Below are 57,671 nucleotides of genomic sequence, written 5' to 3' on the forward strand. Positions count from 1 at the left end.
GTCGCATTCGGGGCTATTTATCCACCTTGCGCAAGCAGAATATCAATCTTTTAGACGCTCTCGTTGGATTGTTCTCGGGCAATCCTGTGTCGCTTAAACCACAGCCTGAGTAGTTACGACAACCTGTAAATTGACTTTGCCCAACTTGCTCAACTTTGAGCCAGAATCTGAGCCGATTTCTGACCTCATGGAAGTGGCTTAGCTTTCCCAAGCCGGATGGCTGAGCAGCCCCTCGATCACACGCACACCCCGTAGTTGGTTGGACAGCGGCAAGTGACCTTTAGGAGCATCGATCGTCCAAATAAATTGGCCCGGATAGCGTGTCCAGTTAATTCCATCCTTCCAGCCAATTTTCGCCCAGAGTTTTTCCCAGTTTTTACCGACACTGAGCCACAGTTCTCGCTGGACGGAGTAGCCAAATTTTCCTTCAGAATGGGCTAACCAGAGGGCGTTAATCGTCCGCAGATCGGTTGTGGGAAAGGTGTTGACTTCAGTGAAGTAGACCCACTTACGCTGAATTGCATCGCCGCCCGCAAGTTCACAAAGTTTTTGGCTGGTAAGCTTGTCCGCTTCTAGGAAGTCCTGTTGGGCCAGTCGTTGCTGTAGGGGCAGATAATCGATCGAACGATCGGACTTGAGGGGGACAATGCCCGTGGGAAATTGCTCGGATAGGAATGCTTGGGTTGCCTCAGTTTGGGCACTAAACAGCGTTTGGTAGACTTTGGCGGCGACGGCGTTCACGGCTCCGTATTTCGTGAAAACTTGCTCGCTGGCTGGGTACTCCCGCAAAAAGTCCATGAGTACTTCGTAGCCCGGTTGCCCCAGGGTGGCCAATTGATCCACGATCGGGAGGCGATTACGTTCTGTAGCAGACAGAAATTGGGCGCGGAGATCGTTGGGAAGGGGACTGCTGACTGAGGAAGTATCCAGATTTGTCATGAATGCATTCATCCAAGTGAGCGGCGGTGGCAGGTCAAAGGTACAAAAAAAAAGAGATCTCAAAAAGGCACATTCACTCATTATCTGGGCAAAAGGGTTGCGATCGCTAGTCCCTAGCCGACTTAGAGCAATGAAGTTACAAAATCCGGTTCCCTATCAACCTTGGGTTGAGCAAAACCAAACTCAGATTGGGCGATCTCAGAGTTTCTAATTAATAAGCATAAATCCCTAGGTGAAAGGGATTCAAGCCTAGGCCAGAGATTTGCCTAGGGACGGTTCTAGAGGGGTTAGGCGGATCGGGCCACTCTTAGGGTGATGACGGTCAGTTCTGGGGGGCAGAGGATGCGCCCTGGCAGGTAGGTGCCAAGGCCACGGTTGACGTAGAGCAGATTGGTTTGCCCCATCTGATTGGGCACTGGATGCAAGCCACTGGCCCAGTCCCAGTTTTTGAGAACGCGGTGGGCCGATCGGAGGACGGGAAAGGCTTTTTTGATCCGCCAATGGATTTTTCGATAGTGACGGGAAACGAAGGCAGAGACGTTGCCAATGCCGGGGAGAATGATTTGGCCGCCGTGGGTATGGCCGGAAAGTTGCAGGTCAACGCGCCAGGGGGTGAGGTTTTTGGCGGCGTCGGGATTGTGGACGAGCAGGAGACGAGGGGTTGCTTGGGGAATGGCCTCCAGAATGGGAGCGGGCTGGAATTCCTTGGCCCAATATTCTGCCAGTCCGACGATCGCGAATTCCTGGCCTAGGGGATAGACGACTTGGTTCCAGAGGACGTGGATGCCCACTTTTTCGAGGCTTTGGGTAATTTCGGTTTGGCTGGTGCGGTGGTAGCGATCGTGGTTGCCGATAACGGCGTAGATACCATGGCGACTGTGCAGGCGTTGCAGGTAGGTGGCGAGTTCGTGGATGGGTTGGGCGGAATGGGTGACGAAATCTCCGGTGAGGGCGATCAGGTCGGGGACTTCGCGGTTACTGGCAGCGATCGCGGCTTCTAGGAGGTCGGCGGAGAGGCGCAGGCCATCCCAATGGAAGTCGGAGAGTTGAACAATTTTGAGGCCATCAAGATGGGGAGGCAGATTTTGGATCGGGAGTTCTAGGCGATCGATTTTCAGGGAGCCAGTGAGAAGCCAATGCATGACGATGGAGCCGGGAGGAGGGGGCGCTTCTACGGTAACAAATGCAAATTACAGTGGGGGGAGGGGGCGCTCGGATTTGCTGCTAGCTTCATGCAATTTTCTTTTTTCTCACCGGAACGATCGACATGACAACCATCGATATGACAACCATCGATATGACAACCATCGATATGACAACCATCGACGTTACAAACTATCTTTGTACGGTTGACAGAGTTGGACTTTCTTCGTAGTGTTGTTTCTCATAGCTGAGTGCAGCCGTGTTGAATAGCCCGATTGATCAGCTAAGACCCCGAAAATTAAAGCGCTGCCCTAGTTGCGACCAACAACGTAAGGCAGCTAAACCCCGAAGCTGAGCGTGGCAGCTAGGCGGTCTGACACGGATTTTAACATTCGATCGGGCCACCCTACTTGTCCTGCGCAAAAGGGTGGCTTTAATTTTTGGGATTTCCTCCCACCTCAACATCCAGGAGAAATCCCATGTTCATGAACTTTGGTGATTCCGATCGTGTCAACGATGCGGAACGTCAGCCATTTCGTTTTTATCTATTTGGCACTCGCAAAGAAGTCCAAGCAGCGATCAACCAATTACATGCCTTGCGTTTCTCCGATCGTATTCGCTGGAGTCCCCCCATGCCCGTCCCCGGTTCCACCTGGCAATACGTCAGCATGATGGAGCGTGATCGGGCCTTGGAGTAAGGGAGATCGATCGGTTTTCCCAAGTAGAGCGGATTCCCCCTAGCCTCTCTTAAAAAAAGGGGAACAAGAGAAAATTCGAAAGAATGGGAGAAAGACTTCTAAAATTTCCATTTCTAATCTAGTTTTACTCAAAATCCCCCTTAAAAAGGGGGATTTAGGGGGATCGAACACGCGATCGACGTTACGATGAATACTTCATCAACGCTATATTCAACACTTTAGTGATTTCAAACCTTCTCCTTCGCCGCAGGGGTAATATTCCGTTGGCGCAGACCTGCTTCAATCTCGTATAACAACTGAAAATCCTGACTCGGCAACGGCGACAAATACGGACGAACAGGCTGCTTCTCCAAAAACGAAAACGCCTGACGAAACTCCACCGGAGTCGCCACGATCGGCGCATCCAAATGGCAAGGAATAATGCGATGGAAGTTCCACTGCGCCACCCGATCGGCCCAAGCGATCGTCTGCTGTGGCTCCCGGTTTAAAATCAACTGCTGCAAAATCGGAGCCACAAATAACCGCCCATTGCCCCGCAAAACCTCAAACGATCGCTCCCAATCCGGCTTCCAACAGAACGGATATAACCCAAAATACGCCTTGCGTGAGCGATCGGGCGCATTTTTCGCTGCCTTCCATGCCTCCCCCAAAGTGGGAATGTCCAATGCACTCGGTCGAAAATAAAAGGAAAACAAAGCAATCCGCTTCCAACCCTTCAGCCGTAGCTCCGGCGTATCCCGCAGCGCCTCCGACGGCAAGTCCCGCGCATGGAACAACAACGGATAGGGATCCACTTGCAGAATCGCTGGCGGAGTCGCTGGCACCGACTGAATCGAATCCGTTAGCAACAACGTTTGAGAGGATTTATGGAAAAACGCCACCTCCGCAAACGGCCCCAGCCCTAAATTAATCGGCCCCAGCATTGCATAATCAAATTCCTGACCAAAGGGCGCTTGGCGACTGTCTTCTGGGAGCACCTGCGTTCGCCCGATCGGCAACCCCAACCAAGACAGCGGCAAATTCACCGGAAAACTCCACTGGTTCGGTGCGACAAACACCTGCGCTTTGGGAAACCGCCGCGCAAACGGCCCCACAAACACCTTATGCTCCAACCCCGACACCGTCGGCAAAATGATGTACTTCACCTCGCCATGGGCCTGCACCAGCTCCGCCATCAGCCGCAGACATTCCCGCGTCGGAGCCACGGGCGCATAGACCAGCAACCCGCCCACCTCCAGCTTGACCACCGTCATCCGAATCGGCGTCACGACGTAAAAAATGCCCTGCAACTGGTCAAACGTCCACATCCGCCCCGGAATCACCTCCGTCCGTAGCGTCGGGCGTTTCCCATAGGGATACAGCGGCACCGTAAACCAGAAATTCCACGTTCGATCGGCGTTCCCCGATTGGGGAGAAAGCGTTGAGGATTGCCGTCCCTGGGTCATGGTTGTTGTCCACCGTCCAAACTGGTATCAGATCTGGGTTATCAGATCTAGGTTGCTAGTCTAAATATTGCCATAGACCGGGATCACTGCGCCGCGCAAGTCCTGGGCCGCCTCCGACACCAGGAAACAAATCACCTGGGCGAGCGATTCCGGCTTCACCCATTGATCAGCATTGGCCTCCCCCATGGCCGCTCGATTTGCTGGCGTATCAATCACACTGGGCAACACCACATTGGCCGTAATGTTTTGCCCCTTCGTCTCATCGGCGATCGCCTGGGTCAGCGCCACCACCCCCGCCTTCGACGCGCAGTAGCCCGCCAACTGTCCCCCCGGTTGCACGGCCCCCCGCGATCCGATCGTCACAATCCGGCCATAGCCCGTCTCCAGCATTTTTCGCAGGCTGTGTTTACAGAGCAAAAACGTCGTGTTCAGATTCAGGTCAAAATCCTGCTTCCACTGCTCAAAGCTATATTCGTGGGTCTTGCCCATGGAAAAGCCCCCCACCAGTTGAATCAGTCCGTCCACCCGCCCCATTTCATTGACCAACGTCTCCACCGATCGCTCATCCCGCAAATCTGCTTGAGCAAAGCGGATCCTCGCAAAATCCGCCGGAGCAATGGTCTGCCGCAAGCGATCGAGATCCCGCTCATTCACGTAGGGAATCGTCACCTCCGCACCCTGGGCCAGAATTGCAGGTGTGACACCTACCCCCAACCCTCCCGTTCCGCCCGCCAACAGCACTCGTTTCCCATCCATAGGTATCACCGTTCTTAGCACGATAGTTTAATCTTCGACCTGGTTCGACTTTCAATCCTCAGGCAGTGATTCTTCCAACTGTTGAATGGCTGCGGCTGGACTCAGATTGTCCGTGATGATCCAAGCAAATCCTGGTAAGTATTGATCCATGACCGATAAATTTGCATAGACGATCGGGCGAATCAGATCGGCGGTCAGAACATCCGGAGCCGCTTCAATACTGGTTTTGTAATGCACCTCGCCTTCGTCAAAATCCAGTTCAAAATTACCTAGAATTAAGCCATTATTTGCACGGGTAATATACTCCGCCACCGCCGATCGTTTTTCTGGCGGCACCCCACTGGGCAAATTAGAGTAAAAGATAAACTGATGATCGTCTTCCTTGGCCTTTGCGTAGCAAACCCATTCCCCCTGGGTGCCTTCTACTTCAAACCTCAAAAGATGATGGGCAACGATATGTTCAAATTCCCATTTCTCACTCTGAAAGAAGCTAATCAACTGTTCTAAAATGCTGCTCATAGGATTTGTATGAATTCGCTAAAAGACTGGTCGTAGTGAAATCTTACTGTTGTGAATTGATTTAATCTGTTGTGTAGCCTGAAGTATACAATTCATCAATCACCCGATTCATTTCTGTCCAAAAACTATTGAGTGCTGGTTTGGCTAAAGTGGTTTCGATCGCTCGCATCACCATCTCTAACTTTTTAACTTGAGCATCGGTTTCTCCCACTTTCTCCTTTTCAATCTTATCAGCGCTGAATTTGTCCTTGGCGATATATTTCTGAGACAGGACATTGCCAATACGATTCGTAAATTTTGTGAACTGTTCGTCTGGTATCTTGTTAGCAACAAATTTTTTCATCTCTAGCTTGAGGGCACGGCCCACAAAGGTTTGTGCTTGATTAGCCACATCCTCAATTATTTGCGTCTTGAAGGTTTCCTTGCGCACGGTGCCCGTTTTTCCAGTAATTGCGGTTTTCCTGCGTTCCTGATAGGTGGGATTTTCAGGCCTCGTTGGTTTATGATCCGCTTTAGCAGTTCCTTCTAGCCGGAAGCGCTCACTCCCAGTCGCAATGCTCAACCGAGGATCGTAGAGAACTTCGTTGCTGACAATGCCTTTGCGTTTTCGGGCCTTCAGCAAGTTGTTCTGAAGTTTGCGGCCTTCCCGTGCCCCTTCTCCAAACAACGAACCCTCAGTTTTTAAATTCCCTTTAGAATCGAACAAGTCTAAGGAATACATATCATAGTCAGGGCTAGAGGCCAGAAAGACGAGATTCGGTTCCGTAGGGTACACTGCCAGCGGTTCAACGGTCGCAATGGCAATCCGGATCGCCTCATCCAGTTGGTTCGCCAGATAGGTCAAAAGGTGTTCGAGATTATCCCGTTTCAGATCACCCTTACCCTTTTTATCCTCTGCGCTGCCACTGGTGCCTTCGGTGCGGAACTCATAGCCCCCGATCGCCATGAACGGATGGCTCGGCCCCAGCGCCACGTCATAGCGCGAAAAAATGCCTTTCGGTTTGCTGCCGTCCTTGGGATCGGTTAACGGGCCTTTGAGGGCTTCGGCGGTGCTGGTGGTGGGTTGTTCTTCCGGGGCTTGCAAGCTGACTGCATCTGCATCGCCCAAGTGGATATAGACGTACTTGTTATAGGTTTTCAGCAAATTAACCATCGCACGGGTTTGGGGATGGGCCGTCACCCTTTCCTTAAATTGGGCATAGGGCAGACGGTCTTGGATACGGATGTTGGCCCTTTCATAATTCAGCGCAGTCTGTCTCGTTTCGTAGTCCTGCTCTTTGTAGGCGGCTAAGGCTCCGTCAAATCCATCTTTGTCAGGGGCTGTTTTCGCCTTCCAGTTAAAATCCCAAGTGAAGCCAAAGGACACCAAGCTAAACTGATCGAAACCATTTTTATTGGCATGGGCTTTCACCAGTTCATCGGATGTTCCATTGAGGCTGCGGAAGCGATTCACCCCAACCACAAGGCCAATCCGTTCTTTGGCTTGGGTTTGATCATCAAAGCCTTGATTGTAGTATTTCTGTGCAATTTGTTGAGGACTGGGATCGCTAGGAATAGTGGTGATGTTGATGACGTAACCCATACGATCGGTTGCAGCGCCTTTGTTTGCAACCAGAACGTTGTTGCTTTGCGGCGATCGAACTTCTCGATAGCCCATGCTGCTGCCAATTTTATCAATCTCATAGCGGCTGAGAAAGTCCTTCTTAGCGCCACCACTATTAAAATCAACAAGAATTTTCTTCAAAGCTTCCGCAGAGCCGGGGGGTGGAACGACTTTCAGTAAGTTAGCTTCCCAGTCGAAGGGGGCTTTGGTTTTCAGCTTTGTCAGCGATCCTGCCACATCCCTATCAGTCATTGCATGTAAGGCATCTAGACAGGAGTCCTTATATTGTTTCCAGAGACCGACGACAACGGCTTTGTAGTCAGCCGACCAAATCGTTTTAGCAATGGCCTGATTAATATATTTAGGATGTTTGAGATAATACTGATGAATTTCGGGCTGATCCGCAGGTATTGCCGCAGGATTCGCACTGAGGCTGGCAGTTTCACTATCCGCATTCTCAAAAAATGCTAGGAATAATTCAGCTTTCTCCTTGATTTGGGTCTGGTTCGTCCGGAACTGTTTGACCTCCGCTTCTTCGCCAATTAGTTCCTGGACAGCAGCCTTAGCATCCTCTTGGGTTTTAATGACTTTCGTAGTTGGTTTATCTTTAACGGATGTTATCAGCGTTTCTACGTTCAGCGTTGCAGCTTTCAGGAGGTTGATTTCCCCCATCACTTCACCCAGCTTCGTCTTCAACGCCGTGGGCATTCCTTCAGCAGTCTCTGGCTTTTTCAAAATTTCTAGCTTTTTCGCAAGTTTTGCAGACAGGGCTTCGCCAAGACTTTCCTTGCGCAACTCGTCCTCAACGGCTTGGTAAATTGTTGGAAGTTTAGGAATCAGTTCCGTCAATCTGGCTAGATCATCCGTGAATACTTTGTTAGCGGCTGTAACCCTTTCAGAGTAAGTGCGAGTATCTACAAACGATCCAATTAAAGTATTAATTTGGTCAGGAGTTGTGTAATCCCCGATTTGCCCCCAATCGCTAAGCCTAACTCCCTCAAAATAGTCGCTTTTGACTTGAATGGTACTAGCAGCACTTTTATATTCATTTTCCAAAGCAGACCTACTATTTTTGTAGGAATTCCCCAGCAACTTGTGCTTTAAAATTGTCCGGATTGTACTTTCCTTTTCTGTCACAAATTTTTTATATGCCTCAGTAGCGTAGGTGAGGCGGTACCCTTGGCCAGGTGCTGCTCCTTCGATCAATGTCTTTACAGTACTAAAGTTAACTGGTTGCCGCTGAATGACTGTTGGGTAAGAGGATGACGTAATCTGGAATTTGTTATTTACATGGCTATTTCGCTGCACTAGGTAGTTATTTTGCTGTACCACATGGGTTAACTCATGGGCAATCAATTCCTTGCCGCTCTGACTACTGGGATGATACGCTCCCCGTTGAAAGAAAATATCCTGACCCGTTGTAAACGCTTTCGCAAATAACGATTGATTTAAGCGATCGGACTGGCTATCGGCATGTACCCGCACTCCACTAAAATCAGCTCCAAACGCCTGTTCCATGGGAACTCGAACCCCCTCCGCTAGCGGCTGACCACTGCCACGGGACTGCGCGATCGTGGATTCCAAATTTGCCCCCTGGTTTTTCGTCCCAGACGGTGCGGTTCCCTCGCCTTCCAAGGCACTCCCAATGGCAGCACTTGGGTTCGTTGATTTTCGCTGGAGGACGGTTTTCTCTTCATCCTCTTCCTCTAGAAAGGGTGAATTTCTAGGTTGCGATTGTCCCAAGGGCTGCTGCGGTGAACGTAAATTTCTGGGTTGGGATTGTGCAAAAGGTTTCTGAGGCAAGCGTTGTATGGGAATTGCAGCAGATGGAGAAGGATGAATACTGGTTGCTTTAAGATGAACAGGATTGATTGCAGAGGCTGACAGTCTGGGTAATTGTTGTACCACCTGCTGCGCCACCCGATCGGCTTCCTGCTCATAGAGATCGCCAACGGGCCCAACTCGCAATTTAGGCTGAATCCAAGGAGGCACAGCTTCCCGTCCTGGGGCATCCACCGCAAAATTGCCAAACTCATGCAGAATGGGCGGCTGTAGTGGTGATTGCGCCTGTTGAGGCAGAGTCTCAGTTTGAGTCGGGTCACGGTGTAGTTCACGGTGTAGTTCACGCGATCGTGATGGCAACAACCCCTTGTCTCCCTGGAGGGCTGAGGGACTGGCCGCAGATGCCTGCGATGCCTGCGATGTCGATTGCTGAATCCTGCTAGAACCCATGACCCAGCCTCCTAAAGGCACACGATCGCGTTGAATGGGAAAATCTACAGCTTGAAGTTAGCTACGATTATCGCTTGGTTTGATCCAGATCGAGAGATCTTGAAGTAATGTGCTACTTTTCCCATAGGTGTCAATACTTCCCCATAGGTCTCTAAAAAACGTCACGAAAGTTAAAACGTCACAGAAGGGCGATTACAGCTCAACAGGCCATCCTAGGGGAACAGCGCATCAATAAAATCCCAATTGGGTAGGGGTAGGAGAGTAAAAGGGTAGGAGGGTAGGGGAATGAGGAGGGGATATTATTTCTTTGCAAATCCCTAGGCACGCTTCTTTCAGGCTGTTTGCGTTTAACTTGACTGTTTCCTAGGAATTTCTCTGGCGTTCCCGTTTGCGAATGGCCGAGATCGCCTTATCCTTCGATCGTTGATCCCAACGCCACAAGGTCACCATTAACGCCACCACCCCCACTTGCAACGCTAAGTTCGGCAAGGCTGAATCAACGTCACGTCCCGCCAGAAATTGCGCCAGAAAGAAAATGCCACCCACAAATCCCGACGCTCCAAAGGCCACATAGATAAATTGCCGCAACCCACGATAGGGCGCTGTGGCTTCTGCCCGCAGATAGGCATACTTTTCAGGGTCAGATTGGCGCAGAGGGACAGGTTGGGGATCCTCGGGGCGTTGCGGTTCAGACATGTTATGGGGGCCAATTTAGAGTTTCACTCAACGATATAAACTTATCTTAGAACTTCGGAACGCATTGCTTCACCTCAATTATTCATACAGGAGCCGACAAATCCAGTAGCCAACAAATCAGTAGCCAACAAATCAGTAGCCAGCAAATCGAGAAAAGCACTTGAAACCCTATAGAGTCAAACACTCTGAAATTTATAGACAGCCAAACCCAGAATCCAAACGCGATATTTCGATCGATCGTTTATCGATCGTTTCAGGAGCATCCCTTTCAGGGGTATCTATTTTCTAGCGACCTGTTCGCCCCTATCCCATGGCAATCCGATCGCTTCACATCAGATCATCCAACTCCGCATAATCCGGTAACGTTGTTTCAATTTGTTTTCCATTGCGTAGCACAATGCGATCGTGTTGACTGCGAGATAACAGTTCACTAAAGTTACGTGCTTTGAACAGAATCAAATCCGCCCCTAATCCGCCCCCAATCCGCCCCGCCTGAGGCAACCCCATCAAATCCGCAGGCGTCATCGTCATCACATTGGGCCAATCCCCATAGGGCCGATCAAGGTGGGCAATCCGTACCGATTGATTGAATACCTCTAACCCATCATGATCCCCAAAGCCGTAGAACGGATCACGGCAATTATCACTGGCGATCGCCACCGGAACCCCTGCTTTTTTCAATTCATGCAATCGCGTTACCCCGCGCCAATAGGGTGTTCGAGTCGCCTGCCGATCCTGGAGATAAAGATTACACATCGGCAAGCTAACAATGCCAATCCCTGCTTTTTTCACCAACGCGATCGTCTCCGCCGCTTGTTCCGCAGGTTGCACCGCAAGACTACAGCAATGGCCGCAAACCACTTTCCCCTTGTACTTATGCTTAATCACCGCCGCCGCAATGTGATGCAAACACCGAGACTCCGGATCGCCATTTTCATCCACATGGAAATCCAGCAATAATTTGCGTTGTTTTGCTAATTGAAACACACGATCGATTTGTTGATCCAAATCCGGATTTGTATAAGCAACACCCCCTAAAATGCCACCCATCTCCGCCACCAAATCCGCTAGCTTTTCCCCTTTCGGCGTCAGGTAATAATCTAACGAAACCAAGGAAACTGCTTGCAACGTGATGCGATCGTGCCATTCCGCTTGCAATTGCCGTAAGACCTCAAAACTAATTTTTCCCTGTTTATCAGCAGAATCAATATGGGTACGAATTGCCTGAGTTCCATGGGCATAACTGCATTTCAGGCCAAATTCCATTCGACGATAAACATCCTGTTCATTCCAGCGTTGTTTAGAATCTTTTTGAACAGTGGTCAGCGCACCTTCAAATGTTCCATTGGGATTCGGTGCACGGTTCCAAATGTGTCCCTTATCTAAATGGGTGTGCATATCCACAAAGCAAGGCCACACTATGCCATTCTGTAGATCGATCGACGGCGCACTAAAACTCGTAAACGTCCCCGCCGCCGTAATCGTGCCAATGACCCCATCCTGAATTTCAATGTCCACCGCCAGCAAATTGTCGATCGGGGGCTTGCGGGGTGTCCACTTGGATCCCCCTAGGATTAACGAAGCGGGAACATGGGCGTTACGAAGCCAATAGTGATTAGAATCAAACAACATGGATGAAATCTGTCAAAAGGCTAGGGCTGGAATCCGTCAAAAGGCTAAAGAGTTAAGCGCTCTCAAGAATTAAGCACACTGAAAACACACTGAAAGCACACTGAATCCGATGATCGCACGAAATGAGAGCTTTCCAGCACGCTGCCCTGGCGAAGCAGGCTAGAACAAGCGGATTCATCCCAAAAATTAATTCTCGTTTTCCACAAATTATCTCCCCACAACCGACTCTAAATTTGCCGTGTCATAATTTAATCAAGCCAAAATAATTGATATTTGAAAAGGAGACGGGTCATGTTGTGGAAAGGCTTAAGAACACTGCACTCCCTCGGAATTATCACGATCGCCACGCTGGCACTCGTGGCCCTTGAGCAGGTATGGCCCTCTGCTGCAATGGCCAATCCTCAGCCGATCGATGAACTGCCCATGACCAAAACGAAGGAAGCGGAGAAGTCCAATGAGGAGTTTTGGGTGCCCGCAGCTCGCGTGGATCTCCAAAAACCTGCCAAAATTCAACTCATTAACAAAACCCAAGAAACCCTAGAATACCTGATTACCACCCACACCAATTTTCGACGGCTAGCCCCTGGCCAATCGGTCATGCTCAGCGACTTTCAGCCCCCCGTTTTTGTCAATATCAACTCTCTACGGGATAGCGGCAATGTGGAATACAGCGTCACCGTTGATAAATCAAGCAATGTGGCAAATGTTGAAATTAAACCCACGATCGGCCAAGGCAACCGTACCCTCAATTTAGATAAAACTGGGGCCATTTATCTGTATTAAGGGATTTGCAAAGAAATAATATCCCCTCTTCATTCCCCTACCCTCCTACCCTTTTACTCTCCTACCCCTACCCAATTGGGATTTTATTGATGCACTGTTCCCTAAAGCTGCATTCAGATTGCTACATCAAGCCGCCCTATTCCAACGGCTAACCCAGGAACTTTATCCGATCTCCACCCGCTGCAAGTCCCGAAAGCCATTGATAAATTCAATCACCTGTTCTAAGCTCGCCGCCTGGAACTCCGGCAGTATATTGGCTTGGAATTCATCCATTTCTCGGAAAAAGGGCACCGATCGTCTGCCAAACATGGGATTGCTATAGATGGTCAAGCGTTGTCCATCCGCATTCACCAATATTGTTTGGGTCGGAGATTGGAAAAAGGGCAATTTTTGAGCGGCTAAGGGAATGGCTTGCAGCAGGCGATCGCGATTGACTTGTTGGGTATTGTGGCTGAGCAACTTAATCATCATTTGGTATTGCTGCAATTGCTCATTACTTTGGTGAAACACCCGACTGGGAATCATTTTCAGTAGGGAAGTTAAATTTTGATGGGTCGATCGAGCATCTTCAAAGGGCAAGATCGCTGCATAGGCAATCAGAAAGAGATGCGTATCCTGCGTTAGTTCAAACCGTAAAACCGTACGCCCCCGATGAATCGTAATATTGGGTGGTTGCATGGCCAATGTGGTTTGCCGTGTCAACTGTTGGTACGTCACAATCAGCGCACTGTAGGACTCTGGATCTAGCCGATCGTTAATCGTCACTTCCACCGTTGGCGGCACCCGGTAGAAAAATTCATAGGCATCATTGCTGCTAAATTGATAGGTTTTACTGCGATCGCCATTTTGACTTAAATCAATCCAACGGCAGTTAATATCCTCTACCTTTGGGCCAAAGGGCAATGTATCGTAAAGTTTAGCGCCTGTCAGTTGCGCGCCCGTCAGATCTGCCCCAGCCCAATCCACCCCCGATAGGTTAGCCCGCGTCAAATCCACATGCACTAGCGTGGTATTCAACAACGTAGCATGGCTTAAATCTGCCCCCGTTAAATTGGCCCCGCTGAGAATCGCCCCACTTAAATCCGCCCAGCGCAAATCTGCCCCACTTAAATCCGCCCAGCGCAAGTTGGCTCCTGTCAGATTGACCCCTTGCAAAATCGTCCGACTCAGATTTGCTTGCCGCAGCTCCGTTTGACGCAAATTTGCCCCGCTGAGATTCGCTCCACTCAGGTCACAACTGTGTAGTATTGCCTGTTCTAAATTAGCCGCCGTCAACACCGCCCGACGCAGATCAGCTCGACTCAAATTAGCCCGACTCAGGTTGGTACAGCGCAACTTCGCATCCCGCAGATCCGCTGCTGACAGGTTTGCCCGTTGCAACTGTGCCCGACTCAGATCCGCCCGCTCCAGTTCCGACTTAATCAGATGGGCTTGAATCAAATTAGTTTCACTCAAATCGGCTAGAGACAGGTTCGCAACATTCAAGCAAGCTTGTTGCAGGTTAGCCCGGTGCAGATTGGCTCCATTCAACTTAGTCACATTGAGCTTGGCACGACTGAGATTGGTCTGACTCAGGTTGGCACTAGTGAGATTAACCACCGTAAGATTTGCAGCCCCCAGATCAGCACCACTTAAATTGGCACCACTCAGATTGGCTTCATTAAGAGTAATAGAACCAAAATCTCGCTTTCCGATCGCGTACTGCTCTAATAATTCCTCAGGACTCATTAGTGATCCCCTGACCCAGATGGCGCATTATGTGTGAATTAATTAGTGCTAGCGTTCCCCAGTCCATTACTGAACTCGCTAAATAAGCTTAGTCAAAGAAAACCCTAGAACGGAGTTTGTCCCCATGGGAAACTAGAAAGGGAGACCAGATGCCTATCGGCTCCCTTTTGAACACCCCACTTGGAAGACCCAGACAACGGGATATGACTGAACTATCTAAGAGCACTGATGGGACTCGCAACTTGCATCGCACGGATTTAATCGATACAGCTTTGGACAACACAGCTTTAGACAACACAGCTTTAGACAACACAGCTTTAGACAACACGATGGATAAGGCTGACAAGGTAAGCACGGTTGGTATTGTGGGTTTAGGGCTAATCGGAGGATCATTAGGGCTAGATTTACGATCGCAGGGATACCGAGTCATTGGTGCCAGTCAACGGGCATCTACCTGCGAAACCGCAGAAGCTCGAGGCGTTGTCGATCGTGCAAGTCCCGATTTAGCCATCCTTGCAGAAGCTGAAGTTATCTTTCTATGCACCCCTCTTGCCCACCTAGAATCAACGACGCAACGCTTGATTCCGTATCTTAATGCAGAAACGATTCTGACAGATGTGGGTTCTGTTAAGACTCCGATTGTAGAGTCAATTCAAGCTTTGTGGAAGAACTTTGTGGGCGGACATCCCATGGCCGGCACCGCTGAAAGTGGAATTAACGCTGCCATCCCTAATTTATTTGCAGGCAATCCCTACGTATTCACCCCAACCCCAGAAACCCCCACTAGGGTAATCACAGTGGTGAGCGCGATTGCCCAAGATCTCGGTGCCATCCTGTATCGCGCTACGCCAGAAGCCCACGATCGCGCCGTCGCTTGGATTTCCCATAGTCCAGTCATAATCAGTGCCAGCCTAATTGCTGCTTGCCTAGAAGAGCCGGATACTGAAGTCCTTCAACTCGCGCAAAATCTAGCCAGTTCTGGCTTTCGGGATACCAGCCGTGTGGGAGGTGGCAATCCAGAACTGGGCTTACTAATGGCACAACTGAATCGATCGAACGTCCTACAATCGCTGCATGCCTATCGTCAACAGTTAGATCACGTAATCCAGCACATCCAACAGGAAAACTGGGAAACGCTAGAACTAATCTTGAGGAAAACGCAAGCAGAAAGACCAAAATTTCTGCGGGAATCAACTTGACCCAAAGTGCTGAGTATTGATCCAACATTTTACTGAGAGAAGTTAGCCAAACTTCCTGGGATGAACAGATCATGCTGTGAAACACTGCCTGGAGACACCCAAATTAATTGTGGGAAACCATCCCAAAGAACAGGCTTAAGTCATCAATGCCATCACTTAGAGCAACACCCTCACCAATTAGCACTAGACAGCGAATTTAGCACTAGAGGGCGGATTGCAACTCATCCAGTTTGGCCAGAACCTCTCGGCTATGCACGATCGGGTTGACACCTAGAAAAATCGATCGCAGGTTCCCCTCAGGATCCACAAGAAAGGTATGCCGTGCGGAACGAATTCCCAGCCAGGATCCATAGGCTTTGCTCACAGTGCCACCTTGATCGGCGAGCAGGGGAAATTTGAGGCCCTCAGAGTCACAAAACTCTGCATGGGAGTTCACAGAATCAGCACTGATACCCAAAATTTGCGTATTCCGCTGACGGTAGGCGGGTAAATCCTGCTGGAACTTACGGGCTTCGATCGTGCAACCAGACGTAAAATCCTGGGGATAGAAATAGGCCACGACCCACTGTCCACGATAATCAGCCAAGTGCACTTCACCTTCCCCCGTCGTCGCAGGCAGGGTAAAGTCTGGAGCTGGTTGATCGATCGGAGGCAACTTGCCGCCCATGGCTTGTGCTGCTTGCGGCAGTAGCCCCATCGTTCCAAGCACCAGCACGGTTGTCAAAATAACGGTCAAACACCAGCGAAGGCGCGATCGAGACCACATAAAATTTCTCCCAATAATCTCAACGAGCTTAATTCCATCCCAAGTCTCAATTTGCCCTCATCCTCCAACCCCTTCTCCCAAACTAGAAGAAGGAGAACCAGACCCAAATCCCTCTCCCGTTTTGGGAGGCATTTAGGATGAGGGCTACAAAAGCGAGATGCGCCGAAGGAGCTATTTATTGAATAAACTCTTTACTTAACTTTACAAAGATTGCTTTACATCGATCGCGTAATTTTCTCAAAATGGGAGTCCTTGGGGGTTAAACCGCCGATCCCGTCAGCCTTAATCTGCTCAGGAAGGGGTCGTCAGGAAGAGCGATTTATTCATCTCTGGATTGTTTTATGATTATTTAGTTTTATATCCGAGAGCCCAATTCATCCGGTAAAATTGGATCCTGTCAATTTCAGGAGAGTCCTAGCCTTGCCTACCCTTGGAGTCAACATTGACCACATTGCCACCCTGCGCCAAGCTCGCCGCACCGTTGAACCGGATCCTGTGGCGGCTGCCGTGTTCGCAGAATTAGCCGGGGCAGATGGCATTACAGTACATTTACGGGAAGATCGTCGCCATATCCAAGATCGCGACGTCCGCCTGTTACGCCAAACCGTGCGCACCCATTTGAATCTGGAGATGGCCGCAACCGATGAAATGGTGGAGATCGCCCTAGATATTAAACCTGACTACGTGACCCTGGTACCGGAGCGCCGGGAAGAAATCACGACGGAAGGGGGGCTGAATATAGCCGGTCAGCTTGACCGCATGAAAGACGTGGTGCAAGCCCTTCAAGGTGCAGGCATTCCGGTCAGCCTGTTTATTGACCCCGATGATGAGCAAATCACGGCATCCGCTGCCAGTGGGGCTAAATTCATCGAACTGCACACCGGATGCTATGCCGAAGCTAAAACCGAGGCAGAGCGTGCCCAGGAATTGCAGATCCTGTCTCAAGGGTGTGAATGGGCGATCGCCGCAGGGCTTCGGGTTAATGCAGGGCATGGATTGACCTATTGGAATGTTTATCCCGTCGCTTGTCTCCCAGGCATGGAAGAATTAAACATTGGGCATACCATCATTAGCCGTGCATCACTGGTTGGGATGGAACGGGCTGTGAGAGAAATGAAACTTGCGATTCAAGGAGACGTATAAAACAATGACGACCTACTACTACGTTTTAGCAAGCAAAAAATTCATGTTTGAAGAGGAACCGACCCACGAAATTATTCGGGAGCGGAACCGCAACTATCAAGAGAACGAGAAGGAAATTGACTTTTGGGTGATCGAGCAGCCCGCCTTCTTGCAGGCACCGGAATTTGCGGACATCAACGCCCAAGTACCCAAGCCCGCCGCTGCGATCGTCTCCACCAATAAGCAGTTCATCACTTGGCTGAAGCTGCGTTTAGAATATGTCATCACAGGCGAGTTTCAGCAGTCTGAAACGATTCCCAATCCCCTAGCATCTTTGACATCGGTCTAGCTCAATCCTCAGCTAGCGTTGGGAACCGGATACGATAAGCTTCGAATGCAACATTGGATGGAAACAGCATGAATGCGTGGCGCTGGCAAACTGGATTTTGGACGATCGTAACCGCGATCGCGCCGTTGGCGATCGGGCTTCCGGGCAAGAGCCAAATCCCTGTCTGCGCCCCGCCCAATGCTGGGGAATATCTCCTATTTGTGCTCAGCCGAACGCCGGACAGCCAAGCAATGGTACGCAGCAAGTTGCCCACGGATGTCCCCGTGAGTGTCTGCGATTACCAAGGTTCACCTGTTACGCGCCTGGGAGGCTATCAAACCGACGTGGCTGCCAACGCCTGGGCGCAGTACTTAGGACAAAGCACCGGGTTGCAAACCGTTGTGGTGAAACCCAGGCGCATTCCAGCCGTCGCTCCCAGCAGCGCAACCCCTGGGAATTCTGGAAATCCTACTGCAGCGATGCCCCAGTCCTCAGCCCCCAGTAATCCAGCCCCCAGCAATCCAGCTCCCAGTAATAATCCAGCAGCCACTAATCCAGCAGGCAGTCCCGCAAGTAACCCAGCAAAAAATCCCATAGCCCCCACCGGTCAACCACAATCGACGCAGTCTGCGATTGCAACAACGTACAATCCGCAGGCGATCGCGAGCGGCTATGCGGTGCTGGTGAACTATCAAAACCGTCCTGAGGTAGCAACCCAACTACACCAGGGACTGAATAAGGACATTGGGTTAGTGGCCTATGGTCAAAAACCCTACTTGTTGGCCCTTCACACGACAGATGCAGTGGCCGCGAACTCTGTCATGCAGTTATTGAGCGATCGGGGGTACTTGACGATGGTCGTGGATGCCCGCCGCGTCGTTTTACTGAAGTCTGCCGTGAGTCTCAAGTAAGTCTTGCAGCACCTCTAAGTCTTGCAGCACCTCCGACTAAGACCCATCCACCTCCAGCTAACCCATCTGAAACGGGGAGAGCAGCGCCTTCTAACCCCCAACCCAAATTTGACGCATCCAAGCTAATTGACCATTCCCCCCCATTTCAGAGAGGAAAGCAATGGCGATGCCCATGATTGAGCCGACAATCACCTGGACGGGGGTATGGCCTAACAGTTCTTTCAACCGGGTTTCCGTCAACTGATGATCGCCTTGGAACAGTTCATCAATTAGTTGGTTGAGGATTTTCGCCTGCTTGCCTGCGGCTTGGCGTACGCCCGTTGCATCGTACATCACGATGAAGGCAAACACTGTTGCGATCGCAAATTCTGCACTGTCCCAGCCCTGGGTTAAACCAATTCCCGTTGCCAAGGAGGTGACCAAGGCAGAGTGGGAACTGGGCATACCACCCGTTTCCACCAAGACACGCACATTCAACTTGCCATGCATCGCAAATTCAATAATCAATTTGGTTGCTTGAGCCAGTAAGCACGACGCGATCGCAATAACTAAAACGTGGTTGTCAAAGATAGCGCTCAGGGACTGCATAAAAATTGGGTTGGGAAATCGGGATCACAGAATTGAGAACACCTTACCGCAATTACGGCAGAGTCTCAATTTTTATCACCTTCAAAATCAGATCCACCTAAATTTCAGGGATAGTCAAGTTAATTTTTACGGGCAGTAATATAGTCAGCGATCGCGATGAGCGGGTCGGCAGCCGTCCCAAATCCGCTCAGTTCTGCCTTGGCCTTAGCCACAAGTTCTTCCGCTTGGCGGCGCGATTCTTCGATGCCCCAGAGCTTGGGATAGGTGGTCTTGTCCGCTTGCAAATCTTTCCCGGCAGATTTACCCAGTTCTTCGGTAGTCGCGGTAATGTCGAGGATATCATCCACAATTTGGAAGGCTAAACCGATATTTTTGGCGTAGCGCAACAGTTTTTCCTGATCCGCGTCGGAAGCCCCGGCTAGGATGGCACCACTCAGGACGGAGGCTTCTAGGAGCGCTGAAGTTTTGTTGTTGTGGATAAACGTCAGGGTTTCCAGCCCGATCGCCGCATTACCTTCCGATTGCAGATCAACCACCTGCCCATCGACTAAGCGAGCAAAGGCCCGACCTAACAGCATGACCACATCCAAAACACGATCGGCAGGGACACCCTGGGTTTCTTTGGCCACATACTCAAAGGCGTAGGATAGCAGCGCATCTCCTGCCAAAATCGCGATCGCCTCACCGTAGACTTTGTGATTCGTCGGTTTGCCCCGACGGAAATCGTCGTTATCCATGGAGGGCAAATCATCATGGATCAGGGACATCGTATGCACCATTTCCAAGGCACAGGCCGTTGCCATCGCCATTTCGGTATTGCCACCCATCAATTCGCAGGTCGCAAGGCAAAGAATGGGCCGCAGGCGCTTGCCTCCCGCCATCAGGGAGTAGCGCATGGATTCATAAATGGTTTCAGGGTAGGCGAGGGCGATCGACTGGTCGAGAGCAACTTCTACCAGCGCTTGTTTCTCAGCGAGATAGGTCTTGAGATTAAAACTTGATTTTTCACCAGCAACAACCATCGAACAGCCTCCATGAAACATTCCTAAACACAAGGATAAGAACCGAGGGTTAGCAGCCTCATCCCTCAAACTTTTTGCGGTAACTCAAAATTGTATTGTGTAACAGCATTGCCACGGTCATTTGTCCCACGCCACCTGGAACAGGGGTAATGTAGCTCGCTACATTTTTGACCCCTTCAAAGTCCACATCCCCAACAAGCCGACCTTTGCCATCGGGGGTCGCAATGCGGTTGATCCCCACATCAATCACGACGGCTCCCGGTTTGACCATATCCGCCGTCACCAGATTGGGCCGCCCCACCGCTGCCACGAGAATATCCGCCGATCGCGCTACCGCCTCCAGATCGGCAGTGCGGGAATGGGCGATCGTGACAGTCGCATCAGCTTCTAACAGCATGAGCGCCAAGGGTTTCCCCACTAGAATACTGCGGCCAATCACCACCGCTTTTTTGCCTTTAAGAGGAACATTATATTCCTTCAGCAACTCCATCACACCCGCCGGGGTGCAACTGCGCAATCCAGGTTCCCCCCGCACCAAACGCCCTAGATTGTCGGGGTGGAGTCCATCGGCATCCTTGGCGGGATCGATCGTCAGCAGAAGCTGCACATCATCTAAATGATCACCGGGCAGGGGCAACTGTACTAGAATTCCATCGACCCGATCGTCTTGGTTAAGCTCCCGGATAGCTTGTTCTAATTCCGCTTGGGTTGTGTCTGCGGGAAAGTGGCGACCAAAGGAAACGATTCCCACGCGGGCACAGGCTTTTTCCTTATTGCCTACATAGGCAGCACTAGCGGGATTGTCACCGACCATGAGGACAGCTAATCCGGGGGGGCGTCCATACTGGGCTTGCAAATCCTGAACCTGTGCAGTCATCTCAGCATACATTTTGGCTGAGAGGGCTTTTCCATCGAGTAGTTGACCAGTTGTCATGAAGATGTATGAAGTAGTGCTGGCTGCCAAGAGCCACAAAAGGATGAGATAGACTTTTCCTAGTTTCTCAGATTCAGTCTCCTAGATTTGATGCATCTGCATGAAAATTTAGTCTTTTGTTGCAAAGGGTTCTTGCTAATCCCTTCTATGTATCCTGTGATTTCTATTGTTGTGGGCTCTATATTGTGTGATTTCTATGGTGTTGCGATCGTTCCGTTGGGGGCTCGTGTGGAGTCTGTCCCTAGTCCTGCTGGGCTGTCAATCTTTACCTACGACACCAATCAACCAACTTTCTTCACCCCTTCAAGGCACGACCTTCCCCGCAGAGACTGATTCAGTGAAGATTTCTGGGCAGGTCATTTCCATCGCCCCCATGCTGGATCAGGTGGCCTATGAAGTCCAAGATGAAACAGGTCGGGTTTGGGTCTTGAGCCGGAAGCTGCCACCCCCGCAGCATAATTCTGTGGTGACGGTGACTGGCAAGGTTAAATCGACCTCGATCGTGATCAATGGGGAGGAGCTCGGGGAAGCTTACCTGGAAGACTTGAGTCAACAATAGATTTCACTCAATATCTCAATGCAATCTCTCTATCGTTTCTCTACAGTCTTTCTATTGCCCTAGGTCAACCACCATGCAAGATTCAAGAATTCAAGTCGCGATCGCGATTCTCCACCAGGACGATCGCTACTTGCTGCAACTGCGGGATAACAAGCCGGAAATTGTCTATCCGGCCTATTGGGGCTTGTTTGGAGGCCATGTGGAACCCGGTGAACATCCCGATGATGCCGTGGGCCGCGAGTTACTCGAGGAAATTGGCTATCAGGCGATCGACCTACAAAAATTTGGCTGCTACAACGATGACAAGGTGATTCGCCATATCTACCAAGCCTCGCTCACCGTAGGGCTAGATCAGTTACAGCTTAATGAAGGCTGGGATATGGGATTAGCCACCGTTACAGAAATCCAATCAGGGGAAAAGTTTTCTCCCATCGCTAACCAAGTTCGACCGATCGGGCCAACTCACCAAAAGGCATTGCTTGATTTCATTGCCCAATACCGTTAGCCATCGGGTGATCAGAGGATATCAAGGATGCTGGTCGATCGAGGGCAGCGTGAATGATGGCCTGAATGGCGGTTGGCTGCTCGATATGGACGTTGTGTCCGGCCTGCGGCACGATCGTACAGTGGGCGTTGGGCAACTGTTGGGCCATGGCCTGCTGAATCGCAACAAACTTCCCATCCCATTCCCCAGCAATCAATTGGATCGGCTGGGTCAGTTGCGGCAAATGGGGCCACAGATTGGGCTGGGCACCGAGTCCCATGGCGGTTAAAGATTTGGCAAGTTCCTGGGGCTGGTTGCGCTGGCGTTTTTGGTGAATTTCTGGAAATTTGGCATGCTGCCGGAGGGATTGGAATAACGGCTGGTGATACCAACGATCGAGAAATCCAGAAAAATCTTGCGCTAACTCCACTGCCAAAGCCCTATCCCGAGCCTGTCGTTCCTGTCGCTCCACTGCACTCGCCAGCCCTGGAGACGCCGATTCCAGAAAGACTTGGGAGGCTCGGTCAGGAAAGTGACATGCTAAATATAAGGCCAAACGTCCCCCCATCGAATATCCATAGAAAGCCGCTTGATGGATTGCTAAATGATCCAAAACAGAGATTACCTGAACTGCAGTCTCTTCCATGGAATAAGCATCACTCGGCCAATCAAGACTCTGACCATGGCCCGGTAGATCAATGCAAACACAATGGAATTGCTGCAAACAATTGTTGACAATTACAGCGAAGTCATCTCCTCGACCTAAAAAGCCATGGAGAAAACACAATGTCGGGAATTCTGGAGATCCATTAGTTTGATAATGCAGCATGTTACTGGATTAACTCACTGGATCAGCTTACTTAATCAAAACAACAATTCCTGTCGATCGCTTCCGAATTGCAGCGATATACAAGGCGACTAATCCCCCGACGATCGGCCAACGCCACAGCTTGCGTAACCTAGCATTCTTCGGTGGTGCATAGAGCCGTCCAAAGTCGCTGGCATGGGGATACCCCCGACTAGCCCGAAATCCCACCTGTTTGGCGGCACGCATGATCGTCCCAGGAGGCATATCTCGCTCAGTCACACCAAATTGAGCCATTGCTTGGATGGATTCCGGACTTTTGGAATGACCGACTCCAGGTTCAGACGTAATACAAATCCCCCCCGGTTTAAGCGCACGATACACACTGCGTAGGGCTTCTACTTCATCGATCGCGTGGTGTAAAGCATCAAAAAAGACCGCACAATCAAATTCATTTTGAAAGGCCATCAATTCATAGTCGCAGGTGACAAATTCAACGTTATTTAAACCGATATCATTCCGGTTCATTTCTGCGTATTGAATCATATCGGGCGCGATGTCTTGTCCAACAACGGTATAACCCCGTTTAGCAAAGAAGCAACTCGTCCAGCCCGTGCCACATCCCAGATCCAACAATCGAGCCGGGGGTGCGGGCAGTAGATTCATCACCGCCCCAATTTCCATTAAATATTGCCCACAGGCTCCATCGGTAAAAGGTTTATGCAAAGCATGGTAAATTCCCGCTTCACCGATATTTTTGAGATAGTCAATTTCGCCCTGTTTTGGCATTGGAATCGCCTCTTCCCGATCGGTCAACGAACTTGTCTCAAATCGCTAACGGTTGCAATCAACGGACTGCTGAAATCCGCTAATGGTCTAAACCCACTAACTGTTTGAAGGCATCGTCGTCTTTTAATCCCTTTAACAGCAGTGGTTCTTCCTTAGCCCAATCACGCATGTCTGCATTCCCCGCGATCGCTCGTTTTAGGGTTTGTAGCGCTTGCTCAGTATCCCCTTTTAGGCTGTAACAAATCGCGATTTCATAGATAAAGTCGGGATTGTCGGGGTATTCCTGCAAACCCTCTTCATAGATCGCGATCGCCTCATCGTAGCGCTCTAGCCGTTGTTTCGTTTGAGCTTTGATGTTATACGCAAACTCCGATAGCCCACCCGCCTTCTCATTTTCTATCTCGCCAGCGTAGATCGCCTCTGCTTCTTCCGTGCGCCCCAGGGTTTCTAAAAGGTAAGCTTGATCCATTATCAACAGAGGGACTGGATCTTGCTCCAGACCTTCCTTGTAGACTTCTAGCGCTTCATCGTAGCGTTGCAGTTTTTCTAAGAGCTGGCCTCGGCTGTGGTAAACCATGTAGAACGCCCCATAGCTGTCCACCCGATTCAGATCTGCGAGTGCCTCTTCGTAGCGTTCTAGGCTCTCATAGGAAAAACTGCGGGCTGTGAGATTCATGGGATTGGGAGCCATGGCTACAGCTTGATCTAAAAACTCTAGCGCTTCTTCATAGCGCTTTTGGCGATTCAGAAACGTCCCTAAACTAAAATAACAACCGGGATGATCGTCTAAAACTTGCACCATTTGCCGATGGGTGGCTTCGGCTGCCTCAATTTGCCCCGCTTCTTCTTGCACCGCCGCTTTATAGAAATACCCGTCAAAATTCTCGGGTTCAAGCTTAATGACTTTGTCAAAGGCCGCGATCGCCCGATCCCAGTCTTGGATTTCCATACAAACGCGCCCTAACTTTGTCCAAGCTTCGACACAGTTAGACTTAGCCTTGATCGCTTTTTCGTAGGCTGCGATCGCTTGTTTATGCTGCTTCCATTCCAAAGCAGTATCGCCTTTTTTGATCCACCCTAAATGCTGGTCTTTACTTGCCATATCGCTGAATTAATACAATCTCTAAACGAATGAAATTGCCAAATAGTTGAGCTGTCTTGAGGTTTTCTAGTTTATCCAGTCTTAATCACAGTTCCCATGACTTCCCCACAAAATTTAGGGTTTTGGTTCAATGGCGCAATGCAATTTAGCTCAACGATCGAACTCTCAATTACGGATCCAGGATTACTCTACGGAGCCACAGTATTTACCACCCTGCGGATTTATCAGCAATCCCTCGATCATCCCCTGACGCACTGGACTGAACATTGCGATCGCCTGCGCCACAACCTCCAAACCTTTGGCTGGGTCATGCCGGAGTGGTCGCAAGTCCGCCAAGGGGCTGAATGTCTGAGTCAACACTACCCTGTCCTACGAATCACGGTCTTTCCCGATGGCCGCGAGTGGATTACCGGACGACCTCTACCCGCCGATCTAGTCCAACGACAACAACAGGGGATTACCGCCTGGGTAGCTAACCTGGATTGGACGCGATCGCTCCCCGGTCAGAAAACTGGAAATTACCTAGTCCCCTGGCTCGCATTACAAACGGCCCAAAGCCAGCAAGCCCAGGAAGCCATTTTGACCACTTCCCAAGGCCATTGGCTAGAAACCAGTACCGGCAACCTCTGGGGCTATGTAGACGGCACTTGGTACACCCCACCCCTCAACAATCCATCCCTCGACCACAGCAGCATCCTACCGGGCATTCAGCGGCAGGCGATCCTGCAATTCTGTCAGACCCAGGGGCTGTCAACAGCACAGGTACCGTGGACTCCCAACTTAATTCAGCGGTTTCACGTAATTGCCTATTCCAACTCTGTAGTAGAGCTTGTGCCCATTCAACGGGTATTACTGGGAGAACGTAGGTTATCTTTTGCCCCAGATCACCCCGCATTACAGGCACTGCATAGCTATTTTCTTTAACCAAATTCATAACCTATGAAATCAATCCGCAGAAGTCTGCGCCAGCAACGCCTTCAAAGGCAAGCGCAGGGAGGATTTGTGGTTGCATTATTCAGCTTGATGGCCGCCTTTCTGCTGCTTCGGGCATTGGTGCTGGGGATGCCAACCAGTGAGGGAAATCCACGCTTGCAAACCCAGCATCTTCAACCGATGAACTCCTCCGCCCCGCCCGCCCAGGAAATTTAATTCCCATCCCGATTTTTTAAGGAGATGATGGTCTATAGGAATAGCTGCACTGTCAAGAGCTTGATGAAGGGCTTGATGAAAGGCTCATAATCATAGAGATCACAGTGCGGCATTCCGCACCCGATCGCATTCTGAGAAGGGATCCCAAGTTTCTGAGGATACGTTAAGATTAATTAACAATAAGAAGCAAACTAGGGATCGACCCATCACATCCTTTAGGAGGGATAACCCCGGTGAATAAACGGTGGAGAAATGCAGGACTCTACGCGCTCTTAGCGATCGTGGTCATCGCGCTAGCGACGGCCTTTATCGATCGCCAGCCGCCTGCTAAGGAAAACTGGAAATATAGTGAGTTTATCCAGCAAGTTGAGGCAAAACAGGTTGAAAAGGCCAGCCTGAGCAGCGATCGTACCCGTGCAGTGGTCACACGCAAAGATGGCGAAAAATTCATCGTTAACCTGCTTCCGGGCGACAGCAAATTGATCGATACCCTCACCAAGAATGATGTGGATATCTCTGTTCTGCCCCAACAGGATGAGGGATTCTGGCTGCGGGCATTAAGTAGCCTATTCTTCCCCATTCTGCTGTTGGTCGGTCTGTTTTTCTTGTTACGTCGTGCCCAGAATGGCCCTGGCAGCCAAGCCATGAACTTTGGTAAGTCCAAAGCTCGTGTGCAGATGGAACCCCAAACCCAAGTCACCTTTGGGGATGTAGCGGGGATTGACCAAGCCAAGCTGGAATTGGCGGAAGTGGTGGACTTTTTGAAGAACGCCGATCGCTTTACAGCCGTGGGTGCAAAGATTCCTAAGGGTGTGCTGTTAGTGGGACCTCCTGGAACCGGTAAAACCCTCCTGGCTAAGGCAGTCGCTGGGGAAGCAGGCGTGCCGTTCTTCTCCATCTCCGGTTCGGAGTTCGTGGAAATGTTCGTTGGGGTGGGTGCATCCCGCGTGCGCGACTTGTTTGAACAAGCGAAAACCAACGCTCCTTGCATTGTCTTCATCGATGAAATTGACGCTGTGGGTCGTCAACGGGGCGCAGGTCTCGGCGGCGGTAACGACGAGCGGGAACAAACCCTGAACCAATTGCTGACCGAAATGGACGGCTTTGAGGGTAACACTGGCATCATCATCATCGCCGCAACCAACCGTCCCGACGTATTGGATGCAGCCCTGCTACGACCCGGTCGTTTCGATCGCCAAGTCGTGGTCGATCGGCCTGACTATGCTGGTCGTTTTGAAGTTCTCAAAGTCCACGCCCGTGGCAAAACCTTGGGCAAAGACGTGGATCTGGAAAAAATTGCCCGTCGAACCCCTGGCTTTACGGGAGCAGACCTGTCTAACTTGCTGAACGAAGCTGCCATCTTGGCCGCTCGACGCAACCTGACGGAAATCTCCATGGATGAAGTCAACGACGCAATCGATCGTGTCCTGGCTGGGCCCGAGAAGAAAGATCGGGTCATGAGCGAGAAACGTAAAGAATTGGTTGCTTATCACGAAGCCGGTCACGCGATCGTTGGGGCCTTGATGCCAGACTACGATCCCGTCCAAAAAATCAGCATCATTCCTCGTGGTCGGGCCGGTGGCTTAACCTGGTTCACTCCCAGCGAAGAGCGGATGGACTCCGGTCTGTATTCCCGTTCCTACCTGCAAAACCAAATGGCCGTTGCCCTAGGTGGCCGTGTGGCGGAAGAAATTATCTTCGGCGATGAAGAAGTCACTACCGGTGCATCCAATGACCTGCAACAGGTTGCTCGGGTGGCGCGTCAAATGGTGATGCGGTTTGGGATGAGCGATCGCCTAGGTCCTGTAGCTCTGGGTCGTTCCTCCGGCGGGATGTTCCTCGGTCGGGACATCATGTCTGAGCGGGACTTCTCGGAAGAAACAGCGGCTACGGTCGATGACGAGGTGCGTAACTTGGTGGATCAAGCCTATCGCCGTTGTAAGCAAGTTCTGACAGAAAACCGTCACGTTCTAGATAAATTGGCCCAAATGCTGGTTGAGAAAGAAACGGTAGATGCAGAGGAACTGCAAGAGTTGCTGGCAACCAATGATGTCAAAATGGCAACGTTTGCCTAATAGGTCTGCCTTCTGACTCCTGGGTCGCCCGAGCGCAACTGTTTTAACGATTAATTGATTATCTGATGGGTCTAAGGGATCACCTTCATTTAAGTGACCCATTCAAGTCACCCATTGCACCAGCTCTACTGATTTAAGTAGAGCTTTTTTATTGACTGAATTTATTGACGCTAGACGGAACATTCCCTGGCGAGCTAGATCAGGGGGAGTAAAGTCCCCCAACCTAGCAAATTCAACGGTAGATGACTTGGATCGAGGCTGGAAGGGATGGAGTCTAACATGCTTCCAAGCCTTCCATTTGGCGTTTCATCTGAATATTACAAAGATGCTTTTTCACCGTGTCGATCGTGATGTGGAGCCGTTCTGCAATTTCCTTGCGGGAGAGGTTAGCCCGCCGTAACTGCCAGACTTCCGCTTCACGAGGGGTTAGTCCATAGCGTTGCGCTTCAGAAAATGCGAGACTTTGCCAGGATTGTTGCTGATCCTCTAGCCGAATTAAAAAGCAGGGATCGGCGATCGTATCTAGCTGTAACCACTGCACCCGTAGGCGGTAACGGTGGTGATTAGAGGTCGTAATTTCCGACTCCAGTACGAGGGGCTGATGCTCAAACCATTCCCGACTTTCCCGCAGAGACGCACAGAGAGATCGCACCTCTTTCGGAATTTCACCCATTTGGTTGGTAAGCGTTTGACAAATTCGTTGGGCCGGAAGATTGGCATACACCAATTCTCCGTGCGGTTGCACAATTAAAATTCCATCCACCAATCCTTCCAAGACAGACATGAGAAACAGACTGGAGGTTTGTAATACACCTGATTTCATAGTTTTGATGGGGGCTTAAATCATCAACAGAATAGTGCTTGTTCAGTAATCTATCCGTAACCTATCAGTAGACTCACACAACTACGTTTTATGCATCCACGGGCAATCAGAACAGATAATGCACCTCGATCGGGGCAACCATGAACCCCATCGTGGTTCCTATTTTTAAGTTGCTACCTTTAGTTGCTACCTTGGCAAGTTTTCCGATTCCGTAGGGGCATAAGATTCCCTAGTCCTGCTGTCAAATTCTCAATTTGTGGGCATAATCCTGAAGAAACGCCGATCGCGCTTGTAGTGGTTATTACGGATCACCTTACTGTTGGTTAATCTCTATGCAAATCGCTTATCTCACACAGGGCAAGCTATTTCTCACCACTCATCAGGCTCAAACAAGGGAGATAGAAAGCGAGTTTGGCCAAACGGTGCAGGTGAGAAGCCTACAAATGCAGCGCCAAAAAGCCTGGAAAAATCGCGGCATTATGGAAATGATGATGCCTCCTGCCGCTGTCGCTCAGATGAAAAATCAGCCGGAGGCAACGATTCCCATCGCCATTACCAGTTTGTGCCGTGGGCAAGAGCAAACTCTCCTGTATGCCCTGGAAGCAGGAGACGTAGGCGGAATTTTCAAGTTCGATCCCAGTTGCGATCGAGAATTACGTCTGTTTCATAATGCCGATTTTCGAGTCGGGCATTTGGATTACCAGCCAGAACTAGGTCTAATTGCCTGCACAACCACCTATCCGACGGGCATTTCCAATCTCGCCACCATGGCCATTGATGGCAATCGTCCCCGAGACATCACCGAAGGCGATTCCCTAGATCTAGCTCCCCGTTGGATTTCTGGAGCCGGTAAGGCCCTGGTCTATCAGTCCGCAGGCTTGGGGCGCACGGCGGATGGCTATGTGGGCGATCGCGCTCCCTTTACGATCGAAAAACTCGATTTTAATCAAGCGAACATTACCAGCCTCGCAGCAGATCCCAAAGCCGATTTACTCTCCCCACAAATCGCAGCCAATGGCCTGCTCTACTACATCCGCCGTCCCTACAAAGCCCGTCACAGTGGATTTAATCCCCTCAAACTGCTGCAAGAGATAGTGTTGATTCCCGTACGGTTGCTGCATGCCATTTTTCAGTGGCTCAACTTTTTCACACAAATGTACACAGGTAAACCCTTGATGCGAGCGGGCACCAACCAAAAGGTGGAACCCAAAATGCTTAAAGCCTGGGGAGAATGGATTACCCCCGAACAATTAAAGGACAAGAACTTTGGCGATGCGGATGCGCCATCCCTCGTGCCGCGCACTTGGCAACTGGTACGACAACCGCAACAAGGTACAGGCAGTCCAGAAGTGGTTGCAGAGGGAGTTTTGGCCTACGATTTAGCTCAAGATGGCACGATCGTTTACACCAACGGCAGTGCTGTCTACGCCATCTCCCCTGAAGGACAGCGATCGCGTTTACTGGTTGGCAGCTTGATTGAGTCAGTCACGGCCCTCAGCCAATCCCCCCATTAAGAAACTGTTCTAGGGAGCGATTGCTTAGCTCCTCTATACTGCCCATCCCATCCATTAGGGCTGCAAACCTAAGCGCTGCCGAACCTGATCCAGCAAGCCTTCCATCGATAAACTCGGCAATGTCACTTGAACATTCGGCATCGCTGTAAATGAGCCCCGCCGCCGCCCTGACTTCGTGTGATAGTCAATCAACAAAACAGGCAGATGGGGATTGACCTGATTCACTTGGTGTAAGCCCAGTTTGATAGTTTCCGCCGAAACCCCTTCATGCCAATATACCAAGAGCTGCTGTACCAATTGGGTCTGAAGCCGATGCAAGAGGCTGAGCTGATCGGGGACTATTCCACCCCGCAACCCAGCTGTTTGAATGTAGTGCATTAAAGCATTTAACCAGTCCATACCTTGGGTTAATAGTTTGCTTTCATGGCCAAGCCGTGGACTAAAAATTGCACCATCCACAGCTAAAATGAACGGCTGTCTTGCTCCAGACTTGACAGCAAGTTCAATCACTTGCACCAGCGATCGCGCCATTTGGGGCGCAAGAGGCCACTGTTTTGGCTTCATTAAACAGGGAAAAATTGTCAATTCCTTGATTTGGGTTGCCGCCTGGGCAATTGCCGTATCTAACACCACGATCGGTAAAGAAGCTAAACAGGTTTGCGATCGTAACTGATTGAGGTAGGATAGCGGATCCGAAACTTGGCCACTGAGCAAAACGACCTTAGGCTGCCAGACCCGAGCCAAGAGTTCCGCTTGTTCCAAATCCGCTGCCTCAATCACACGATAGTTATGGCTATGGAGCAGATGACTCCACTCCATTTCATCCGACTCTAGCTCTGACGTCAGGCAGAGAATGGATTGAATCGTTTGCACCTCACTGGATTGATGATCTAGTCCTTCTACCGAATTTTGCGTTAACTGATCCAGCATATGGGCTAGGAGACGATGCCGAATGGGCAACCCTAAAAAGCCATCGGCTTGATTACAGTAGGCTTGGTGCTGTTCCGCTGAACTAGCCATCACAATCACTGGGATCTGGCAAGTTTTGGGATCCGATTTAAGCAGGGTCAGCACATCCCACCCGGACAGCATCGGCAAAAAGGGATTGAGTAAAATGGCACAGGGTTGCAGCTGGCGAGCTTTTTCTAGGGCTTCTGTGCCCGATCTCGCCACAATCACTCGATAATTCAGCGCCATTAGTTGATCACTGGCATCCTCCAAACTCCGCACACTGACTTCGACGACTAACACTAACCGATTGACCACTGAACTGATGCCTGAGGGCGGATCCTCAATCGTCACCACAGACTTGAAGACAGGGGGCGTTGGGGGCAGCAGTAAAGTAAATTGACTCCCTTTATTTTCCCGAGAAATAAAAGTAACATCCCCCCCATGGAGCCGAGCCAGCCGTTGGGTTAGCACCAGTCCTAACCCAGTTCCTTCAAATTGTCGGGTTAACGGACTTTCTAATTGTTGGAATTTCTGAAAAATGAGATGTTGCTTATCTGCGGGAATCCCAATCCCCGTATCCCAGACGGTAAAGGCAATCCACCCCTCCCAATTAGCCACCCTGATGCCAACTTTGCCTTCAGGCTCAGTAAATTTCAGAGCATTGGATAATAGATGCACCAACATTTGCTTGAGGCGATTAGGATCGGCCACAACCGTTTCCAATCCCGGTTGCACTTCTAGGGCCAGATCAGAACTCTGCGACGAGTCCAAGACAGGATGTCCATCCCGATGAGCGTCTTGGCTTTGAGGGCTGGAAGATGAGGTATCATCCGGTGGCCAGCGCATTTGTTGGGCTTGGTCAAAGGCAATTTGGCAAATCTCGGCAATTCGAATCGTTTGCCAACTCAGCTCAATCTGGCCCGCTTCCATCCGCGTCAAGTCAAGAATATCGTTGACCAGATGCATCAAATGTTTGCCACTGCGATGAATCAATTGGACATACCGTCGTTGCCGATCGTTCAGCGCCCCAACGGACTCCTCTTTCATCAAGCCAGATAACCCCAAGACTGCGGTCAACGGCGTGCGTAACTCATGACTCATACAGGCCAAAAAGTCATCCTTCAACCGATTGAGCTGAATTAAATCGGCATTCTTGGCGGCTAATTCCCGAGTCAGTTGATGCTGTTCAGTAACATCCTGCACCCAAATTAATTCCCAATCTTCGATCGCAGCCATTGGGCCGCCCTCTGCTTGGCGCTCAAGGGTTGCAATCTGTGCAGCCATTTGAGTTGGCTGCACAGATTGGGTCGGTTCCCCATGCCCCGATGTCATCTCGCCCTGCGATCGTGGCCTGCCTTGCCCGCCCAACCCAGGGCTAGGCTCCTGTAAACCATTGGTCGCCGCTAACAGGGTGGAGCTTAAGGAGACACGGGTAAATTGCAAAATAACTTCCTGCCCCGTTCGCAAGCCGCAGCGACAGAGGTAGCTGGAGCAATCGTCCCCAGACGGTAAACATTCCAGGATCGAGAGGGGCGTAGGAGCCGTCGCGACTGGAGAAGACACCGCAGGAGACGGCGCAGCTTTTTGAGACGGCACAATTGGCTCATTCATCGCACAGGAACCTTCGGATCCCATACAATCTCCGTCCGAGGCTAGCATTTCACGATGGAACAAGCGATTAACCCATTGCAGCAATGCCATGGGGTCTTCTAAGTCTTCAACCAATTTTTGCCAATGGAGATTGGAATGCCAGCGTCCCAATTGACGACTATTTAAAAGGGCTGGTAAGGGCAGATAGTTCAGTAACTCCAGAAAACAAGGCATTTGCTCCAAAACAAAGGGCCGCAGACCTTGAGGATCGATCTCCCCCCACAAAGGCTGCAAATCCTCTAAGGACTGCTCCCCATCCAGAGAGTGATCGAGTAATTTTGGCACCAGTTGATGGAGAAACAGCACTCCACGGACTCGAGACTGGGCATCGACAACCAGTACCCGATCGCTGTGCCATTGCTGACATTGCAGGAGTGCCAATCTTAGGGAGAGTGTGGCGGAACAGAAGATTCCCGGTGCAGGAGTCATCCACAATTTTGGCGGCGGCGCTTCATTCAACATATGGCCCTAGCACAGGTATGATGCGAGCAATGAACATCTAACGATGATCCGAGGTACACGCTGCAATAGAGGACTGTGCTTGCAGTCCGCCATTGCAGAGACTCATGCAGAGACTCAGATGAGTCAACCGATCCAAGAAATCACGATTTATTCAACTCGACTGAAAACACTGTGAATTCCAGGAAACTATCAACCAACTCTATCCATGCCGAACAACATCTATACCAGGAAACCTTGAATTTCCAGGCATTCCAGAAAACCCATAACCGTTTCGGCCCTAGGATAGAATTCAAGACTCTGCCCCAATTATGACCCTGGATTTATCGAAAAGGGTTGTCCCGTTATAATGAATTCATGCTTACAATCTTAAAAAAAGCTTAAGCCAGCGAGTTTTTCATTCATTTTCATTCCTGCAAATCCTCTAGGCTATCTAGATTGGGTTGCATACTGCCAATACTTCAAACCGCTAGGAGCTAGGGGAATTGCTGTGGATCTTCCTAGGAGATTCAGTCCCTCGACCGCTCCTGATTTGCCAACGCCCCATTTAAATATCTTTTTTAATTCCCATTGTGATTTCTTTTTCAGCCAAACCTTCTGCTTCACCCAAGTTGCTCATTTGTCTTTTCGGAGCAACTCAAGCGGTGATGGATGCCGCCAAAACAGTTTTGGATCCAGATCGATATAGCGTGATCATCCCGACCTCCCAGTCGGAATTTTTCCATGTCATTGAAGCAGAACGCCAGCAAATTGATTGCTTAATACTGCATACGGGGCCGTCTTTGGCCAATCTGATTAGTTGGCTCCATGACCATGCTACGTTGCTTCCCACCATCATCTTGCAGCCTGCAAGCATTACCGATCCATCTACACAACAGGCACTGTTACCTGGAACGGCTGACTTCGATCGGGTATTTTTCTATCACAGTGCAGAAATTTGCTTATCCGAAACCCATTTGGACTACCTAGGCGATGAAATTAATCGGGCGATCGCCGAGTTCTTGACGCTGTCACCTGTCTGTCGTTTGCCAGTTACCCCCGCTGCTGAGCCAGATTTAACCACGGATTTGACCACCCAAAATTTTTTAATGCTGCAACAGCGTCGATTGACAGACAAGCTGAAAGAGCGCCTAGGCTATCTGGGGGTGTATTACAAACGGAGTCCTCGCAATTTCCTCCGTAATCTCCCGGTCAACGAACAACACACCTTCCTACAGGAATTGAAGAAGAGTTATCGAGAAATTATCATTGGCTATTTTTCAGATGGTGCCTCATTGAATCAAAAGATTGATGCTTATGTAGATGTTGCATTTCTTGCAGACATTCCAGTATCAAAAGTTGTAGAAATCCATATGGAAATTATGGATGAATTTGCGAAGCAGTTAAAATTAGAAGGACGAAGCGAGGAAGTCGTCTTAGACTACCGCTTAACACTGATTGATACCCTAGCCCATCTCTGTGAAATGTATCGTCGTTCTATCCCCAGAGAATCATCCGACTCCTAGATCCAACCCTCCAGAGTCAGCTCCGTAGATTAAATCCCATAGACTCAGCTTGATAGCTCAGATTGATAGACCAATAGAACATCCCCCCAGTCAGACTCATTACCTACAAGCAAAACTGAGTTACAGAAGAGTCTGAATTCATCATTAGCTGAGATTCACCGCTAGCTGAATTCCCTGGTAATCAGTCAGTTTCGTTATCTTTCAGCAAAACTTTAGTTAGACTGTAGGCTGCAAATCAGCTCTTTTGTGCCCTCGTCATTCAAGCAATTCTGTAAATTATCTGTGAATCAGCGGGATTTTGTAAATCAGCCGATAGCATAACTGTTGTTCTAAGTCACTGATTCGGACTCATTCGTCAGCAACCCCTTTCTCAGAAACCCCTTTCATTGTGTCTATCGGTGTTATGCCTGATCCCCACTGAAGTGATCTGCCATTCAATGGATAGCTCATCGTTGATCAAGCTGATTCAATAACTCTAACTTCAGCGTTTTTCTAGTCATTCCAACCGACGTCCGCGCTGTGCTCCACTGTGGTAAGTCCTATGCAAGCAACTCGAAAAACTTACGTTCTCAAGCTTTACGTCGCTGGGAATACGCCGAACTCCATTCGTGCGCTGAAAACACTTAACAACATCCTGGAAGAAGAATTTCAAGGCGTCTATGCCCTCAAAGTCATTGACGTTCTTAAAAATCCTCAATTAGCGGAAGAGGATAAGATCTTAGCGACACCGACCCTAGCAAAATTATTGCCCCCGCCGGTTCGAAAAATCATTGGAGATCTATCCGATCGGGAGCGGGTTCTGATTGGCCTTGACCTGCTCTACAGTGAACTCCAGGATGAAAAAAACGATGCGTGGCAGGATCAGCCTCCCACCCCAGAAACTTAGGAAAACTGGGAATCGACCATGAGTTTGCATTTTTTGTGATAAAAACATGAGAAGTGTTACAAACCTTTGATCAAGACTTTGCGGGAGTTTACTCCGGCGTTTGATAAATTTCTATGGATGCCAACAAGCAATCTGAACCACGGAGTCGCTCAGAACTAGTCGGGGTGCAAAAAATTCGCACCATGATTGAGGGCTTCGATGATATTAGCCATGGCGGGTTTCCAGTCGGTCGCACCAGTTTGGTGAGTGGCACGTCAGGAACCGGAAAAACCCTTTTTGCCGTTCAATTTCTTTACAATGGCATCACCCAGTTTGACGAAGCAGGTATTTTTGTCACCTTCGAAGAATCAACCGCAGACATCATCAAAAATGCCGTGAGCTTTGGATGGGATCTCCAGAAACTGATTGATGAAGGGAAATTGTTTGTTCTAGATGCCTCCCCTGATCCCGAAGGACAGGAAGTGGTAGGGAACTTTGATTTTTCAGCGCTGATTGAGCGGATCCAGTATGCTATCCGCAAATACAAAGCCAAACGGGTTTCGATTGACTCCGTGACGGCTCTATTCCAACAGTATGATTCTGCTTCTGTCGTCCGCCGCGAAATTCTTCGCCTAGTTTCTCGACTTAAGCAGATTGGGGTCACAACGGTCATTACCACCGAACGCACCGAGGAGTACGGCCCCGTAGCCCGGTTTGGCGTGGAGGAATTTGTTTCCGACAATGTCGTGATTGTGCGCAACGTTCTGGAGGGTGAACGGCGACGGCGCACCATGGAAATCCTGAAACTGCGCGGTACAACCCATATGAAGGGGGAATATCCCTTCACAATTACCGATCAGGGGATCAACATCTTTCCCTTGGGCGCAATGCGGCTCACTCAGCGATCGTCCAATGCCCGCGTCTCCTCCGGGGTCAAAACCTTGGATGAAATGTGTGGGGGCGGCTTTTTCAAGGATTCCATCATCCTGGCAACGGGGGCCACGGGAACCGGAAAAACCCTTTTGGTCAGCAAATTTCTCCAGGAAGGCTGTCGGCAGGGGGAACGAGCTATTTTATTCGCCTACGAAGAGTCTCGGGCTCAACTGTCTCGCAACGCCTACTCCTGGGGCATTGACTTTGAAGAATTGGAACAACAGGGATTGCTCAAAATCATCTGTGCCTACCCAGAATCGGCAGGACTGGAGGATCACCTGCAAATCATTAAGTCGGAAATTGCTGAATTCAAACCCACGCGCATCGCGATCGACTCCCTCTCAGCCCTGGCTCGGGGAGTTAGCAATAATGCCTTCCGGCAATTTGTGATTGGGGTGACAGGTTTCGCCAAGCAGGAAGAAATCACCGGCTTCTTCACCAACACCACCGACCAGTTCATGGGGTCTCACTCGATCACAGATTCCCATATTTCCACCATCACCGACACAATCATCATGTTGCAGTATGTGGAAATTCGGGGTGAGATGTCGCGGGCACTCAACGTCTTCAAGATGCGGGGTTCCTGGCACGACAAAGGCATCCGGGAATACACCATTAGTGCCCAAGGGCCTGAAATCAAGGATTCCTTCCGCAATTTCGAGCGCATCATCAGTGGTTCACCGACGCGCATCGAGATCAACGAAAAGGCCGAATTGGGTCGGATTGCTAAAGGACTGAAGCTAGACGACAGCTTGTAACCAGTTAGAACGGCAGCAGGTTGAAGCGAGGGCTGCTGGGAGGAAGGGCTGCTGATCTCGTGGTTGGTTCTTCGAACAGGCAACCCTCGTTCGAAGTCAAGCGACCTCAGGTGATAGGTTCTGTAGGATGACAGGTCAAGCCGGATTTCTCCCATGTAGAATCCTGTCTTTGTGAGAATTCCACGGCAGAATTAAGATAGTATTCTGTGAAATTTTGACAAACTCGATAAACCTGCCATGGCAACCCCGCAAACCCCGGCTCCTTTGAGCGGCGCACAAATTCGCCAACAGTTTCTGGACTTCTTTACAAGCAAGGGACATCAGCCCATGGCGAGTGCCTCCCTTGTCCCTGAAGATCCTACGGTACTGCTGACGATCGCGGGGATGCTGCCGTTTAAACCGATTTTTCTGGGCCAGCGCCAACCGGAGTTTCCTCGGGCAACCACCTCCCAAAAATGCATTCGCACCAATGACATTGAGAATGTGGGTCGCACCGCTCGCCACCATACATTCTTTGAAATGCTGGGCAACTTCAGCTTCGGCGACTATTTCAAGAAGCAAGCGATCGCCTATGCTTGGGAACTGACCACCGAAGTGTTTCAAATTCCGCCCGATCGGGTCGTGGTGAGCGTCTTTGAAGAGGATGACGAAGCCTTTGCCCTCTGGCGCGATGACATTGGTATTCCCGCCCATCGGATTCAGCGCATGGGGGCAGACGACAACTTCTGGGTGTCCGGCCCCACAGGCCCCTGTGGCCCTTGCTCGGAACTGTACTACGACTTCAAGCCAGAGCTGGGTGATCAGCATATTGATCTAGAAGATGACTCGCGCTTCATCGAGTTCTACAACCTGGTTTTCATGCAGTACAACCGGGACGCCGAAGGCAAACTGACGCCCCTGCAAAACCAGAACATTGACACTGGCATGGGACTGGAGCGCATGGCGCAGATTCTCCAGAAAAAGCCCAATAACTACGAAACCGATCTGATTTTCCCGATTATCGAAACCGCCGCAGCCCTGGCAGGCATTGATTACTCTGCCGCTGGCGCAGAAACCCAGGTTTCCCTGAAGGTGATTGGGGATCATGTCCGGGCCGTGGTGCATATGATTGCCGATGGCATTACGGCTTCCAATGAGGGTCGGGGCTATATTTTGCGGCGCTTAATTCGCCGGGTCGTGCGCCATGGGCGCTTGCTCGGGATTCAGGAAAACTTCACCGTCAAAGTTGCAGAAACTGCCATTCAGTTATCCGAAGTGCAATATCCCAATGTACGGGAACGGGAAGACTTCATTAAATCGAATCTACAACTGGAAGAACAACGCTTCCGAGAAACCCTCGATCGCGGTGAGAAGTTGCTAGAGGAAATCCTCGATCGGGTCAAGAACACGATTCCGGGCGAAGATGCCTTTGTTCTCTATGACACCTATGGCTTTCCGGTGGAACTGACCCAGGAAATTGCCGAGGAAAAAGGCTTGACCGTTGATATGGCTGGCTTCAATGCGGAAATGGAGAAACAGCGGGAACGAGCAAAAGCCGCCCATAAATCGATCGATCTAACAATTCAAGGCTCTCTAGATACCCTCGCGGAACACATTCATCCCACGGATTTCCTAGGCCATCAGCAAACTAGCCATTCCGCCAAAGTGGAACTCTTGTTGGTTAACGGTGAACCTGTGGAAACCGCAGCCGCAGGAACAGCGGTACAAATTATTGTGGACAAAACGCCCTTTTATGCGGAATCCGGCGGACAAATCGGCGATCGCGGTTACTTCTCCACCGGGGACACATTGGTGCGCATCGAAGATGTGCAAAAGGAATCTGGCTTCTTCGTGCACCATGGCAAAGTGGAACGGGGCATCCTTCAAACGGGATCCGTAGTCACTGCACAGATTGATTTGGCCTGCCGTCGCCGCGCCCAAGCCAACCACTCGGCAACGCACCTCTTGCAGTCAGCCCTGAAGAAGCTCGTGGATGACAATATTGGTCAAGCGGGATCCTTAGTCTCCTTCGATCGCCTGCGATTCGACTTCAACTATGCCAAGGCCCTCACCCCGGAGCAAATCCAACAGGTGGAGGAACAGGTGAATCTCTGGATCGCAGAAGCCCATGGATCCGTGATTGCAGAAATGTCCCTGAGCGACGCCAAGGCCAAGGGAGCTACCGCCATGTTTGGCGAGAAATACGCCGATGTGGTGCGCGTCATCGATTTTCCCGGCGTCTCCATGGAACTTTGTGGCGGCACCCATGTGAACAACACGGCAGAAATTGGCGTGTTCAAAATCATCTCGGAAACGGGGGTTGCTGCGGGGATCCGTCGGATTGAAGCCGTCGCAGGGCCAGCGGTATTGGACTACCTGAATGTGCGGGAAGCCGTCGTTAAGGATCTCAGCGATCGCTTCAAGGTTAAACCTGAGGAAATCAGCGATCGCATCACCAGTTTGCAAACCGAACTGAAGGATACTCAAAAACAATTGGCCGCCACCAAGGCTCAGTTAGCTGTGGCCAAATCCGATCAACTGTTGGCAGCAGCAGTGGAGATCGGATCCTTCAAAGTACTCGTGGCGGAATTGTCGGGAGCGGATGCAGACTCGCTCAAGAGTGCAGCGGAGACTTTGTTACAAAAATTGGGAGAGGGCGCTGTGGTTCTCGGCTCTAGTCCTGAAGAAGGCAAGGTTAATTTTGTCGCCACCTTTGCCAAGGGTGTCGTAGACAAAGGATTGCAAGCGGGGAAAGTCGTCGGCGCGATCGCTAAAATCTGCGGCGGTGGCGGCGGTGGTCGGCCCAACTTTGCCCAGGCTGGGGGACGGGATGCCAGTAACCTCCAAGCGGCCTTAGAAGAAGCCAAACAGCAACTCACAACAGGACTTAGCTAGCCGTCTAGCAACTCTTCTCTGCCAGGGTTGTACTTGAACTCGCTTTGAGTTGCCCTACACCCATAAAATCTCCATCTAGGGTCTTCGATCGTCAGTTGACGATTAACCCTCCCGGTGGAGATTTTTTCGTCGGCAAATTCTTAAAAAATAGGGGATCGTATGTAACGAATTAATGCGACTATATGGACTAGGTACAAAAACTTATCCAAATAATCTATCGAGGGAGAGTCGATCCGTGCCTAAGAAGACGATCGAAAACTTGACTGCCGCTGATTTACAAGGCAAGCGCGTATTTGTCCGTGTAGACTTCAACGTGCCCGTAGATGAGAATCGCAATATCACCGACGATACTCGGATCCGGGCTGCTCTGCCCACCATTCAAAACCTCACTTCCAAGGGCGCAAAAGTAATCTTGGCTAGCCACTTCGGTCGTCCCAAGGGTGTGGATGACAAACTGCGTTTGGATCCCGTTGCAAAACGGTTGTCTGAACTCCTCGGAAAATCCGTTGTCAAAACCGACGACTGCATCGGCGATGAAGTTGCCGCAAAAGTCGGTGCCATGAATGATGGCGATGTTTTGTTGCTGGAAAACGTTCGGTTCTATCCTGAAGAAGAAAAGAACGATCCCGAATTCGCCAAGAAACTGGCTTCCGTTGCTGACCTTTACGTCAACGATGCCTTTGGTACCGCCCACCGCGCCCATGCCTCCACCGAAGGCGTGACCAAGTATCTCAGCCCCTCTGTAGCAGGGCTCTTGGTAGAAAAAGAACTACAATTCCTGCAAGAAGCGATCGAAAATCCCCAACGGCCTTTGGCGGCGATCGTCGGCGGCTCCAAAGTTTCCAGCAAAATCGGCGTAATCGAAACGTTGCTGGAAAAAGTAGACAAGCTATTCATCGGCGGCGGCATGGTCTTCACCTTCTACAAAGCCCGTGGCCTGTCCGTCGGCAGCTCTTTGGTGGAAGATGACAAGCTGGAACTGGCGAAGTCATTAGAAATTAAAGCCAAAGAAAAAGGCGTTGACTTGCTGCTACCCACCGATGTGGTCGTAGCAGATAAATTCTCCGCTGAAGCCAATACCCAAACCGTGGCCGCCGATGCAATTCCCGACGGCTGGATGGGTCTGGACATTGGCCCCGACTCCGTAGAGACCTTCCAATCGGCTCTAGCTGACTGTAAGAGCGTCATCTGGAACGGCCCCATGGGTGTATTTGAAATCGATAAGTTCGCCAAGGGCACGGAAGCGATCGCGAATACTCTGGCTGGGTTAACGCCCCAAGGTTGCACTACCATCATCGGCGGCGGCGACTCTGTTGCAGCCGTAGAAAAAGTAGGGGTCGCTAGCCAAATGAGTCACATTTCAACGGGTGGCGGTGCTAGCTTAGAACTGCTCGAAGGCAAAGTTCTCCCCGGCATTGCAGCTTTAGATGAAGCGTAAATTGCAGAATTAAATTGCTAAGGGCTTGATCAGTCCTTAGCTAAATTTTTTGTTTCTACAAGCATGGTTCATACCATGTTTTTTTGTGCAATTTTTTCTGCACAGTTTCTCAATCTGCACGGTTTCTCACGGTCGGGGCGGTTGCTACAGGGGGCTGCGCGATCGATCACATTTTGTGTCTAGCGTAACCAGAATTCAAGAAAAAGATTTTCCACCGTCCCAATCACGTTTCCTTGACCTTAGCTTGAATAGCTGCCCAAATGCTGGAACCTTGATGGTAGAGATCACTCAAACAACAAACTGTTTCTGGAGCAACTCGTCAGATTATCTGTATGACAAGCCTTTCAGAGATTTTCTAACATCGTCATGAATCATACAAGACCCACACTGTGAGCAGGGACATACCGTAGACTTAGGGGATCTCAAGACTTAGGGGACTCAAGACTTAGGGGAGCTCAGCCTGGTTCTCAGCAAAAAGGAGGGAGCCCAATTAGGCTCCCTCCCAGTTTCACTTCCACAAGAACCTAGCGGTAAGCGCTAACTAGCTCGCAGAGTTGCCAAGATAAGCGATCGGGTTCACCGTCCCACGACCGGGCAAGTGAATTTCGAAGTGGGTGTGTGGCCCAGTACTAAAACCAGTACTCCCCATCTCAGCAATTTGCTGACCTTGAGACACTTGCTGCCCCGACCGCACCAAGATGCGATTGTTGTGGGCATAGCGAGTCATACTGCCATCTGGGTGAGTCACTTCCACCAGGTAGCCATAGCCACCATCGTTCCAACCCGAGAAGGAGACGACACCGTTAGCAGAAGCAACCACTGGAGTACCCACTGGAGCCGCTACATCGATGCCTTTATGCATCCGGCCCCATCTCCAGCCATAACCAGAGGTAAAGACCCCCTTAGCAGGCCAAATGTAGCCAGTCATCTTGCCATTGCCCTTACCTGGCAAATAGCTGTCGGGAGCTCCAATCGGCGGCAGGTCAGGAGACACCATTTTGCGCACTGAGGCTTGAACCACTGGTGCATAGGATTCTGAACCCAACGAAGCCCGAGCAATCACTTGACGCTTCGGCTGTTCAGCCACAGGCAGGGTTTGCACCTTCTGCATTTGCTGGATCCGCTGTTGACCGATCGAGCGCACTTCGGACATCAAACTATCCAAACGGCTACCTGACTTAAATTCAGGATTGACTGCCATCGGCTTAGGAGCATTCAGCGCAAGGGAAGGAGGAACAGGCGCAGCAGCCCGCTGAGGTTCCTTATATTGCACAGAACGGACGGTGGAGGAAGAATTGACAGCTTGGTACTTTTGACGCAGCTTAGCCACTTCAGCTACGAGATTCTCCACATACCGACCTTGAGGCTTCTCAGAATTCACTAAAGAATCCACCGTTGGCGGTTGAACCACCTTAGCATTCGGCAATGTATTCAGGTTCGGCGTCGAAAGTGCGATCGCTTCCGAAGACACAACCTTAGGGGAAGAAGTCGTGGAAGTTGCAGTCTTAACCGTAGGCACTTGACTAGAAGCAACCTTTACAGAATCCAACGATTCCGTAGAGGAAACTTGCTGCACTTCCGGCAAACCCTTAACTTCCGGCAAACTCTTAACCCGTGGGAGGGCAGCTAACCGTTCCCCAGCAGCAGACTGAGGAATCCGAATCACCTGATTCGCCTTCAGTAAATCAGGATTGTCAAGATTGTTCAGTGCAGCCAACTCGCGAGAAGATACACCATGATTCTTCGCGATCGTAGATAAGGTTTCACCAGAGTTAACTTGGTAGTTCGTGAAACCTTGGGTCGAAGCAACCACCGGCTGTTGCCCAGGCAACCGACTAGAAGCAAGCGTATTCAGAGACTCCTCAGACTTCAACTCCGCCAAACTTGACTTGAGACGATCCCGCTTGTCTTGCAGTTTCGAGAATGCCTCAGTTTGCTTGAGCTTAGCCGGACTATCCGCAATCTGGGGTAGATCCACAGCATCCGTTTGTGCAGAAGCCACTAACGTTTTGCTAGATACTGTCTCTACATTCGGTAGAACAACATCCGTTGATTGTGAGCTCACTACTTGGGTATTCGTAACCACCTGAGTCGCCCCAGGCACCTCCAAGATCTGGCCCACATACAAGGTAGACGAAGGTCTTAAGCCATTGGCCGTCGCCAATGCTTTGACATTCACACCGTACTGTGCAGCAATCTTCCAAAGGGTTTGCCCCTCTTGCACAGTATGGGTAATTACTTTGACTGCATCTGCTGACTTAGGTAAAGCAGCAGTCAGAGAGAGATCAGGTGCAGTTTGAGCAGATGGCTCAGTCGAGACAGGCTCAGATTGACTAGAGTCTTGACTAGTTGCTGCGTGACTTTTCTGGGGTACCAGCAGGCCACAAGCCCCCACTGATAACGCCATTCCTAACATCGCAACGGAACCGTAGGTAAGACGATTCCCTTCCTGATTCGAGTCTTTCACTTGCTCCACTATGGCAGCGGAACCATCATCGGCACAGGCAGGAACAGACCTGACCTTCTGTGGAATTGTACGTTTCAAAAACGACCTCCTCAATGTCCAGCGTTTAACTGTCCTCGAGCCATTTCAGCTTGCTGCCCTTGACTCATCACTGACCAGATGAATTTGCCATCTAGCCCTTTGGTCTAGGCGAACAGAACATCCAAGACAGATTACACCACTCTTGCCTACTTAGACAAATTTGAGATTACTCAACATGATGCAACATGAACTTGCCCAGATTAAATAGCAAACTTTCTTAGTTGGTGTCAACCAAGGGTGAAACTTAGCGCTCGAAATCTTTACCAAAAAGTAAAGTTACTTAAGTGTGTAATCTAGACGACGAATCACTTCAGTAACACAGCACACTAACACAGCGCACTGTAGCAAAGTTCCATTGACACTCTGCCCCAGTTTCCAGAGAGACTGTGCAGAAATCGAGGAGTAGCGTCCATTACACTTTCCTCGATCGAGTCACACAGCCTTGCGGTTACTCGTACCCAGAGTTTCTTTATAACGATGAACACCCTAGTGATTTCCTCAACAAAGAAGATAAATCAGGAAGATAGCATTCATTAGTTTTTTGGAACTTAGCCTCACACCGCACAAGAAGAGTTTCCTCAGCTTCTAGACTGGATACAAACAGCCTTCAAATTACTAAGTGAGATCGCTGAAGTTTCTATTGTTTTTTTAAATCAAACAGTTAACCCTTCAGAAAATTAATATCTACAGATTTCTAATCATTTCCGGGTTATACCGAATGGCTGAAATTCTTGAGGGAAGGCAGTTCTGAGGCTTTGAGTTCTAACATCCAGGATCATTGATTAGACTTTTCTATTGAGGGGCTCGCTCAAACTTATATGTGACAATAAAGCCTCAAAGTTAGGGGCAATTTCCTCAGAAATCCCAGCAATTTTTTTTGAAAGATAGAAAGTTTTAGTGGGCCAATCTCTTCCCTAGAACGGCCAATGCCTCCGCCCTATCCCAGCAGTTGACCTAGCTGACGACGGGCTTCAAACAATCCGATCGCCACACTTACGGACAGATTGAGGCTACGCACTTGTGGCTCTGCCATAGGAATTCGCAAAATATCATCGCAGGTTTCCAAGGCTTCCTTGGGTAATCCCTGGGTTTCGCAGCCAAACATTAACCAGTCGTCCTGCTGGTAGCAATAGTCTGCGTAGTTGACTGTTCCACCTGTACTAAATGCCAGTAAACGTCCACCCAATTGCTGCTGGTAGGTCTGAAAGTCAGCAAGCGAGTCGTGGTAGTGGAGGTTGACATACGGCCAATAATCAAGTCCAGCCCGTTTGAGGTAACGATCGCTGAGCTCAAACCCGAGCGGGCCCACAAGATGGAGTTCTGTTCTAGTAGCAGCGCAAGTTCGAGCAATATTGCCCGTATTTGGGGGGATTTCTGGATGAACAAGAACAATTCGGGGCATAGATAACTCAAAGCTAGATCCAACAACTCAACTCAAAACCGCTAAAAGGCTGCGATTTATGGGTAGGAATAATAGATTTTATTAATGAGTGGCTCGCGGCGAAGGAATGATTAGATATATTAATCAATCAAACCCGCGAGAACTCTTTGAAACGGAAAACCTTAGGGTCAGCATCCACTATTTGGATCCACTTGAATGTATCCACTGGAAACGACCTAGTCATGACCAGCTTATGCAACACAGGGTGGGCAAATTTCGCCTTGAAGTTCTCGTTCGCGAGTTTGCATGGAAAGAATCGCTTGTTGCACAATTTGCCTATTCTCCCAACCCTGCTCTTTCAATTTGAGCCATTGTTGAGCTTCGTTCCCTTCGCGCAGAATGCGTTTAAGGGGCAGCAAAAAGCAGCTAAAGCCATATCGTTTCGCAGTATCCCAAACGTCATCGTAGATTTGCGCAATCCAATCCTGAGCGACGATCGATCTCCCATCGTGCCAGTGGTGAAGTGTGGCATTTAAACTGGCATGGGCAGCGGCTTGTTCGTTGGCATCTGCCATCACAACCAGATCTGCAGCACGGGTGGCCTGTGGCAGGTCGCTAGCCAGCAAAGGATCCAAGTCTGGATTTTCTAACAATTGTAGTAATCGGGCTTCCAGGAGTGCTGTAATTGCCAGCAGAGCGATCGGATCGCTAACCAAATCACAAATTCGTAATTCTAAGCGATTTAAGTTGTAGGGACGGCGATCTCCGTTGGGCCGAACCGATGACCAGAGGTGGCGGACATTCTGCATAGTACCAAGACGCAATTGTTCCTCCGTCCACTGAATGAAGTGGCGATGGCTTTCAAAGAGCGGAACTTGGGCTGGGGTTTTCGGAAAAACGGCCCAACGGCTTGAGTGAAAGCCCGTTACTTCTCCATTCAAGAGTGGCGATGCAGCGCTCAAGGCTAAATACAAAGGGGCTTCTAAGCGGATTAACCGACAAGCTCGCATCAGAACTTCTGGATCCTCAATACCAATATTGATATGCACACTAGCGGTAACGACTTTGGTGCCATAAGTCTGCTCAATATAGGTGTGATAGGGATTATTAGGATCCGATCGCTGAAACTGCTCAGTCCCCCCTAGCGATAGAGTGCTGCCAGGGATCAGCGTATAGTCTCCTAGGGTCGTCAGATACTGTCGCAGACGAGATCGGGGTTGCAGCAAATCACAGAGAGATCGTTCGTAGCGATAGCTGGGAGCGGTGGTGTACTCCACATTGCGACTATCTGGCTCCCGCACAAATCCCTCCAAATCCGCGACAATTTTGTCGGATAAACCCACAATTTCGCCATTGGGTCGCCCTGTATAGACTTCAATTTCAAATCCTTTGGACAACATGGTGACATTTCTCCTAATTTGCAATCCCTAACTTTAAGCGGGCGAACCTTAGCGGACAGTGAATTTCATGAGAGCAGTTTCAACGGGGCGATCGATGGCGTTACCACCGCTACCACAGACTGTTACCACTATGTGCTTCCCCAATACCCCTAACAACAGGACGCTTCCGATCCTCTGGGTGAATATCGGGATAGACAGCGGGAATTCTAGGCAGATCAAATTAAGCCTATAAAGGTAAAGCACAAAATCAATGACAAACAAAAAATATAGGACTGAGAGCATCTTTTGACTCAGTCCCGTCTATGGCTGCGATAACCCTCTAGAAAAGTATTGAAGCCGATCGGGTGAAGCTATTTAAACGCACTCAAATTACGATCCCTGAGGGACAACTTCACGGTCAAACATCAACCCATCAAATATCTACCCTACGTGATTGAACAACGGAGCCGTTGCAGATAGGACTTATTACGACACAAGTCGATCAGTCTATAGACTGGTCAAGACACAGCCATCCAGATGCAGGCTGATTAGACTAGTGGTCTGTCAATTTTGATTTTGTGCGTTAGTGATCTCCAGAATCCTTATGGAATAGTCGATTTGGAATAATGTCACTCACAATTTTAAGCTTGACGCTCCACTAGTCAGTCTAGATTCCGTCCGTTATCCGTCAATTAATCGTTTAGATTAATAGTCAAATTCAGCCGCCGGGCTCCGTTGTTGCATTTTCTCCTTGGCTTTAGCAGCACTCTTTTTCAGCGCAGCTAAGCGACCTTCATAGCGCTGACGAAGTTTTTTCTTGGGGGTTTGCTCAATCAAAGTTTTAAGGGCACTTCCCAGACTTTTGTAAGCATTGGGTAAGGTATAGCCAAACCGAGTCGCTAATGCAATGGCCCGTTCATCCGCATCGATCGCTTCCTTCAGAACTTTATCCCCATTGTTTTTGTTGTAGAGTCGCCAACCTGCAAAGCTCGATAAGCCAAGGGCCAGAAGTAACAACAGTCCATCTTGCACCCACAGTTCACCCACTGCGCCGCCTAAACCGATGGCCAATGCCGCCATTTCCCAACCATCCCGAGGCACAGTGTCCGCCTGTACTCGACCGACTTCATGCCAGAACAGCAAATTCCGCTGATCGATCGCCAACTGATCCCACTTGGGCATATCGATCTGAATTTCGATTTCATCCCGTCCAATTTCTTCAGAGGTAATGAGAGGGGGATTGACTGCGGTAGCAACTTCGATCGTCACCCAACTTTGAAGTTCCGGCGGTAGTAAGGTCTTCAAACGCCGGAGTTCACTCATCTCAGCTCGGGCAGTCGAAGCGGCATAGGATGTCATAGAACCCACTCCAGGAAGACGTTACAAGACTTTTTCCCATAATAGCGCGTGGGGGACAGGGATGAATGGTTGAGGATACCGACCCTTCTGTGGAGTAAATTCTCACCATTCTCCTAGCCAAGTCACCTGTGGAGATCAGCAAGCACTAGAGGAAAATCACGATCGACGAGGGGTCAATAGCGAGCTAGCGGGTGGGGAAGATTGCAGCCGACTCGTGGTGGAAGACACACCCGAGGGCGTAGAGGAACTGTCTGCAATAATCAGTAGCGGTGAAACGAGCGTCAGAAGAGCGATCGCGCCTCCACAGAGGTTTACTAACGGACGTCGCGGAGGTTCGGAAGAATGGTTCGGCTGACTGACTGATTGCATATTTTAGATTCATACCAACTCAACGAAGCCAAAAAATTTCATTCCAATCAAGGAAATTTTCCGTTACCCGCTTCATGAATACATCATGGAGTAACGAGGCTTCATGAAATCATTTTAACGAGGTCTGCCCAGAATTTGGTATCGCATAAGTACGATCTTTCAAGTCATAGATTCCGCACTTTTCTACTGAGACTCCACTCATTTTCGATTGCATAAGGCTTTCGAGGGATGCTCCCTCCTTCAATTGATGGATTCACGTCTCCCCTTAGATTCATCCTTTCATCACTGAAGGGAATCTGTTCTTCCATTAGGGATACTCACTGAAATTACTGATCCTGTCCTGAACAGATCACTGCGGAAACGAGCAATTAACATCCGACAGCAAACTCACACCGATCAGCCAACGGATCAGTCCCCCTACTCGGACTACTCGGAGGTTGACCCACGCTGATCGGAGGGATGTTTCAAGCAATGATGAATCGCTTGGAGTTCCGCCAGAATAGCTTGCAACAGTTCTTGAGTTGCATCGGGCGGACGGTTTTGGACTTCGATCGTCACTTGCTTAATGCGCAGCACATCCTTAGCGAAACGAGCCACTTCATTGGGGTGAAACAACAGAGGTTCATTCGCGTGGGAGCGCATTTCTGGGTTCAGCCGTTTGGCGTCATAGGGCGGGTTCAGCAAGTTGGGATCCGTGTTGGTATAGCGATAAACGGAGGCGCGCGATCGCCCGAGGGTCTGTTGCACCGCATCAATATCCATCAGCTCAGTTTGCACCGTGGGCAAGGACGCAGAGAAATCAGGCTGCATAAGACTCTCATAATAAGACTAGACCTATGCATTGTAAGACAGTTGGGCAAATCGGTTGCAATCTCAGGATACGATCCTGAGATTGCAGCAATTATGAGGCAGTGAACATTCCGCAGGTGAGGCTTAGCGAAAAGGGGTTTGGCTTTCCAAGGCCACAGCGACATTCAACCAATCCAGCAGCACCTGTTCCAGTTGTTGCAATTCCCGAAACACTTCCTGGCGAACCCATTGACCGATCGCATCAAACGGTGTGAAGATGGCTCCCGTTTCCCACTGTAAGTCTTGGGCAACGGGCGTTAAATGATTCCCCTTCAACTTGCAGAGAGTCAGTTGATCGGGAAAACGCACTTGCAAAATGTTGGCTAGCGATCGGGTTTGATCGAGCGTGTCGTTGCTGAACTTGACCAGTAAATTACGAGAGACTGCGTATTGCTGGGCAATGAGCTGATTGGTGGCATCTGGTGAAGGCGTGAAGTCTATTGTGGAAGACGTCAAGGGTGCAAACTGTTGCAAGACTTGGGAAAACTGATCCATCAAGGGAATCGAATCCCGTGCTGCGAAGTTGTTAAAAGCCATCAACAGGTTGCCCGATCGCTCGACTTCAAACACACTGCCAATTAATAGATGCAGCTTGCAGCCCATGCTATGCCCTAGGCCATAGATGGGTAGTTGATCGGAGATCTGTCCTGTGCTTTGCAAGTGATGCAGCGCCCGATCGAAACTCCAGAGAACATTCTCTGCAATACCAATGTGATCAAAGGTATTGATAAACGGCGTGGCGATCAGTCCATAGCCCGATCGCGCCAAACACTCCAAAAGCCGACGATAGGTCAACTGGGGGGCAGTAGCAACAAAGGCTCCCCCCAAAAAATGAACGATCGCAACGGGACGCGGCGGCAGCAATACCCAGTTTCCTGCAACTTCTTGCCAGATCATGAACCTTCCTAGCGATGGCAGACCATCTCCTATTGTGCCGCGTCCTGATTAAACCGTAGGCAGCAGATCCCCTAGTAAGGGCAATTCAGGAATATTTTCTGGATTCACCTCCAGTTGCGACGGTGGGGTGGGCAGAACAAGAACGGGATCAGGGAGTTCGCTGGAGAGGTTCGGGGAAGCTACGGGCGTACTAACAGGCGGGCTAGGGAGCGTGGGGGGAGTCTCTAAAACCGGTGGCGGTGTAGGCACAGCCTCTGGGGTCGAGGCTGAGACCTCTAGTAAGGCAGGGGGCGCGATCGGGGACGTGGGCTCCACGTCCTTCCAGGCTTGCAGGGCGGGAGGCGCGGTCAAAGTATAGTCGTAGGCTTGCAGGACAGAAGTGCGTATCGCTAAACTGGTTGCGAGAGGAGCAGTCTGTACTTCTAATTTCCAGTCCCCTTTGAGAGTCGCTTTTCCAGTGGTATTGTTAGACGCCACAATATCAGCCCCTAATTTTTGGCTGAGTTCTTGCAGAAATTGGCTACCAATCTCTCCTGCGGCGATATTTGACCCATATAGCAAAACATCCGCACCGGGTAGTAGCGATCGCTGCCAGACCGCAAGCTTTGCTGAATTGTTAGCGAGGTTCCCCAAGGAAAGCTGGCTATTCCCTAGATAGATCTTTCCAGTGTCGCCATAACTAATTAAGTGAACCGCTGATAATTCAGTTTTCTGCGCCAGAATTTCAGTGATTTGATCCATTCCATTAAGCGTTGGATCAAGGATCACCACCTCAATTCCCCGACGAATCCCTGGCAAGAGTTTCTGATAATCCTGAATCTGCCCATCAATAAAAGCAATTTCCTGACGCGAAGCAATCACGTTTGGCAGTCCAGGGTTCGGCAATGGCCTTGGAGAGCCTAGCCCAGGTAATAAACCCGGATCCGGCAGCCCAACATTCGTACCTGAATTGGAGGCTGAGTTAGATAACGATTGTTCAGAAACCAGCATAATCAGGAAGTCTTCTTAGAGATGGACAATTGCGCCAAGAGGCTCCCAGCACCTAGGATTGGATTGCACCTTCGCCCTGATTGGGACGATCGCCCACCCTAGAACTAGCCCCCTAGCAAATGAGACTTGGCTGCTTAGAGAGCGGATGGCTAAAAATTGAATACCTTAAACAATTGAGTAGCTTAAAAAATTCGAGGCTTGATAACTTGGTAACCTTATAAAACCAGTTAGAACACCCGATGATAGAGCAAGCAGTGAGCACACCTGACCTGAGGAGAGTGACGACAAAAGGCCCTAGAATCCTTCAAACCGCTTGGAAAACCGACCTTGAAAGCTTGAAGAAAAAGTTGAGAACCGATTTCGTATTTCTACGATAGCTTAGTTAATCACTTCTCCGCAAAAGCCCTGAACTAGTCCTTTGTCATCCTTGCAACTTGTACTTAGTCATACTGGTATTACAGGGAACGACCGGATAAAACTGGAAGAAATTTGGGGATGGCAGCCAGTTTTAGATCATCCGATCCAGAATTGAAGGCGTATATTCACGGATGATGTCATCATCCTATTGCCCTCTAGAAATTTGATCGGCATCCCATGGATCACTATTACAATCCAGAGCATTTGCCCAACTTCAGCAAAATTGGGGAAGGCAATGCGGAACTGGCGGAGAAATTTTTTGCTTACTATGGCGCAGTCTTTGCGGAGGGCGCACTGTCCCAGCGAGAAAAGGCACTGATTGCACTGGCGGTGGCCCATGCGATTCAGTGTCCCTACTGCATCGATGCCTATACGAAGGAATCCCTGCAACAGGGATCGGATCTGGAACAGATGACGGAGGCAATTCATGTGGCAACGGCAATTCGGGGAGGCGCTTCGTTGATTCATGGCCTGCAAATGCTTGATCGATCGAACCAGCTATCTATGTAGAAGAGTAGGAGGGTAGGTGGGTAGGTGGGTAGGTGGGTAAGAGAGTAGAAGAGTGGGAGAGTGGGTGGGTGAAAGCGTGGAGATGGGACTGGCCGATCGTTGAGGGATTTGCTCAGAAATCACATCACCCGATGCAGGCACCCACCTACCCCCGTCCACCCACCTACCCATCTACTCACTTGGAATTTTATTGGTACGCTGTTCTCCTATAGCGAGGGTGTCGGCCTATGCTATTGGTCTGTGCTGACTGAACTTTTGATTCGTAATTTGCGTTGGATAAATGATGACGATTTCTTTGGCAAGACGGGCTGATCCTTTGGCCTCAGCCATGTATCAGCGATCGGTGTTAGCGGAGGTTAACCTGTCCCATTTGCCTGAAGCTGGCGATTTTGAGGCTATGTTAAATCGCTCTGATTGGCCCGCGCTGCAACCAGCTGAATTGGAGATTTTTCAAATTAACCTCGGCAAGCTGTGCAATATGGCTTGTAAGCATTGCCATGTGGATGCTGGGCCAGATCGCACCCGTGAGGTGATGTCCCGCGAAACGATCGACCTGTGCCTCGCTGCATTGGATCAAACTAATGCCCACACCGTGGATATCACAGGGGGAGCACCAGAACTCAATCCCCACTTTCAGGCGTTAGTGGATGAATGTATCCAACGCGGCAAACAAGTCATCGATCGCTGTAATTTAACCGTCCTGCTGCTGCCGGGAAAAACCGATCTGCCGGAATGGTTTGCCGATCGCGGGGTGGAAGTTGTCTGTTCCTTGCCCCACTATCGCCAACGTAATACCGACGCCCAACGGGGAGATGGGACCTTTGAAAAATCGATCGAGGCCCTGCGGCGTTTGAATCAAGTAGGTTACGGCCAAGGAGATCCGCAGCGAAAACTAACATTAGTGAGCAATCCGGTGGGGGCGTTTTTAGCCAGCGGGCAAGCTCGATTAGAGCAGGAATGGAAATCGGGATTACTCAAACACCAAGGCGTCAGCTTCGATCGATTGATTACGCTCAACAACATGCCCATTTCTCGCTATTTAGAATGGTTAGAACAGTCCGGGAATTTGCAAACCTATCTGGAGTTATTAGTCAACTCCTTCAATCCTGCAACCATTTCCGGACTTATGTGTCGGAATACCCTTTCCGTGTCCTGGGATGGCTACCTATACGATTGTGATTTCAATCAAATGTTGGATCTTAAAGTGAATCCAAATTTGCACATTCGTGACTTTAATGGGCAGATCCTCTCCCAACGTAGGATTGTCACTGGACGCCATTGCTTCGGTTGTACCGCAGGTGCTGGAAGTTCCTGCGGCGGGGCGATCGTGGATTAATTTGTCCCACCGTTTCTTTTTGAACTTCCGTATTCACTGTCCAATTCACAGCTAAGACCCCTATGACTTCTTCTAATCCCACTGCCATTTCTAGCGATACTGCGATTCACTACGATGTTGAACAAGCCGTACGCGATCGCTACAGTGCCGGGGCTCAGGCTCCCCAGGCGGCTTTATGCTGTCCGACCGATGGCTATGATGGACGCTACCTGAAATTTTTGCCGGAGGAAATTATTGCCAAAGACTATGGGTGTGGCGATCCAACGCGCTATGTTAACGCGGGAGAAGTTGTCGTAGACTTAGGCTCCGGCGCGGGCAAAAATTGCTATATCATGGCGCAGAAAGTGGGGGCAGAGGGGCGTGTCATCGGCGTGGATATGAACGACGAAATGTTAGCTCTTTCCCGCAAATATCAGCAGTCGATCGGTGAACAAGTAGGCTATCACAATGTGGAATTTGTGAAGGGCAAAATTCAGGATCTCGCGCTGAATTTAGATCAACTGCAAGCTTGGCTAAACCAACATCCCGTCACGTCGATCGCAGATTTGGCAGCCTTAGAAACCGAGGGCGATCGGCTCCGACGGGAAGAGCCCTTGATTGCAACAAACAGCGTTGACGTTGTCGTTTCTAATTGCGTCCTCAATTTGGTCAAGCCTCAGGATAAAACCCAATTATTCCAGGAAATTTATCGCATTCTGAAACGGGGCGGACGGGCCGTCATTTCTGATATTGTCTGCGATGAACCGCCTACGGAGAAAATTCTGAATGATCCAGACCTCTGGAGCGGTTGTATTGCAGGGGCATTTCTCGAATCGGAATTTCTGCAACGGTTTGAAGCTGCAGGATTCTATGGCGTGGAAATTTTGGCGCGTCAGGAAGAGCCTTGGCAGGTGATTGATGGCATTGAATTCCGATCGCTGACTGTCCAAGCCTACAAAGGCAAAGAAGGCCCTTGTTTCGATCGCAATCAAGCAGTGATTTACAAAGGCCCCTGGAAAGCTGTGCAGGATGATGATGGGCATACTCTGCTGCGGGGTGAGCGGATGGCCGTTTGCGAAAAAACCTTCAATCTATATACCGATCCCAATGGCCCCTACGCCCAAGATTTCATCCCTGTTCTACCCCAAACAGAAGTGTCTTTAGAATCCGCTCCGGTCTTCGATTGTAGCCGTGACAGCCGACGCCATCCCCGTGAAACCAAGGGACTTGACTATCGGGCCACCATTGCCAGCGTCGCAGACTGTTGTGAACCGAGCAGTTGTTGCTAAACTTAGCGGCTGGATAGGCTCAGCCATTGTGCTTATCCAGTTGTTCACACCAGTTGCTTATCACGAATTGCAACTCAAGCCATTTGTAACTAAATTGTAGTTAAGAGAATGTAGTTAAGACAATCACAAAATAATGGGATTACCAATTCTAGAGTTTTGTTAAAAAAATCTAAAGTTTTCGCAATAGCGATGCCTTTATTTACCGGAAAACCGATGGCCCATAAGGCTATCCCAGATCTATAGACAGATTCTTCTGATTGCCCACCATCTCGATCAGGTGGGCATTTTAAGCAGTAGACCGTTATGGAAGCCTTAGTATAGAACCGCTCGATAGAACCGTTCAATAGAAGTTAGTTGACCGATTACCCCATAAATTGCCAATGATGGAATCCCAAAACTGCCCAATTGTCATCGAAGACGATCGTACGGGGCGCAGCCTTGAAACCCTCAAACGCGCCATTCTCGATCATTTGTTCTACAGCCAAGGGAAGTTTCCCCGCGTAGCCACGCTGAATGATTACTACATGGCCGTAGCCTACACCGTGCGCGATCGGCTGGTGCACCATTGGCTTTGCACCATGGACACCTACTACAGCACGGCACCACGCCAGGTTTGCTATTTGTCCGCCGAATTTCTCCTAGGGCCCCATCTGGGGAACAACCTGATCAACCTGGGAATGTACGACGAAATGAAGCAGGCTGTGGAATCCTTAGGCATTCGCTTTGAAGACATGCTGGATCAGGAAGAAGAACCCGGCTTGGGTAATGGCGGCTTGGGACGATTAGCGGCTTGTTACCTAGATTCCTTGGCTACGCTGGAAATTCCGGCGATCGGCTATGGCATTCGCTACGAGTTCGGTATTTTTGAACAGGATATTAAAGACGGCTGGCAAGTTGAATTAACGGATAAGTGGCTTCATTTGGGAAATCCTTGGGAAATTGCCCATCCTGAGCTATCTGTACAAGTCAAACTCGGAGGCCGAACCGAAGGCTACACCGACCACACAGGGCGCTATCGAGTCCGTTGGCTACCCGATCGAGTCATCAAGGGCGTCCCCTACGACACGCCGATTTTGGGCTATCGCACCAACACCGCCAATACCCTGCGACTGTGGACCGCCGAGGCCATGGATTCCTTTGACTTCAACGCCTTTAACTCCGGAAATTACTACGGGGCCGTGGGCGACAAGGTATCCTCGGAAAACTTAACCAAAGTCCTCTACCCTAATGACGCCTTTGACCAGGGCAAGCAATTACGCCTAGAGCAGCAATATTTCTTCGTGTCCTGTTCCCTGCAAGACATCATCCGCACCCATTGCCAACTGCGGGGCGAACCGATCGACACCCTGCACGAAAAATTCACCCTGCAACTCAACGACACTCACCCCGCGATCGCGGTTGCAGAATTGATGCGTCTGTTGATTGACGAACATGACTTTGCCTGGGATGTCGCTTGGAACATTACCCGCCAAACCGTTGCCTACACCAACCATACCCTGCTGCCAGAGGCATTGGAAAAATGGGAGATTGACCTCTTTGAACGCCTATTACCGCGTCATTTAGAAATCATTTACGAAATTAATCAACATTTCCTCGATGACGCACGGCTCAAATTCATTGATGATGAAGCTTGTATCCAACGGATGTCCTTGATTGACGAATCGGGGCAACGCTATGTCAGAATGGCCAATCTAGCATCCGTCGGCAGCTATGCCATTAACGGCGTGGCCGAACTGCATACTGAGTTGCTCAAGCAAGATGTGCTGCGGGATTTTGCCCAGATGTATCCCGAGAAATTCAGCAATAAAACCAATGGCATCACCCCGCGTCGTTTTTTGGTGCTGAGCAATCCTCGCCTCGCCAACTTGATTACCCGCGAAATTGGCAATGATTGGATTAAAGATCTGAGTAAACTCAGTCAGCTAGAGTCCTACGAGGATGTTGCAGAATTTCGTCATGAATGGCGACAGATTAAGCGATCGATCAAACAGGATCTAGCCGATTACATCCACAAGCAACAGGGGATTGCTGTCAATGTCGATTCTATCTTTGATATTCAAGCAAAACGGATTCATGAATACAAACGGCAACACTTAAATGTGTTACACATCATCACGCTGTACAATCGACTGAAGGCTAAGCCCGACTTGGATATCGTACCGCGAACCTTTATTTTTGGCGGTAAAGCAGCACCGGGCTATTTCATGGCAAAGCTGATGATTAAGTTAATCAACGCAGTCGGTGAAGTGGTAAATCGAGATCCGGACATCCACGATCGCCTCAAGGTGGTGTTTCTCAAGGACTACAGCGTCAAATTCGCCCAGCGGGTCTATCCCGCCGCCGACCTCTCGGAACAAATTTCCACCGCTGGCAAAGAAGCCTCTGGAACCGGCAATATGAAATTTGCCATGAACGGCGCACTGACGATCGGCACCCTAGACGGCGCTAATATTGAAATCCGGGAAGAAGTGGGCGCAGAAAACTTCTTCCTGTTTGGTCTCACTGCCGACGAAGTTGCTGCAACCCAGGCCGCCGGGTACCAGCCCCGAGCCTACTACGAAAGCAACTCAGAGCTAAAGCTGGCGATCGATCGC

Annotated in this window: 47 protein-coding genes (1 of these 47 running past the window's edge); 21 read left to right on the forward strand and 26 right to left on the reverse strand. The window is 50.0% G+C overall.

Annotated features, from left to right (window positions below):
* Positions 1–198: 198 nt before the first annotated feature.
* Together ACN4EG_RS09110 and ACN4EG_RS09115 are read right to left on the reverse strand one after the other, a co-directional pair.
* Entirely contained in the window at positions 199–939 is a 741-nt protein-coding gene (locus ACN4EG_RS09110; protein ID WP_431629031.1) for a GUN4 N-terminal ARM-like repeat domain-containing protein, read from the reverse strand.
* A 287-nt stretch (positions 940–1,226) separates the two neighbouring features.
* Positions 1,227–2,081, reverse strand: coding sequence for a metallophosphoesterase (locus tag ACN4EG_RS09115; protein ID WP_431629032.1), 855 nt, complete (start codon positions 2,079–2,081; stop codon positions 1,227–1,229).
* A 480-nt stretch (positions 2,082–2,561) separates the two neighbouring features.
* Between ACN4EG_RS09115 and ACN4EG_RS09120 the strand changes: the two genes are divergently transcribed.
* Complete coding sequence (locus tag ACN4EG_RS09120; RefSeq protein ID WP_431629033.1) at positions 2,562–2,780, forward strand: hypothetical protein; 219 nt, start codon at positions 2,562–2,564, stop codon at positions 2,778–2,780.
* A gap of 227 nt (positions 2,781–3,007) precedes the next feature.
* Here ACN4EG_RS09120 and ACN4EG_RS09125 read toward each other — a convergent pair whose 3' ends face one another.
* From ACN4EG_RS09125 to ACN4EG_RS09150, 6 genes are all read right to left on the reverse strand, one after another.
* Positions 3,008–4,225 (reverse strand): DUF4336 domain-containing protein, encoded by a 1,218-nt coding sequence (locus tag ACN4EG_RS09125; protein WP_431629034.1) that lies wholly within the window; start codon positions 4,223–4,225, stop codon positions 3,008–3,010.
* Between the two features lie 60 nt (positions 4,226–4,285).
* A complete protein-coding gene (gene fabG, locus ACN4EG_RS09130; protein WP_431629035.1) occupies positions 4,286–4,981 on the reverse strand; it encodes a 3-oxoacyl-ACP reductase FabG in 696 nt (231 codons plus the stop codon).
* 51 nt (positions 4,982–5,032) lie between these two features.
* On the reverse strand, positions 5,033–5,500 hold the full coding sequence (locus ACN4EG_RS09135; RefSeq protein WP_431629036.1) for a YbjN domain-containing protein: 468 nt from the start codon (positions 5,498–5,500) through the stop codon (positions 5,033–5,035).
* 61 nt (positions 5,501–5,561) lie between these two features.
* On the reverse strand, positions 5,562–9,335 hold the full coding sequence (locus ACN4EG_RS09140) for an eCIS core domain-containing protein (RefSeq protein WP_431629037.1): 3,774 nt from the start codon (positions 9,333–9,335) through the stop codon (positions 5,562–5,564).
* Positions 9,336–9,698: 363 nt separating this feature from the next.
* Positions 9,699–10,031, reverse strand: coding sequence for a DUF3493 domain-containing protein (locus tag ACN4EG_RS09145; RefSeq protein WP_431629038.1), 333 nt, complete (start codon positions 10,029–10,031; stop codon positions 9,699–9,701).
* Positions 10,032–10,358: 327 nt separating this feature from the next.
* Positions 10,359–11,663 carry a cytosine deaminase gene (locus ACN4EG_RS09150; protein WP_431629039.1) on the reverse strand — a complete coding sequence of 435 codons (1,305 nt, stop codon included), beginning with the start codon at positions 11,661–11,663 and terminating at the stop codon, positions 10,359–10,361.
* Positions 11,664–11,954: 291 nt separating this feature from the next.
* Here ACN4EG_RS09150 and ACN4EG_RS09155 point away from each other — a divergent pair, with 291 nt between their 5' ends.
* Positions 11,955–12,446 (forward strand): hypothetical protein, encoded by a 492-nt coding sequence (locus ACN4EG_RS09155; RefSeq protein ID WP_431629040.1) that lies wholly within the window; start codon positions 11,955–11,957, stop codon positions 12,444–12,446.
* Between the two features lie 162 nt (positions 12,447–12,608).
* Here ACN4EG_RS09155 and ACN4EG_RS09160 read toward each other — a convergent pair whose 3' ends face one another.
* Complete coding sequence (locus tag ACN4EG_RS09160) at positions 12,609–14,174, reverse strand: pentapeptide repeat-containing protein (protein ID WP_431629041.1); 1,566 nt, start codon at positions 14,172–14,174, stop codon at positions 12,609–12,611.
* Between the two features lie 203 nt (positions 14,175–14,377).
* On the opposite strand from ACN4EG_RS09160, the gene ACN4EG_RS09165 reads away from it, so the two are divergent.
* Entirely contained in the window at positions 14,378–15,373 is a 996-nt protein-coding gene (locus tag ACN4EG_RS09165) for a prephenate/arogenate dehydrogenase (RefSeq protein ID WP_431629042.1), read from the forward strand.
* 202 nt (positions 15,374–15,575) lie between these two features.
* On the opposite strand, the gene ACN4EG_RS09170 is transcribed toward ACN4EG_RS09165, so the two are convergent.
* Positions 15,576–16,139: a peroxiredoxin gene (locus tag ACN4EG_RS09170; protein WP_431629043.1), complete on the reverse strand. Its 564-nt coding sequence runs from the start codon at positions 16,137–16,139 to the stop codon at positions 15,576–15,578.
* Positions 16,140–16,559: 420 nt separating this feature from the next.
* Between ACN4EG_RS09170 and ACN4EG_RS09175 the strand changes: the two genes are divergently transcribed.
* From ACN4EG_RS09175 to ACN4EG_RS09185, 3 genes are all read left to right on the forward strand, one after another.
* On the forward strand, positions 16,560–17,282 hold the full coding sequence (locus tag ACN4EG_RS09175) for a pyridoxine 5'-phosphate synthase (protein ID WP_431629044.1): 723 nt from the start codon (positions 16,560–16,562) through the stop codon (positions 17,280–17,282).
* Positions 17,283–17,286: 4 nt separating this feature from the next.
* Positions 17,287–17,610, forward strand: coding sequence for an MgPME-cyclase complex family protein (locus ACN4EG_RS09180; protein WP_431629045.1), 324 nt, complete (start codon positions 17,287–17,289; stop codon positions 17,608–17,610).
* Positions 17,611–17,678: 68 nt separating this feature from the next.
* On the forward strand, positions 17,679–18,500 hold the full coding sequence (locus ACN4EG_RS09185; protein ID WP_431629046.1) for a hypothetical protein: 822 nt from the start codon (positions 17,679–17,681) through the stop codon (positions 18,498–18,500).
* 90 nt (positions 18,501–18,590) lie between these two features.
* Here ACN4EG_RS09185 and ACN4EG_RS09190 read toward each other — a convergent pair whose 3' ends face one another.
* From ACN4EG_RS09190 to folD, 3 genes are all read right to left on the reverse strand, one after another.
* The gene (locus tag ACN4EG_RS09190; RefSeq protein ID WP_431629047.1) at positions 18,591–19,088 is read right to left on the reverse strand and encodes a divergent PAP2 family protein; all 498 of its coding nucleotides are present in this window, start codon (positions 19,086–19,088) and stop codon (positions 18,591–18,593) included.
* Positions 19,089–19,207: 119 nt separating this feature from the next.
* Positions 19,208–20,110: a geranylgeranyl diphosphate synthase CrtE gene (gene crtE, locus ACN4EG_RS09195; RefSeq protein ID WP_431629048.1), complete on the reverse strand. Its 903-nt coding sequence runs from the start codon at positions 20,108–20,110 to the stop codon at positions 19,208–19,210.
* A gap of 58 nt (positions 20,111–20,168) precedes the next feature.
* The gene (gene folD / locus ACN4EG_RS09200; protein ID WP_431629049.1) at positions 20,169–21,044 is read right to left on the reverse strand and encodes a bifunctional methylenetetrahydrofolate dehydrogenase/methenyltetrahydrofolate cyclohydrolase FolD; all 876 of its coding nucleotides are present in this window, start codon (positions 21,042–21,044) and stop codon (positions 20,169–20,171) included.
* 196 nt (positions 21,045–21,240) lie between these two features.
* Between folD and ACN4EG_RS09205 the strand changes: the two genes are divergently transcribed.
* Positions 21,241–21,603, forward strand: coding sequence for a single stranded DNA-binding domain-containing protein (locus ACN4EG_RS09205; RefSeq protein ID WP_431629050.1), 363 nt, complete (start codon positions 21,241–21,243; stop codon positions 21,601–21,603).
* A gap of 73 nt (positions 21,604–21,676) precedes the next feature.
* The gene (locus ACN4EG_RS09210; RefSeq protein WP_431629051.1) at positions 21,677–22,108 is read left to right on the forward strand and encodes an NUDIX hydrolase; all 432 of its coding nucleotides are present in this window, start codon (positions 21,677–21,679) and stop codon (positions 22,106–22,108) included.
* Here ACN4EG_RS09210 and menH read toward each other — a convergent pair.
* The 3 genes from menH to ACN4EG_RS09225 form a co-directional block, all read right to left on the reverse strand.
* Entirely contained in the window at positions 22,089–22,916 is an 828-nt protein-coding gene (menH, locus tag ACN4EG_RS09215) for a 2-succinyl-6-hydroxy-2,4-cyclohexadiene-1-carboxylate synthase (protein ID WP_431629052.1), read from the reverse strand. The genes ACN4EG_RS09210 and menH overlap by 20 nt on opposite strands.
* A gap of 27 nt (positions 22,917–22,943) precedes the next feature.
* The gene (locus tag ACN4EG_RS09220; RefSeq protein ID WP_431629053.1) at positions 22,944–23,681 is read right to left on the reverse strand and encodes a class I SAM-dependent methyltransferase; all 738 of its coding nucleotides are present in this window, start codon (positions 23,679–23,681) and stop codon (positions 22,944–22,946) included.
* A 79-nt stretch (positions 23,682–23,760) separates the two neighbouring features.
* On the reverse strand, positions 23,761–24,783 hold the full coding sequence (locus tag ACN4EG_RS09225; RefSeq protein WP_431629054.1) for a tetratricopeptide repeat protein: 1,023 nt from the start codon (positions 24,781–24,783) through the stop codon (positions 23,761–23,763).
* A gap of 96 nt (positions 24,784–24,879) precedes the next feature.
* Between ACN4EG_RS09225 and ACN4EG_RS09230 the strand changes: the two genes are divergently transcribed.
* The 3 genes from ACN4EG_RS09230 to ftsH3 all read left to right on the forward strand — a co-directional run bounded on the left by ACN4EG_RS09230 (position 24,880) and on the right by ftsH3 (position 28,007).
* Positions 24,880–25,707: an aminotransferase class IV gene (locus ACN4EG_RS09230; RefSeq protein WP_431629055.1), complete on the forward strand. Its 828-nt coding sequence runs from the start codon at positions 24,880–24,882 to the stop codon at positions 25,705–25,707.
* Between the two features lie 15 nt (positions 25,708–25,722).
* Complete coding sequence (locus ACN4EG_RS09235) at positions 25,723–25,932, forward strand: hypothetical protein (protein ID WP_431629056.1); 210 nt, start codon at positions 25,723–25,725, stop codon at positions 25,930–25,932.
* 233 nt (positions 25,933–26,165) lie between these two features.
* Complete coding sequence (ftsH3, locus tag ACN4EG_RS09240; protein ID WP_431629057.1) at positions 26,166–28,007, forward strand: ATP-dependent zinc metalloprotease FtsH3; 1,842 nt, start codon at positions 26,166–26,168, stop codon at positions 28,005–28,007.
* A 274-nt stretch (positions 28,008–28,281) separates the two neighbouring features.
* Here the strand turns inward: ftsH3 and ACN4EG_RS09245 are convergent, their stop codons facing one another.
* Positions 28,282–28,830: a helix-turn-helix transcriptional regulator gene (locus ACN4EG_RS09245; RefSeq protein ID WP_431629058.1), complete on the reverse strand. Its 549-nt coding sequence runs from the start codon at positions 28,828–28,830 to the stop codon at positions 28,282–28,284.
* 332 nt (positions 28,831–29,162) lie between these two features.
* Here ACN4EG_RS09245 and ACN4EG_RS09250 point away from each other — a divergent pair, with 332 nt between their 5' ends.
* Positions 29,163–30,344, forward strand: coding sequence for a TolB-like translocation protein (locus ACN4EG_RS09250; protein WP_431629059.1), 1,182 nt, complete (start codon positions 29,163–29,165; stop codon positions 30,342–30,344).
* Positions 30,345–30,398: 54 nt separating this feature from the next.
* On the opposite strand, the gene ACN4EG_RS09255 is transcribed toward ACN4EG_RS09250, so the two are convergent.
* The gene (locus tag ACN4EG_RS09255; protein WP_431629060.1) at positions 30,399–33,407 is read right to left on the reverse strand and encodes an ATP-binding response regulator; all 3,009 of its coding nucleotides are present in this window, start codon (positions 33,405–33,407) and stop codon (positions 30,399–30,401) included.
* A 569-nt stretch (positions 33,408–33,976) separates the two neighbouring features.
* Here ACN4EG_RS09255 and ACN4EG_RS09260 point away from each other — a divergent pair.
* The 5 genes from ACN4EG_RS09260 (at position 33,977) to ACN4EG_RS09280 (ending at position 41,777) form a co-directional block, all read left to right on the forward strand.
* Positions 33,977–34,909, forward strand: coding sequence for a circadian clock protein KaiA (locus ACN4EG_RS09260; RefSeq protein ID WP_431629061.1), 933 nt, complete (start codon positions 33,977–33,979; stop codon positions 34,907–34,909).
* A gap of 541 nt (positions 34,910–35,450) precedes the next feature.
* Positions 35,451–35,795 (forward strand): circadian clock protein KaiB, encoded by a 345-nt coding sequence (gene kaiB / locus ACN4EG_RS09265; protein ID WP_431629062.1) that lies wholly within the window; start codon positions 35,451–35,453, stop codon positions 35,793–35,795.
* Between the two features lie 113 nt (positions 35,796–35,908).
* Positions 35,909–37,465 carry a circadian clock protein KaiC gene (gene kaiC, locus ACN4EG_RS09270; protein WP_431629063.1) on the forward strand — a complete coding sequence of 519 codons (1,557 nt, stop codon included), beginning with the start codon at positions 35,909–35,911 and terminating at the stop codon, positions 37,463–37,465.
* Between the two features lie 237 nt (positions 37,466–37,702).
* Complete coding sequence (gene alaS, locus ACN4EG_RS09275) at positions 37,703–40,339, forward strand: alanine--tRNA ligase (RefSeq protein ID WP_431629064.1); 2,637 nt, start codon at positions 37,703–37,705, stop codon at positions 40,337–40,339.
* Positions 40,340–40,574: 235 nt separating this feature from the next.
* Positions 40,575–41,777 (forward strand): phosphoglycerate kinase, encoded by a 1,203-nt coding sequence (locus ACN4EG_RS09280; protein ID WP_431629065.1) that lies wholly within the window; start codon positions 40,575–40,577, stop codon positions 41,775–41,777.
* 541 nt (positions 41,778–42,318) lie between these two features.
* Here the strand turns inward: ACN4EG_RS09280 and ACN4EG_RS09285 are convergent.
* The 8 genes from ACN4EG_RS09285 to ACN4EG_RS09320 all read right to left on the reverse strand — a co-directional run bounded on the left by ACN4EG_RS09285 (position 42,319) and on the right by ACN4EG_RS09320 (position 51,417).
* Complete coding sequence (locus ACN4EG_RS09285; RefSeq protein ID WP_431629066.1) at positions 42,319–44,322, reverse strand: peptidoglycan DD-metalloendopeptidase family protein; 2,004 nt, start codon at positions 44,320–44,322, stop codon at positions 42,319–42,321.
* Positions 44,323–45,259: 937 nt separating this feature from the next.
* The gene (gene trmL / locus ACN4EG_RS09290) at positions 45,260–45,724 is read right to left on the reverse strand and encodes a tRNA (uridine(34)/cytosine(34)/5-carboxymethylaminomethyluridine(34)-2'-O)-methyltransferase TrmL (protein ID WP_431629067.1); all 465 of its coding nucleotides are present in this window, start codon (positions 45,722–45,724) and stop codon (positions 45,260–45,262) included.
* Between the two features lie 230 nt (positions 45,725–45,954).
* On the reverse strand, positions 45,955–47,103 hold the full coding sequence (gene gshA, locus ACN4EG_RS09295; RefSeq protein ID WP_431629068.1) for a glutamate--cysteine ligase: 1,149 nt from the start codon (positions 47,101–47,103) through the stop codon (positions 45,955–45,957).
* A 684-nt stretch (positions 47,104–47,787) separates the two neighbouring features.
* A complete protein-coding gene (locus ACN4EG_RS09300) occupies positions 47,788–48,441 on the reverse strand; it encodes a DUF3318 domain-containing protein (RefSeq protein ID WP_431629069.1) in 654 nt (217 codons plus the stop codon).
* A 156-nt stretch (positions 48,442–48,597) separates the two neighbouring features.
* Positions 48,598–48,810, reverse strand: coding sequence for a hypothetical protein (locus ACN4EG_RS09305; protein ID WP_431629070.1), 213 nt, complete (start codon positions 48,808–48,810; stop codon positions 48,598–48,600).
* 426 nt (positions 48,811–49,236) lie between these two features.
* Positions 49,237–49,620 carry a resolvase gene (locus ACN4EG_RS09310; protein ID WP_431629071.1) on the reverse strand — a complete coding sequence of 128 codons (384 nt, stop codon included), beginning with the start codon at positions 49,618–49,620 and terminating at the stop codon, positions 49,237–49,239.
* Between the two features lie 123 nt (positions 49,621–49,743).
* Positions 49,744–50,556 (reverse strand): DUF1350 family protein, encoded by an 813-nt coding sequence (locus ACN4EG_RS09315; RefSeq protein ID WP_431629072.1) that lies wholly within the window; start codon positions 50,554–50,556, stop codon positions 49,744–49,746.
* 48 nt (positions 50,557–50,604) lie between these two features.
* On the reverse strand, positions 50,605–51,417 hold the full coding sequence (locus ACN4EG_RS09320; RefSeq protein ID WP_431629073.1) for a DUF4347 domain-containing protein: 813 nt from the start codon (positions 51,415–51,417) through the stop codon (positions 50,605–50,607).
* A gap of 723 nt (positions 51,418–52,140) precedes the next feature.
* On the opposite strand from ACN4EG_RS09320, the gene ACN4EG_RS09325 reads away from it, so the two are divergent.
* The 4 genes from ACN4EG_RS09325 to ACN4EG_RS09340 all read left to right on the forward strand — a co-directional run.
* Positions 52,141–52,473 carry an arsenosugar biosynthesis-associated peroxidase-like protein gene (locus tag ACN4EG_RS09325; RefSeq protein WP_431629074.1) on the forward strand — a complete coding sequence of 111 codons (333 nt, stop codon included), beginning with the start codon at positions 52,141–52,143 and terminating at the stop codon, positions 52,471–52,473.
* Between the two features lie 280 nt (positions 52,474–52,753).
* Positions 52,754–53,809, forward strand: coding sequence for an arsenosugar biosynthesis radical SAM (seleno)protein ArsS (gene arsS, locus ACN4EG_RS09330; RefSeq protein ID WP_431629075.1), 1,056 nt, complete (start codon positions 52,754–52,756; stop codon positions 53,807–53,809).
* 62 nt (positions 53,810–53,871) lie between these two features.
* Entirely contained in the window at positions 53,872–55,077 is a 1,206-nt protein-coding gene (locus tag ACN4EG_RS09335; RefSeq protein WP_431629076.1) for a methyltransferase domain-containing protein, read from the forward strand.
* A 380-nt stretch (positions 55,078–55,457) separates the two neighbouring features.
* Positions 55,458–57,671: the 5' portion of a glycogen/starch/alpha-glucan phosphorylase gene (locus ACN4EG_RS09340; protein ID WP_431629077.1), read on the forward strand. 285 nt of this gene lie beyond the right edge of the window; only the first 2,214 of its 2,499 coding nucleotides appear in the window; the start codon lies at positions 55,458–55,460; its stop codon lies off the right edge, out of view.

It is taken from the genome of Alkalinema pantanalense CENA528 (genome assembly GCF_050753345.1).
Lineage (GTDB): Bacteria > Cyanobacteriota > Cyanobacteriia > Leptolyngbyales > Leptolyngbyaceae > Alkalinema > Alkalinema pantanalense.

Bases quoted from the DNA above. Each gene is read 5' to 3' on its own strand.
- ACN4EG_RS09110 (WP_431629031.1), bottom strand. From the start codon at position 939: ATGACAAATCTGGATACTTCCTCAGTCAGCAGTCCCCTTCCCAACGAT.
- ACN4EG_RS09115 (WP_431629032.1), bottom strand. From the start codon at position 2,081: ATGCATTGGCTTCTCACTGGCTCCCTGAAAATCGATCGCCTAGAACTC.
- ACN4EG_RS09120 (WP_431629033.1), top strand. From the start codon at position 2,562: ATGTTCATGAACTTTGGTGATTCCGATCGTGTCAACGATGCGGAACGT.
- ACN4EG_RS09125 (WP_431629034.1), bottom strand. From the start codon at position 4,225: ATGACCCAGGGACGGCAATCCTCAACGCTTTCTCCCCAATCGGGGAAC.
- fabG (WP_431629035.1), bottom strand. From the start codon at position 4,981: ATGGATGGGAAACGAGTGCTGTTGGCGGGCGGAACGGGAGGGTTGGGG.
- ACN4EG_RS09135 (WP_431629036.1), bottom strand. From the start codon at position 5,500: ATGAGCAGCATTTTAGAACAGTTGATTAGCTTCTTTCAGAGTGAGAAA.
- ACN4EG_RS09140 (WP_431629037.1), bottom strand. From the start codon at position 9,335: ATGGGTTCTAGCAGGATTCAGCAATCGACATCGCAGGCATCGCAGGCA.
- ACN4EG_RS09145 (WP_431629038.1), bottom strand. From the start codon at position 10,031: ATGTCTGAACCGCAACGCCCCGAGGATCCCCAACCTGTCCCTCTGCGC.
- ACN4EG_RS09150 (WP_431629039.1), bottom strand. From the start codon at position 11,663: ATGTTGTTTGATTCTAATCACTATTGGCTTCGTAACGCCCATGTTCCC.
- ACN4EG_RS09155 (WP_431629040.1), top strand. From the start codon at position 11,955: ATGTTGTGGAAAGGCTTAAGAACACTGCACTCCCTCGGAATTATCACG.
- ACN4EG_RS09160 (WP_431629041.1), bottom strand. From the start codon at position 14,174: ATGAGTCCTGAGGAATTATTAGAGCAGTACGCGATCGGAAAGCGAGAT.
- ACN4EG_RS09165 (WP_431629042.1), top strand. From the start codon at position 14,378: ATGACTGAACTATCTAAGAGCACTGATGGGACTCGCAACTTGCATCGC.
- ACN4EG_RS09170 (WP_431629043.1), bottom strand. From the start codon at position 16,139: ATGTGGTCTCGATCGCGCCTTCGCTGGTGTTTGACCGTTATTTTGACA.
- ACN4EG_RS09180 (WP_431629045.1), top strand. From the start codon at position 17,287: ATGACGACCTACTACTACGTTTTAGCAAGCAAAAAATTCATGTTTGAA.
- ACN4EG_RS09185 (WP_431629046.1), top strand. From the start codon at position 17,679: ATGAATGCGTGGCGCTGGCAAACTGGATTTTGGACGATCGTAACCGCG.
- ACN4EG_RS09190 (WP_431629047.1), bottom strand. From the start codon at position 19,088: ATGCAGTCCCTGAGCGCTATCTTTGACAACCACGTTTTAGTTATTGCG.
- crtE (WP_431629048.1), bottom strand. From the start codon at position 20,110: ATGGTTGTTGCTGGTGAAAAATCAAGTTTTAATCTCAAGACCTATCTC.
- folD (WP_431629049.1), bottom strand. From the start codon at position 21,044: ATGACAACTGGTCAACTACTCGATGGAAAAGCCCTCTCAGCCAAAATG.
- ACN4EG_RS09205 (WP_431629050.1), top strand. From the start codon at position 21,241: ATGGTGTTGCGATCGTTCCGTTGGGGGCTCGTGTGGAGTCTGTCCCTA.
- ACN4EG_RS09210 (WP_431629051.1), top strand. From the start codon at position 21,677: ATGCAAGATTCAAGAATTCAAGTCGCGATCGCGATTCTCCACCAGGAC.
- menH (WP_431629052.1), bottom strand. From the start codon at position 22,916: ATGCTGCATTATCAAACTAATGGATCTCCAGAATTCCCGACATTGTGT.
- ACN4EG_RS09220 (WP_431629053.1), bottom strand. From the start codon at position 23,681: ATGCCAAAACAGGGCGAAATTGACTATCTCAAAAATATCGGTGAAGCG.
- ACN4EG_RS09225 (WP_431629054.1), bottom strand. From the start codon at position 24,783: ATGGCAAGTAAAGACCAGCATTTAGGGTGGATCAAAAAAGGCGATACT.
- ACN4EG_RS09230 (WP_431629055.1), top strand. From the start codon at position 24,880: ATGACTTCCCCACAAAATTTAGGGTTTTGGTTCAATGGCGCAATGCAA.
- ACN4EG_RS09235 (WP_431629056.1), top strand. From the start codon at position 25,723: ATGAAATCAATCCGCAGAAGTCTGCGCCAGCAACGCCTTCAAAGGCAA.
- ACN4EG_RS09245 (WP_431629058.1), bottom strand. From the start codon at position 28,830: ATGAAATCAGGTGTATTACAAACCTCCAGTCTGTTTCTCATGTCTGTC.
- ACN4EG_RS09250 (WP_431629059.1), top strand. From the start codon at position 29,163: ATGCAAATCGCTTATCTCACACAGGGCAAGCTATTTCTCACCACTCAT.
- ACN4EG_RS09255 (WP_431629060.1), bottom strand. From the start codon at position 33,407: ATGTTGAATGAAGCGCCGCCGCCAAAATTGTGGATGACTCCTGCACCG.
- kaiB (WP_431629062.1), top strand. From the start codon at position 35,451: ATGCAAGCAACTCGAAAAACTTACGTTCTCAAGCTTTACGTCGCTGGG.
- kaiC (WP_431629063.1), top strand. From the start codon at position 35,909: ATGGATGCCAACAAGCAATCTGAACCACGGAGTCGCTCAGAACTAGTC.
- alaS (WP_431629064.1), top strand. From the start codon at position 37,703: ATGGCAACCCCGCAAACCCCGGCTCCTTTGAGCGGCGCACAAATTCGC.
- trmL (WP_431629067.1), bottom strand. From the start codon at position 45,724: ATGCCCCGAATTGTTCTTGTTCATCCAGAAATCCCCCCAAATACGGGC.
- gshA (WP_431629068.1), bottom strand. From the start codon at position 47,103: ATGTTGTCCAAAGGATTTGAAATTGAAGTCTATACAGGGCGACCCAAT.
- ACN4EG_RS09300 (WP_431629069.1), bottom strand. From the start codon at position 48,441: ATGACATCCTATGCCGCTTCGACTGCCCGAGCTGAGATGAGTGAACTC.
- ACN4EG_RS09305 (WP_431629070.1), bottom strand. From the start codon at position 48,810: ATGCAATCAGTCAGTCAGCCGAACCATTCTTCCGAACCTCCGCGACGT.
- ACN4EG_RS09310 (WP_431629071.1), bottom strand. From the start codon at position 49,620: ATGCAGCCTGATTTCTCTGCGTCCTTGCCCACGGTGCAAACTGAGCTG.
- ACN4EG_RS09315 (WP_431629072.1), bottom strand. From the start codon at position 50,556: ATGATCTGGCAAGAAGTTGCAGGAAACTGGGTATTGCTGCCGCCGCGT.
- ACN4EG_RS09325 (WP_431629074.1), top strand. From the start codon at position 52,141: ATGGATCACTATTACAATCCAGAGCATTTGCCCAACTTCAGCAAAATT.
- arsS (WP_431629075.1), top strand. From the start codon at position 52,754: ATGATGACGATTTCTTTGGCAAGACGGGCTGATCCTTTGGCCTCAGCC.
- ACN4EG_RS09335 (WP_431629076.1), top strand. From the start codon at position 53,872: ATGACTTCTTCTAATCCCACTGCCATTTCTAGCGATACTGCGATTCAC.